Genomic DNA, 44102 nt, shown 5'->3' with positions numbered 1-44102 from the left:
GTCGCCGTCATCGCGAGCAAGCTCGCTCCCACAGGGGATCTGCTGCGAACGCCAATCTTGTGCCCGATGCAACACCGTTGTAGGAGCGAGCTTGCTCGCGATGGCGGCGACGCTGTCGCCCTATCGATAAACCCCATCCTTCCCATGCCCAGCCATAGCCCGATTGCTGCGCAGGCTGATCATCGACTTGATATCGATCCATTCGATGCCCTGGGCCTTGAGCTTGGGTAGCTCGCGTTCGAGTACCGCCAGGGTCTGCGGATAGGGATGGCCGATCATCACGGCCGAGCCTTGTCGGCGGGCCAGGTCGATGGCGGTTTGCAGCTGTTGGGCGATGGCGGTTTCGGTGCGCTCGTCGTCCAGGAACACGTCCCGCGACACACTGGCGAGGCCGATCTTTTGCGCTTCGGCGGCGGCGACCGTCTGGGCGCTGGTGCGGCTGTCGACGAAAAACTTGTGGCGCTGCTGCAAGTTCGCCATCAGCCACGCCATGGCCTCGGGCTGGGCGGTCATGCGGCTGCCCATGTGGTTGTTGATCCCGCTGGTGTAGGGCACGGCTGCGAACGCGGCGTCGAGGCGCTTGCCCAGTTCTTCGATGGACAGTTCCGGATGCCAGGCGAACGGCCCGGTGGCCGGGTCCATGGGCATGTGCAGCATGACCAGCTTGCCGGCGCGATGGGCTTCCCGGGCGAATTCGGCGGCGTGAGGGGTGTCAGGCATGATCGCCGCGGTGACCGGGCCGGGGAGGGCCAGGACCCGGCGGTCCCGGGGCAGGCTTTGCCCCAGGTCGTCGATGATCAGGCTCAGGTACGCCTTGTGCGGCGAAGAGGGCGTGGCAGGCGCCGCGTTAACGGCCCCCGCCAGCAGGCACAGCAGGATGAAGGTGAAACGCAGGCCCATCTCAGCGACCGGACGTGATGTTCAACCCTTTGAGCAAGCTCAAGGCCTGGGCCAACTGATAGTCGTCATCCTGGGGCATTGGCTTGGCCTTGGCGCCGGAACCGGTCGGTTTGTCGGCGCCGCCGTTGCCGTTGCCCAGGTGACCTTGCAGGTCGGCTTCCTTGAAGTATTCGCTGTCCTGCTCGTTGGTGATCTTGGCCTTGCGCACTTCGATGTCCGGGACAATGCCCTGGGCCTGGATGGAACGGCCGTTGGGCGTGAAGTACAGCGCGGTGGTGATCTTCAGGGCACGGTCGTTGTTCAGTGGCAACACGGTCTGTACCGAACCCTTGCCGAAACTGGTGGTGCCCATGACCACGCCGCGCTTCTGGTCCTGCAGGGCGCCGGCGACGATTTCCGAGGCCGAAGCGCTGCCGCCGTTGATCAGCACCACCAATGGCACGGCTTCGCTCAAGTCGTTGCCAGTGGCCGAGAAGCGCAGCTCGGAATTGGCGATACGGCCCTTGGTGTAGACGATCAGGCCCTTGGTGATGAAGTGATCCACCACTTCCACGGCCGATTGCAGCACGCCGCCGGGGTTGTTGCGCAGGTCCAGGACCAGGCCGTTGAGTTTCTTGCCGTTGTCCTTGCGCATCTTGGCCAGGGCCTTGGCGACTTCTTCGCCGGTCTTGACCTGGAACTGGGTGATGCGGATATAGCCGTAGCCCGACTCCAGCAACTGGCTTTTCACGCTCTTGACCTGGATGACCGCCCGCGTGAGGGTTACGTCGAACGGTGTGCCACCGTCGCGTACCAGGGTCAGGGTGATCTTCTGGCCGATCTTGCCGCGCATCTTGTCCACGGCTTCGGTCATGCTCTGGCCGCGGGTCGGTTGGCCGTTGATCTTGACGATGAAGTCACCGGCCTGGATGCCGGCCTTGGAAGCAGGGGTGTCGTCGATTGGCGAGACCACCTTGACGAAGCCGTCTTCGCTGCCGACCTCGATGCCCAGGCCGCCAAACTCGCCGCTGGTGCTTTCCTGCAGCTCGGCGAAATCTTCCGGGCCCAGGTAGGCGGAGTGCGGGTCAAGGTTGCTGAGCATGCCTTTGATGGCGTTCTCCAGCAGCATCTTGTCATCCACCGGTTCCACATAGGCGGCCTTGATCCGGTCCATGACCTCGGCAAAGGTGCGCAGTTCGTCCAGTGGCAGCGGCGCCTTGGTGGTTGCGGCCGTGGCGACGGGGGCCGACGGGGCCGGTTCGGCGGCAAAAGCCAGGGGCGCACCGATCACGAGGGCGATCGTCAGGGCCAGCGAGGTAAGGCGGGACAAATGCAGCATGTCGAACGAACTCCTTAATAGGATGGGCGCGCTTATCCTTGCGCACGACACCATTGGGCCGGGTCACTGGGGCGACCCTGCTGACGAATAGCGAAATACAGTGCTGGCGTATCCTGCCCGCCACTGTTACCGACCGTGGAGATGGACTCTCCGGCCTTGACCACGTCGCCCGCCGACTTGAGCAGCGTCTGGTTGTGGCCGTAGAGGCTCAAGTAACCGTTGCCGTGATCGAGGATCACCAGCAGGCCGGCACCGCGCAACCAGTCGGCGAATACCACGCGCCCGCCATGCACGGCATGTACCTGGCTGCCAGCCGAGGCGCTGATCATCACCCCGTCCCACTTGGTGCGGGTGTCATCGCCGCGGGTTTCACCGAAGCGCGCAAGCAATCGACCATTGACCGGCCATGGAAGTTTGCCTCGGGCTGAAGCAAAAGCGCCGCCAAAGGTTTCGCCGTCACTGGAAACCAGTGCGCCGGAGCTGGATTTTGCCGGTTTGCGCGGTGCATCGCCGGCGTCTGCGTCGGCCTGGGCTTCACGCAAACGCTTTTTTTCGGCTTCCTGCTGGGCGATCAGCGCTTTCTGGCGCGCTTCTTCCGCCTCTCGGGCCTGGCGGGCCAGGGTCTCTTCGATGGTTTTCAACACATTGGCCAGTTCGGCCTGGTCCTGCTCGCGGGCCTTGAGCTTGCTGTCGCGGGCCTTCACGTCGTCATTGAGCTTGGCCAGGGCCACCTGGCGTTCCTTGCGAACCTTCTCGAGCTCTTCGCGCTGGGTGTCGAGGCTGCTTTTCTGCACCAGCAACTGGGCCTGCTGCAGCTCGATGTCTTTTTCGACATTGGCCAGCTGACGCAAGGTTTCATTGAAGCTCTTGAGTTGTTCCAGGCGTGCCTGGCTCAGGTAATCGTAATAGGTGAGGGTACGGGCGAATTTCTCGGGGTTTTGCTGGTTGAGCAGCAGCTTGAGGTATTCCTGGCGACCGTTCTGGTAGGCGGCCCGGGCCTGGATGGCGATCAGTTTTTGCTGTTCAGTGCGCGCGCCCTGGAGTTTTTTTTTCTCTCCATCGAGCCGTTGCAGCTCGGATTCGCTTTTCTTCAGCTCTTTCTGCAGGGCCTCGACCTGCTTCTCCAGCTTGCCCATCTCGGTTTCGGTGCCGCGCAGGTCTTTCTGCACGCTGGATTTCTCTTCCTGCAGCTTGCCCAGCAGCTTTTTCAGCTCGGCAATGTCCTGGCGCGTGGCTTCCAACTGCTGTTGGGTTTGCGCGCGCTCGTCGGCAAAGGCCGGTTGGAGCAAGCAGGTCAGAGCGAGGGCTATCAGGACGCGAAGCATAGAGGCGGGCGACACCAGGGAAAGGGACGGCCTAGTATGCCCGGCCCACGCTGCAAAAAAAACGCCCATTTGGGGCTGTGTGATAACTGGCCTGAAAACACTGCCGACCAATGTGGGAGCGGGCTTGCTCGCGAATGGGGCTGCCAGTCGACATTTATGTGTCTGGTCTACCGCATTCGCGAGCAAGCCCGCTCCCACAGGGTATGTGTTTCGTCAGACCAGGATCGAAGTCCCGGTCATTTCCGCCGGTTTTTCCATGCCCAGCAACATCAGCATGGTCGGCGCCACGTCAGCCAGCACGCCACCTTCGCGGACCTTGAAGTCCCGCTTGCCGACATAGATGAACGGCACCGGTTCGGTGGTGTGGGCGGTGTGGGCCTGGCCGGTGGATTCGTCGGACATCTGCTCGACGTTGCCGTGGTCGGCCGTGATCAGTGCTTCGCCGCCGACCTTTTCCAGGGCCTCGACGATGCGGCCAACGCAGGTGTCCAGGCATTCCACGGCCTTGACCGCCGCCTCGAACACGCCGCTGTGGCCTACCATGTCGCCGTTGGCGTAGTTGACCACGATCACGTCGTAACGCTGGTTCTCAATGGCGTCGACGATGCGGTCGGTCACTTCCGGTGCGCTCATCTCCGGTTGCAGGTCGTAGGTGGCGACTTTCGGCGAGGGGATCAGGATGCGTTCTTCGCCCGGGAAGGGTTCTTCACGGCCGCCGGAGAAAAAGAACGTCACGTGGGCGTACTTTTCGGTCTCGGCGATGCGCAGTTGGGTCTTGCCGTTTTTCGCCAGGTAATCGCCCAGCACGTTTTCCAGGCTGCCGGCGGCGAAGGCCGAAGGTGCGGGAATGCTGGCGGCGTATTGGGTCAGCATCACGAAACCGGCCAGTTTTGGTTGGCGGGCACGCTCGAATTCCTTGAAATCGTCTTCGACGAACACGCGGGTCAGCTCGCGGGCGCGGTCGGCACGGAAGTTCATGAATACCACGGCGTCGCCGTCTTCGACTTTGACCGGTTCGCCAATGGTGGTGGCCTTGACGAACTCATCGCTTTCGCCGCGCTCGTAGGCGGCTTGCAGGCCTTCCTGGGCGGTGGCGGCGTTGAATTCGGCGCTGCCGTCGACGATCAGGTTGTAGGCCTGAGCCACGCGGTCCCAACGGTTGTCACGGTCCATGGCGAAGTAGCGACCGACGAGGCTGGCGATGCGCCCCTTGCCGAGGGCCTGGAACGTTGCGTCCAGCAGCTCTATCGACGAGGTGGCGCTTTTCGGCGGGGTGTCGCGGCCATCGAGGAACGCGTGCAGGTAGATCTTCTCGGCGCCGCGCTTGGCAGCCAGCTCGGCCATGGCGATCAGGTGGTCCTGGTGGCTGTGCACGCCACCGTCGGACAGCAGGCCCATGAAGTGCACGGCCTTGCCGGCGGCCACGGCCTTATCCACGGCGGCGCAGATGGTCGGGTTTTCGAAGAACTCGCCGTCGCGGATCGATTTGGTCACGCGGGTGAAGTCCTGGTACACCACGCGGCCTGCGCCGAGGTTCATGTGGCCGACTTCGGAGTTGCCCATTTGCCCGTCCGGCAGGCCGACGTCCATGCCGCTGCCGGAGATCAGGCCGTTGGGCACGGTGGCCCACAGGCGGTCCAGTACAGGCTTGTTGGCCGAATACACGGCGTTGGATTCGTGGCTGTCACTGTGACCGAAGCCGTCGAGAATCATCAGGACCAAAGGTTTAGGCGTGGTAGTCATGGAATCCACTCGTGGCGGGTTAAAAGAAGACGATGGAAAAGGGACGGGCAGTTTAAAGGTAAGTTCCGGCGGCGTCACCGCCGGGCGGGGTTTGGCCGGCCTTGCGTGCTGTGTATACTGGCCGACATTTTAACGCCCTGGAACCTCCTTCGATGGTTGCTCATCTGATTCAATTTGCCACTAACCACTACATTCTCGTCGGTATCTTCGTCGTGCTGCTGGCGTTACTGGTTGCCCACACGATGCAGGGCGGCGGTCGCAGCCTGAGCACTGGGGAGCTGACCGCACTGGTCAACAAGGATGCCGGCCTGGTGGTGGACATCCGCCCGAGCAAGGATTACGCCGCCGGTCACATTGTCGGGGCGGTGAACATTCCCCAGGACAAACTGATGGCGCGGATCGGCGAGCTGGAAAAACACAAGGCCAAGACGCTGATCCTGGTGGACGCCCAAGGCCAGCACGCCGGCACCCACGCCCGTGAGCTGATGAAGTCCGGTTTCACCGCCGCCAAGCTGTCCGGCGGCGTTGCCAGCTGGAAAGCCGACAATCTGCCCCTGGTGAAGTGAAATGCCCCACGTTGTTGTCTATTCCAGCGATTACTGCCCCTATTGCTCCAGAGCCAAGTTCCTGCTCCAGAACAAAGGCGTGGCCTTCGAAGAGATCAAGGTCGACGGCAAGCCGCAACTGCGCGCCGAAATGACCCAGAAGGCCGGGCGCTCGTCCGTGCCGCAGATCTGGATCGGCAGCACCCATGTGGGCGGTTGCGACGATCTGTATGCCCTGGAGCGCGCCGGCAAGCTCGACGTGCTGCTCAAGGCCTGAATTCCCACTAAAGAACCTGAAAGTAAGAAGGATCTGCGATGACTGACCAACAGAACACAGCTGCCAGCGAAGAAGAAGCCGCACCGCAATTCTCCTTGCAGCGCATTTATGTACGTGACCTGTCCTTCGAAGCCCCGAAAAGCCCGGCGATCTTTCGCCAGCAGTGGGAGCCGAGCGTAGGCCTGGACCTGAACACCCGTCAGAAAGCCCTGGAAGATGACTTCCACGAAGTGGTGCTGACCCTGTCGGTCACCGTCAAGAACGGTGACGAAGTGGCGTTCATCGCTGAAGTGCAACAGGCCGGGATCTTCCTGATCAAGAACCTGGATGCTCCTTCGATGAGCCACACCCTGGGCGCGTTCTGCCCGAACATCCTGTTCCCTTACGCCCGGGAAACCCTGGACAGCCTGGTGACCCGCGGCTCGTTCCCGGCCCTGATGCTGGCGCCGGTGAACTTCGATGCGCTGTATGCGCAGGAACTGCAGCGTATGCAACAAGAAGGCGGCGCGACCGTTCAGTAATCCGGTCTGGCGTTGACGCAAGTCCAATGTGGGAGCGGGCTTGCTCGCGAATAGGGAGTGCCAGTTGACATCGATGTCGCCTGACACACCGCTTTCGCGAGCAAGCCCGCTCCCACATTTGTTATGAGGTGTTATTGAAAGCCGTTCTGCCGCCACGCCTCATAAACCGCCACCGCCACGGTATTGGACAGGTTCAGGCTGCGGCAGCCTTCGCGCATTGGCAGGCGCAGGCGTTGCTCGGCGGGCAGGGCGTCCAGTACGTCGGCCGGCAGGCCACGGCTTTCCGGGCCGAACAGGAACGCGTCACCGGCGGCGAAGCTGGCGTCATGGAACGGCCGCGAACCCTTGGTAGTAAAGGCGAACAGACGCGGATGCCCGAGGCTCTCCAGGCAACTGGCGAGGTCGGCGTGGCGCTGCAAAGTGGCATACTCGTGGTAGTCGAGGCCGGCGCGGCGCAGGCGCTTGTCGTCCATGTCGAAGCCCAGCGGTTCGATCAAATGCAGGTGGCAGCCGCTGTTGGCGCACAGCCTGATGACGTTGCCGGTATTCGGCGGAATTTCCGGTTGAAAAAGGATGACGTGAAACATGCACGGCTCCGCAGATAAAGATGAGCGGCATTCTACGCCGCAAACCGACCGACGTTCGAAGCTAATGCCTCGGGTGATGGGCTCTTTGGCGATCTTCGGCATGATGGTCGGGCTGATGATCGGGCGCCTGACCACGCCTGACCCGAGCGTCTTGCAACAGATTGAGGTGACAGGCGGAACGCTTGTGGCCTGGTTCAACAACGAACCCAAGCTCCATGGTGAAATTGTCGACGGTTCAGTGGCGCTGCTGTTCCAAGCAGAAGGCCGACCACAGAAGGGCCAGCTCAAGCTCAACGGCAAGGATGTGAATTGGCGGGTGCGTTTGAGTGACGAGGGGTTGTTGCTGACACTGGTGGCGGCGCGTCCATTGCGAGGGGAGTGGGCCGGCAGCGAAGTGGATGATCGCTGGCGGCTGGAGGTCCGTCTCCAGGAGCAATAAAAGAGGGAATCCCCGGCCTGCCTGTACCAAGGTCCCCAAAACGGGAGGGCTCGCGGTTGGCGCACAGCCCTGGTGTAAAGAAGGGAAACCTTGACCTGCCTGTATCAAGGCCCCCAAAACAGTGGGCTCGTTGAGCCCGGTATAAAAGGGGGAATCCCCGGCCTGCCTGTACCAAGGTCCCCGAAACTGGGTAGTGATCTAGCTGTTGCAGGGGGCGTGCCAGTTTTAAGTTATTTGTCACAAAAACGCTTTCTATGACGCAAAAGCCCCGTATTCCGGGGCTTTTGCTTTATACAGGCTGGATTTTCGGGTTGGATCGAGGGGGTCAGATTCGCCAGATGTGCGCACTTGCGGTTCACGGTGCATTGGCGCGGTGCATATGCACCGGGTTCCGGCCAGGGTGCCCAGATTGCGGTCGACGCAGTTTTATTGTGGGAGCGGGCTTGCTCGCGAAGGTGGCGTGTCAGTTCACATCAAAGTCGACTGATACACCGCCTTCGCGAGCAAGCCCGCTCCCACAGGTTGCGCGCCAAGACCAAGCCATGTGTTCAGCGAAGAGCTAAGGCCTTTCAGCCCTCATCGCCGTCATCATCATCCCCACCATCGACCTTCATCCCCAATTCCTTGATCTTGCGGGTCAAGGTATTGCGGCCCCAGCCCAGCAGCACGGCGGCGTCACGGCGGCGGCCGGCGGTGTGCTTGAGGGCGGTTTCGATCATGATCCGCTCGAAGGCCGGTACCGCGCTGTCCAACAGGCTCGACTGACCGCGGGCCAGGGCCTGGTCGGCCCACTGGCGCAGGGCTTGCTCCCAGTTGGTCACGGGGGCTGAATCCTGGGGCAGGCTTAGCAGTTCCGGCGGCAGGTCGCTGATGTGCACTTCGCGACCCGAAGCCATCACCGTGATCCAGCGGCAGGTGTTTTCCAACTGGCGCACGTTGCCCGGCCACGGCAGGTTCTTGAGGTATTCCTCGGTTTCGCTCTTGAGCAACTTGGGCTCGACCGCCAGTTCCTGGGCCGCGCGGCTGAGGAAGTGCCGGGCCAGGGTCGGGATGTCTTCGCGACGATCCGCCAGGCGCGGGATATGAATACGGATGACGTTCAGGCGGTGGAACAAGTCCTCACGGAATTTGCCGGCGTGAACCAGGGTTTCCAGGTTCTGGTGGGTCGCGGCGATGATGCGCACGTCCACCTTGACCGGCGTATGGCCACCGACCCGATAGAACTCGCCATCGGCCAGCACGCGCAACAAGCGGGTCTGGGTGTCGGCCGGCATGTCGCCGATTTCATCGAGGAACAACGTGCCGCCGTCGGCTTGCTCGAAGCGCCCGCGCCGCAGGTTGGCCGCGCCGGTGAAGGCACCTTTTTCGTGGCCGAACAGCTCGGACTCCATCAAGTCCTTGGGAATGGCCGCCATGTTCAGCGCGATGAACGGCGACGCCGCCCGTGGGCTGTGGCGGTGCAGGGCATGGGCCACCAGTTCCTTACCGGTGCCCGACTCGCCGTTGATCAGCACGGTGATGTTGGAGTGGCTCAAGCGCCCGATGGCGCGAAACACTTCCTGCATCGCCGGCGCTTCGCCGATGATTTCCGGGGTGCGGGCCAGGGCCGGCACCTCTTCCATGCCTTGTTGTTCCTGGGCGTGCTGGTTGGCGCGCTTGACCAGCGATACGGCTTCGTCGACGTCAAATGGCTTGGGCAGGTATTCGAAAGCGCCGCCCTGGTAGGACGCCACGGCGCTGTCCAGGTCTGAATGGGCAGTCATGATGATCACCGGCAGCCGCGGATGCTGCTCGCGAATCCGCGCCAACAGGTCCAGGCCGCTGGCGCCGGGCATGCGGATGTCGGAGATGATGACGTCCGGTTGCTGACGCGCCAGGCGACTCATCACCCCATCGGCGCTGTCGAAGCTCTGGGTGGTCATGCCTTCCTGTTGCAAGGCTTTTTCCAGGACCCAACGGATAGAACGGTCGTCATCGACGATCCACACGGTTTCACTACGGCTCATGTCGATGTGGCTCCTTGTTCCAGTGGCAGGAAGATCGAGAAGGTGGTGTGGCCGGGGTGGCTCTCACATTCGATCAAGCCCTGATGCTGACTGATGATGTTCTGGGTAATGGCCAGGCCCAGCCCGGTACCGTCCGGACGGCCGCTGACCATGGGAAAAAAGATGGTTTCCTGCAGTTCGGCAGGGATGCCCGGGCCGTTGTCGATGATTTCGATCTTGGTCACCAGGCGATGGCGCACGTGGCCGATGGTGAACTGGCGCATGGCGCGGGTACGCAGGCTGATGCGACCCAGGCGCAGTTCATTCTGGCTGCTGATGGCCTGCATCGCGTTGCGCACGATGTTCAGCACCGCCTGGATCATCTGCTCGCGGTCGATCAAGACGTCGGGAATGCTCGGGTCATAGTCGCGCACCAAAGTGATGCAACCCTGGCTTTCCGCTTCCACCAGGCTGCTGACGCGCTCCAACACTTCATGGACGTTGCACATCGCCAGGGACGGCAGCTTGTTCGAGCCGAGCATGCGGTCCACCAGGTTCCGCAGGCGGTCGGCTTCCTCGATGATGACGTTGGTGTAGTCCTTGAGGCTTTCTTCCGGGAGTTCGCGGGCGAGCAACTGTGCCGCGCCGCGTATTCCGCCGAGAGGGTTCTTGATCTCGTGGGCCAGGCCGCGTACCAGCATCTTGCTGGTTTCCTGCTTGGACAATTGCGCCTCTTCCTTGGTGATGCGCAGCAAGCGATCACGCGGGTGGACTTCCAGCAGCAACAAGGTGGCGCCATTGTTCAGGATCGGCGTGACCGCATAATCCACGGTCAGGGTCTGGCCGGTCAGGGCGGTGAGCATCGCCTCGCGCTTGGTGAACGGGTGAGCCTGCTCCACCGCTTGGCGCAGGGAATTGAGCGCTTCGGCGGATTCGGTGAATAACTCGCTGATGAACTGCCCGTGACTGCGCTGGCCGCTGACGGCCAGGAGCATCTCCGCCGCCGGGTTCATGTACTCGAGGCGCAGTTCGGCGTCGAGCAGGATGGTCGCGGTGGTGAGGTTGTCGAGCAGCAAGCGGTGTAGTGCGTCGCTAATGGTCATCAGGACCTCTTTTGGAGCGTAGCAACTCGGGACCGGTCCCAAATTGCGCGCGCGATTAATGCGCTGTCGCAAGGAAAATGCAAAAACCAAACCAAGGCTCCGAAAAGAAGCGTTTAGAGCCTCAAAAGGGTGTTTTTCGGTCGGTTGCGTGGCGTTCTGCCAGCTTTTTCGGGTACTTTCGAACCAAAATGGGTTTTGCAGCTGGGTAGCGTGCAAGCTATTGCACCAATATAGTGCGCCGGCGTGGGAGGTGTTAGAAGAACGGCAAGATGCTGCTTTTTTCTTCTTCAGGCTTTTCGGCGAGAGGGCACTCGGGACGTTGACCGTAATCGGCCGTGGCGCAGGGCTTGATGCGGCGCTTCTGCGCCAGGGACATGCGCTGCATGTGGAAGGGCTGGTTGGCGGTGCGTTCGACGATACGGTCCTGCTCGTCGAGGATTTCGACCGCTAGGTGATGGGTGCCTCGATCGATGTTGCTCAAGGCGAACACCGGGCTCGGCCCCGGCGCGCCCGTTGGTTTGCCGTCGAGCAACAGGCGGTAGCGATGGCCTTTTTTCAGGCCTGGTTCGCTGGTGACGCTGACGATCAATTCGCCTGCGGTGCTGCGTATCGTCGCGTCCGGCTCGGGAATCAACAGCCTGAGCATTTCGTAATGAAACAACGGTTCGGGCCGGGCTTCGGTCACGGGCGCCGAGGTTGTACCCGTGGGCGGCGCCGGCATCCGGTTGCCGGGTGGCAGTTGGACTTTCTTTGCATTGCCGGGGCGTGGCTGATCGGTGAACACGCGATTGCCCTGGGCATCGATGTAGGTGTAGACCTGCGCCACGCCGGGCATCGCCGTCAGCGCCAGGCCCAGCGCGAGCAGCCAGCGGATCATGGCTGGTGCACACGTTGGACGGTGAAGGTGACGGTTTCGCTTTGCTGCACGAGGTTGTCGCCGTCGATGACCTGAACCGCCAGGCTGTGCTCGCCCCGATCAATATTCACCAATTGCAGGCGCGGCACGTTGCTCGGCTGGCCGTAGGGCTGCCCGTCCAGCAGCAACCGGAACAGATGCGGGCTGCGCAGGCGCGGTTGAGCGTGCACGCCAATGGTGAAGGTGCCGTTGTTGGCGCGTAGGGCTTCGTCGGTGGGGATGTCGGTCAGTTCCAGGATTTCGTAGGCATCGCGCGGCTTTTCGCTGCTGGCGGGAGGCGTTGGTGTGTCCGGGCTGGCCGGAGACTGGCGTTCGATGCTGTTGAGCGGCGGCAATTCCACCGTCTGGGCCGGGACGCCTTGGGGCGGCTGGTTGCTGTAGGCGGTATTGCCCTCGGCGTCGGTGTACTTGTAGATCTGCGCGGTGGCGGGCAGTGCCAACAGCAACAACAGGATGATTGAAAAACCACGCCCCATAAAATCGACCGAAAACTGAAAGTGTTGAGTTGCAGCATAGGTCAGGGAGGGGCATTGGCCCAAGTTGTTGCGCGCAATGCCTGTGGGAGCGGGCTTGCTCGCGAAAGCGGTGTGTCAGTCACTTGGATGTTGGTGTACTGGCCTCTTCGCGAGCAAGCCCGCTCCCACATTGGAGCGGTGTCGTTTGCCTCAGGCTTTTGGGGAGATACACAACTCTGCGGTCGCTCGAATCAGGGCGAGCCGGTGTACCGGGTGCTGCTTGTTGTGGTGGGTGGCACGGGCCAGCCATTGCGGGCACTGCGGATCGGTGCGGTAGGGGGCGAAGTCGGCCAGTTGTTGCAGCAGGCGTTTCTGCAGGCGGTCGAGCTGCGGGCGGATCTGCCCCACCAGGTCCGGGCGCGGGAGGTCCGGGGCCTTGCCGTCCAGGGCCCAGTCGGACAAGTTGATGTACTGCACCATTTTGTTGGCTTCTATCTGGGCGGCAAAAAACGCTTCCACGGTTTCGCTGCTCAGTTTATAGGCCGGTGCCTGGGCGACGGCGGCGGTGATGACTTCACGCTCGCGCTGGCGGTCCTCTACGGGTTTTCCACTGTCCCATTTACTCAGCGCCACTTGATCGGCGATGGCCAGGCGTTCACCAATGGCGTTAAGCAACGGAGTCAGTGCCTCGGGGGCGGGAGTCGAGGTCGAGGCGGCTCCGGCGGTGGAGGCCAGCAGCGCGGCAGACAGGGCAAGGCAGAGCTTGAAGCGCAAAGTCATGGGCAGTCTCGTCTTCTAGGGGGGGGGCGACGGGGCATCATGCACGTAATCGGCGCCCACAAAAAAGGCCTCCCGAGGGAGGCCTTTCTTTATTTCACGCCGTGCGTGGCGGCGCTACCGGATCAGCAGCTGTAGTACAGCTCATATTCCAGTGGGTGTACGAAGGTGCGAACCTTGATTTCTTCTTCGCTTTTCAGTGCGATGTAAGCGTCGATGAAGTCATCGCTGAATACGCCGCCTTTGGTCAGGAACGCACGGCCCTTGTCCAGCTCTTCCAAGGCTTCTTTCAGGCTGCCACATACCTGTGGGATTTCCTTGGCCTCTTCAGGCGGCAGGTCATACAGGTTTTTGTCCGCAGCATCGCCAGGGTGGATCTTGTTCTGGATACCGTCCAGGCCGGCCATCATCAGTGCAGCGAAGGCCAGGTACGGGTTGGCAGCCGGATCCGGGAAGCGTGCTTCGATACGGCGGGCTTTCGGGCTGTTCACGTAAGGAATACGGATCGAGGCGGAACGGTTGCGAGCCGAGTAGGCCAGCATGACCGGGGCTTCGAAGCCTGGTACCAGACGCTTGTAGGAGTTGGTCGACGGGTTGGTGAAGCCGTTCAGGGCCTTACCGTGCTTGATGATGCCGCCGATGAAGTACAGGGCGGTGTCCGACAGGCCGGCATAGCCTTCGCCTGCGAAGGTGTTCTTGCCGTCTTTGGAGATCGACATGTGAACGTGCATGCCCGAACCGTTGTCGCCGTACAGAGGCTTCGGCATGAAGGTCGCGGTGCGGCCGTAGGCGTCAGCAACGTTGTGTACGCAGTACTTGAGGGTCTGTACTTCGTCAGCCTTCTTGACCAGCGTGTTGAATTTCACGCCGATTTCGTTCTGGCCGGCAGTCGCCACTTCGTGGTGGTGAACTTCGACGGTCTGGCCCATTTCTTCCAGTGCGTTGCACATGGAAGTACGGATTTCGTGGTCGAAGTCGAACGGTGGAACCGGGAAGTAACCGCCTTTGATGCCTGGACGGTGGCCTTTGTTGCCGCCTTCCACGTCCTGGTCGGACATCCACGAACCTTGTTCGGAGAAGATCTTGAACATGGAACCGGAGATATCGGACTTGAACTTGACCGAGTCGAAGATGAAGAACTCAGGCTCAGGGCCGAAGAAAGCGGTGTCGCCGATACCGGTGGACTTCAGGTATTCCTCGGCGCGGTGGGCGATGGCGCGTGGGTCGCGGTCATAGCCTTGCATGGTCGAAGGTTCGATGATGTCGCAGACCAGGATCAGGGTCGGCTCTTCGGTGAACGGGTCCAGGACGGCGGTTTCGTCGTCCGGCATCAGGATCATGTCGGAGGCTTCGATGCCTTTCCAGCCAGAGATGGAGGAGCCGTCGAACATTTTCCCGATTTCAAAGAATTCGTCGTCCAGCGCATCACGGGCCGGCATGGTCACGTGATGTTGAGTACCTTTGGTGTCAGTGAAGCGCAGATCAATCCACTTGACGTCATGATCTTTGATGAGTTGAACCGACTTCGACATATGTCCTCCGGGTGGCTTCGGGCGGGTAGTGGAGTGCCCTTAGATATGGGTGATGCCGGCGCGAATACTCTGCCAAGGCAACCTGCCTCACAAGGGAGCAAATTGCATGCCAGTGCCCCAGCATGGGTTTTTTGCACCAAATCCACGCTTTTAAAGGCGTAAATCAAAGATTGTCAGACAATAACGCACTGCAATGTGGCGTCCTCAATCGATAATGACCTGTTTTGGTGCATGCAAAACCATCTGCACATTAACTGGTTAAACCTTGAGCAATTTCCGCTATAATCCGCGCCCCCCTTTTTCGGCTGGCCGTTCGCGCGCTGTTTTCATGAAACTAATCGTAAAAGTCTTCCCCGAGATCACCATCAAGAGCCGCCCGGTACGGATGCGTTTCATCCGCCAGTTGGCCAAGAACATCCGTGCCGTGCTCCGAGACCTGGATCCGGCCGTGGTGGTGAATGGCGTGTGGGACAACCTCGAGCTGGAAACCCGTGTCAGCGAACCCAAGCTCCTGAAGGAAATGACCGAGCGCCTGAGTTGCATGCCGGGCATCGCGCATTTTCTGCAAGTCGATGAATACCCGCTGGGGGATTTCGACGACATCCTCGCCAAATGCATGCTCCATTATGGTGACGCACTGGCCGGCAAGATCTTTTCGGTGCGTTGCAAGCGCGCAGGCAAGCACGCGTTCAGCTCGATGGATGTGGAGAAGTTCGTCGGCAGCCAGTTGCGCCGGCAATGCGGTGCGGCCGGTATTTCGTTGAAAGACCCGGAAATCGAAGTGCGCATCGAAATTCGCGACCAGCGGCTGTTCGTGATCCACAGCCAGCACAACAGCATTGGCGGTTATCCGCTGGGTTCGCTGGAGCAGACCCTGGTGCTGATGTCCGGTGGCTTCGACTCCACGGTGGCCGCCTACCAGATCATGCGTCGCGGGTTGATGAGCCATTTCTGCTTCTTCAACCTCGGCGGGCGTGCCCATGAACTGGGCGTGATGGAGGTGGCGCACTTCATCTGGAAGAAGTACGGCAGCTCCCAACGCGTGTTATTTGTGAGTGTGCCTTTCGAGGAAGTCCTGGGCGAGATTCTCGGCAAAGTCGATAACAGTCATATGGGCGTCATTTTGAAGCGTATGATGTTGCGCGCCGCTTCACGAATTGCCGACCGCCTGCAAATCGATGCGTTGGTGACCGGCGAGGCGATCTCCCAGGTGTCGAGCCAGACGTTGCCGAACCTGTCGGTGATCGACTGCGTGACCGAGAAGCTGGTCTTGCGTCCACTGATCGCCAGCCACAAGCAGGACATCATCGACCAGGCCAACGAAATCGGTACCGCCGAGTTTGCCCGGCACATGCCGGAATACTGCGGCGTCATCTCGGTCAATCCGAAGACGGCGGCCAAGCGCGGGCGGGTGGAGCACGAAGAGAAAGAATTCGACATGGCGGTGCTCGAGCGAGCGCTCGAAAACGCCAGGCTGGTGCCGATCGATCGCGTCATCGACGAATTGGGCCAGGACATCAAGATTGAAGAAGTCGGCGAAGCGCTGGCCGGTCAGATCATCATCGACATCCGTCACCCGGATGACGCTGAAGACGACCCGCTGAGTGTCGCCGGCATCGAGGTAAAAACGATGCCGTTCTATGCCGTGAACGCGCGTTTCAAGGAACTGGACCCTACTCGCCAGTACCTGCTGTATTGCGACAAAGGCGTGATGAGTCGCCTGCATGCCCACCATTTGCTCAGTGAGGGGCATGCCAATGTGCGCGTTTATCGACCGAGCTAAGTGCCCGGGGCTGTTTGCCTGTGGCCTGCGTCACCGGCCCCCCGACGCCGCCGACAGGCTGTAACGGCTTTGTCGGACTCAACGTAAATCGCTGCCACGACCTGTCAGCACACCGAATCCTCTGATCGAGATACACAAGTGATCGAAAATCTACGCAACATCGCCATCATTGCTCACGTTGACCATGGTAAGACCACCCTGGTAGACAAACTCTTGCGTCAATCCGGCACCCTGGAGCGCAACGAGCTCAACGACGAGCGCGTGATGGACTCCAACGACCAGGAAAAAGAGCGCGGTATTACCATCCTGGCGAAAAACACCGCCATCAACTGGAACGGCTACCACATCAACATCGTGGACACCCCGGGTCACGCCGACTTCGGTGGTGAAGTAGAGCGCGTGATGTCGATGGTCGACTCCGTGCTGCTGCTGGTTGACGCTCAAGACGGCCCTATGCCGCAAACCCGTTTCGTGACCAAGAAGGCGTTCGAAGCCGGCCTGCGTCCGATCGTGGTCATCAACAAGGTTGACCGTCCAGGCGCGCGTCCGGACTGGGTTCTGGATCAGATCTTCGACCTGTTCGACAACCTGGGTGCCACCGAAGAACAGCTGGACTTCAAAGTCGTCTACGCCTCGGCCCTGAACGGCATCGCCGGTCTGGACCACACCGCCATGGCTGAAGACATGACCCCGCTGTACCAGTCGATCGTCGACGACGTACCAGCGCCGAAAGTCGACCGTGACGGTCCGTTCCAGATGCAGATCTCGGCACTGGACTACAACAGCTTCCTGGGTGTGATCGGCGTTGGCCGTATCGCCCGTGGTCGCATCAAGCCGAACACCCCGGTGGTTGCCATCGACGCCGACGGCAAGAAGCGCAACGGTCGTATCCTCAAGCTGATGGGTCACCACGGCCTGCACCGCATCGACGTTGAAGAAGCAGCGGCCGGCGACATCGTCTGCGTCAGCGGCTTCGAGCAACTGTTCATCTCCGACACCCTGTGCGACCCACTGAACGTCGAAGCGATGAAGCCGTTGACCGTCGACGAGCCAACCGTTTCCATGACCTTCCAGGTCAACGACTCGCCATTCTGCGGTAAAGAAGGCAAGTTCGTGACCAGCCGTAACATCAAGGAACGCCTGGACAAAGAGCTGCTGTACAACGTTGCCCTGCGCGTTGAAGAAGGCGACTCGGCCGACAAGTTCAAGGTTTCCGGCCGTGGTGAGCTGCACCTCTCGGTACTGATCGAAACCATGCGTCGCGAAGGCTTCGAAATGGGCGTGGGTCGTCCTGAAGTGATCATCCGCATGGTTGATGGCGTCAAGCACGAACCGTACGAAAACGTGACCATCGACCTGCCGGAAGAATCCCAGGGCGCGATCATGGAGCAAATGGGCCTGCGTAAAGGCGACCTGACCAACATGGTTCCGGATGGCAAGGGCCGTGTGCGCCTTGAGTACAACATCCCGGCCCGTGGTCTGATCGGTTTCCGTAACGAGTTCCTGACCCTGACCTCCGGTGGCGGTATCCTGACCTCGATCTTCGATCGTTACGACGTGATGAAGTCCGGCGACATGTCCGGCCGTCAGAACGGCGTGCTGGTATCGGTTGCGACCGGCAAGGCCCTGACCTACTCGCTGGAAACCCTGCAAGCGCGCGGCAAGCTGTTCGTCGAGCACGGCCAGGATATCTACGAAGGTCAAATCGTCGGCCTGAACAGCCGCGACAACGACCTGGGCGTGAACCCGACCAAAGGCAAGAAGCTCGACAACATGCGTGCTTCGGGCAAGGACGAAACCATCGCCCTGGTTCCGCCGGTCAAGTTCACCCTGGAGCAAGCGCTGGAGTTCGTGCAGGAAGACGAACTGTGCGAAGTGACGCCTAAGTCGATTCGCCTGCGTAAGAAAATCCTTGGCGAAAGCGAGCGTACCCGCGCTGCCAAGAAAAGCGGCAACTGAGTTTCGACTTAGTTAGCGGCTAAAAAAACGCCCCTGATTGTGAGATCAGGGGCGTTTTTTTATGCCTGGGATTTGTGCGGTGCTTGTCAGGGCCCCTTCGCGAGCAAGCCCGCTCCCACAATGGATTTTCAGTGGACACAGACTTTGTGTCCGACATAGTTCCACTGTGGGAGCGGGCTTGCTCGCGAAGGCGATCGGCCAAACGCCGCAGAAACTAGCAGCCGATCAGAATTTGTCCAGCGTCCGCGGATTCCGCTCGCGCTCCACTTCCTTGGGCTTGTAGGCACAATACCCCGGCCGTGGCCCAATCCGCGGATGGTTGCGGCAGGTGTCCGGGCGCTTCTCGTAAATGGTGCACAACCGGCTCTTGCGGTCCAGATAAAGGCAATCGTTGTTGCTCATGCGCTGGAGCGTGAAAATTTCCGACTTCTGGTTGTAGCGCTCGACGATCCCTTCCTTTTGCAGGCGCTTGGCGATGTTCTTCGGCGGATCGCCCAGTTCGAACTCATCGACGATGCCGATGCGGATCAGGTCCTTGATCTTGGCTTCCACCGGCAGTGTGCAGCAGCTCGACACGCAGGAACCGCACATCGGGGCGGAGTACTTGGCCCAGGTATCGAGTCGGTCGATCTCCGCGGCGGCGATCAGGTTGGGCTTCATCATCACGGTTTACCAGCATGCATCAGGGCGCGCGATCATACCGGGACTGGTGAAATTTTGAACGACCATCCGCCGGTTTTTTTTCATTCGGGACAAACCGCTCCTGGACCGGCACGGCCCCTGCATTCATTCGCTTATCCGGCAATTCTCTGACGACGATTCTCCGTCACAGGGAAAAACCACCGAACCAGAGCCTGTGCCGTCTGTCAGACCGACTAGGCTCAGACAATTCCATGCTCGTTCGAGGTCTCATCAATGACTCAAGAACCACTTGTTCGCGAAGCTGAAGTCGCGGCATTTCGCGACGCCGTGTTGACCAAACTCACTTATGCCGTCGGCAAGGACCCGGATCATGCGTTTGATCACGATTGGTTCGAAGCCATTGCCCTCGCCGCCCGCGACCACATGGTCGAACACTGGATGGACCACACGCGGCAGATCTACCGCAAGGGCCAGAAGCGCGTCTATTACCTCTCCCTGGAATTTCTCATCGGTCGCTTGCTCTACGACAGCCTGAGCAACCTCGGCCTGCTGGACACCGCGCGGGAGGCCCTGACCGAGCTGGGCGTGGACCTGGAGCGCATCCGCCTGCTCGAACCCGATGCGGCGCTGGGCAACGGTGGCCTTGGCCGCTTGGCGGCGTGCTTCATGGAAAGCATGTCCACACTGGGCATCGCCGGCCATGGCTATGGGATTCGTTATGAACACGGCCTGTTTCGCCAGGCCATCGTCGACGGCTGGCAGCAGGAACAGACCGAGCATTGGCTGGATTTCGGCAACCCGTGGGAGTTCGAGCGGCCAGAGGTGGTCTACCCGATCGGCTTCGGCGGCAGCGTCGAGACCGTGACCGACGACACCGGCAAGACCCGACAAGTCTGGTCCCCGGCCGAAACCGTGCGGGCCATCGCCTATGACACCCCCGTGGTGGGTTGGCGCGGTGCCAGCGTCAATACCCTGCGCCTGTGGCGCGCCCGGGCCGTGGAAGACCTGCACCTGGAGCGCTTCAACGCCGGCGACCACTTGGGCGCCGTGGCGGAAGTGGCCCGGGCCGAAAGTATTTCCCGCGTGCTGTACCCGGCCGACAGCACCGAAGCCGGCCAGGAACTGCGCCTGCGCCAGGAGTATTTCTTTGTCGCCGCCTCGTTGCAGGACTTGCTGCGCCGCCATCGCAACATGCACACCTCGGTGCTGACTCTGGGCGATCACGCGGCGATCCAGCTCAACGACACACACCCGTCCATCGCCGTGGCCGAGCTGATGCGGCAATTGGTGGACGTCTATGACGTGGCCTGGGATGCGGCCTGGCAGATCACCCAGGACACGCTGTCCTACACCAACCACACGCTGCTGCCCGAAGCCCTGGAGACCTGGCCGGTGGGGCTGATGGAGCGCATGTTGCCCCGGCACATGCAGATCATCTACCTGATCAACGCCCAGCACATCGATTCGCTGCGGGCCAAAGGCGTGCACGATTTCGACGTGCTGCGCTCGGTTTCGCTGATCGAAGAAGACAACGGTCGCCGGGTGCGCATGGGTAACCTGGCGTTCCTCGGTTCCCACAGCGTCAACGGCGTGTCCGGGCTGCACACCCAACTGATGCGCAGCACGGTGTTCTCCGAGCTGCACAAACTCTATCCGAATCGGATCAACAACAAGACCAACGGCATCACCTTCCGCCGCTGGTTGTTCCAGGCCAACGCCGAATTGACTTCGATGATGGTCGACGCCCTCGGCCCGAGTGTGCTCGACAACCCCGAGGAGCGGCTGATCGAGCTGGAACCGTTCGCCGACAAGCCGGCGTTTCGCAAGCAGTTCGCCGAGCAGCGCCTGCACAGCAAGAAAGCCCTGGCTTACCTGATCCACGAGCGACTGGGCATCGCCGTCAACCCGGCGGCGATGTTCGACGTGCAGGTCAAGCGGATCCACGAGTACAAGCGCCAGTTGCTCAACCTGATGCACACCGTGGCGCTGTACCAGGCGATTCGTGCCGAGCCGGAAGTGGATTGGGTGCCGCGGGTGAAGATTTTCGCCGGCAAGGCCGCCGCCAGTTATCACCAGGCCAAACTGATCATCAAGCTGACCAACGACATCGCCCGGGTGGTGAACAACGACCCGACCGTGCGTGGTTTGCTCAAGGTAGTGTTCCTGCCCAACTACAATGTCAGTCTGGCCGAAAGCATCATCCCGGCGGCGGACCTGTCGGAGCAGATTTCCACGGCCGGCTTCGAAGCGTCGGGCACCAGCAACATGAAGTTCGGCCTCAACGGCGCGCTGACCATCGGTACCATGGACGGCGCCAACGTGGAGATGCATGAGCGCGTCGGCGGTGAGCACATGTTCATTTTCGGCCTGACGGCTGAGCAAGTGGAAGCGCGCAAGCAAAACGGTGAGTTCAGCGCTGCGCCGGACATCGCCGCCTCCCATCGCCTGAACGATGTATTGCAGGCGATACGGGGCGGGGTGTTCTCGCCGGATGATCCGATGCGCTACGCCGGGCTTGTCGACTCGTTGGTGGACTACGACCGCTTCCTGGTGTGCGCCGATTTCGACGCCTACTGGAGCGCCCAGGCCAAGGTCGAAGAGCGTTGGCATGACTCCAAGCAATGGTGGCGTTCGGCGGTGCTCAACACCGCTCGCATGGGCTGGTTCTCCTCGGACCGGACCATCCGTGAATACGCCACCGACATCTGGAAAGCCCTGGAGTAGCATTTGCTGCAAGAAATGTGAGCGAAGCCCAACGGCGATTGGGCTTCGTCGATATACTAGGCGCCAGTTTCGCCGGGCTGTGCGGCCGGACTCTGTCATTGGCAGCGCCAACATTCCAATGTGGGAGCGAGCTTGCTCGCGATAGCGGTGTATCAGTCAACCTTAAGGTGTCTGTCATGCCGCTCTCGCGAGCAAGCCCGCTCCCACAGGGTTTGGGGGGGGCACTAGACTGATCCAGGCATCGCATCACCCCGGTCATGCCCGCAACGGGCCGCTTAGGGATATCAACCATGCAATGGATCTTGACGTTGTTGGGCCTGGCACTGGGCTGGGTGGTGGACGCGTCGTTCGCCGATGCGCTGATAGGCGCACTGGTGGGGCTTGGCATCGCCCAGGCATTTCGGTTGGGGCGCCTGGGTGTCCAGGCGGCCAAGCAACAGATTTTGTTGCAAGAAGCTCAGCAGAGCTTGCTCACGTTGGAGGCCCGTCTGGCGGTACTCGAAAGCGGCAAGGTGGCCGAACCAAGTGATCCGGCCCCCGCGCCCGAGGTTGTCGTGCCCCAGGCCGCGAAGCCCGCAACGCGCACCGAACCGGAGCTCGTCTGGGAATTGCCGTCAGACCTCGAACCCGCTCCCGCGATGGCCACCCAGGCCAGCCAACCGTTGCCCGATGACATTTGGAAGCCCGCGCCAGAGACGTCCAGTCGGCGTGCCGACCGTGATTTTGCCCCTCTGCCTCTGGAGCCAATGATTGCGGAGCCGGCGGCCCCGCGTGGTCCGAATCTGTTCGACCGCGCCATTATCGGTGCGCGCAACTGGCTGTTCGGCGGCAATACCGTGCTGCGGGTCGGCGTGGTGCTGCTGTTCCTCGGCCTGGCGTTCCTGCTGCGTTATGCCACCGAAGGCATGGTGGTGCCGATCGAGTTGCGTTACGCCGGCGTCGCGGCCAGTGCGTTGGGCCTGTTGGGCCTGGGTTGGTGGCTGCGCCACCGCAACAATAACTATGCGCTGATGTTGCAAGGCACCGGGATCGCCGTGTTGTACCTGACGGTGTTTGCCGCCATGCGCTTGCATCCGTTGCTCGATTCCAAGGCGGCCCTGGGCTTGCTGGTGGCGGTGACGGTGTTCTCGGCGATCCTGGCGGTGACCCAGAATGCCCTGGGCCTGGCTGCGGCGGCGGCACTGGGCGGCTTTGCCGCGCCGATCCTGACCTCCACCGGCAGCGGCAACCACGTCGCACTGTTCAGCTATTTCATCCTGCTCAATGCCGGCATCCTCGCGATAGCCTGGTTCAAGGCCTGGCGCTTGCTCAACCTGATCGGTTTTGTCGGCACCTTCGGCATCGGTTTCGCCTGGGGCCTGCGTTCCTACACGCCAGAACTGCTCTGGAGCACCGAGCCGTTCCTGATCCTGTTCTTCCTCATCTACCTGGCGATTGGTTTGCTGTTCACCCGCCGCAAGCTGCTGGAAATGAGCGATGCCCCCGAAGACGGCAGCCGCGACGCGTTGTTGCGCTGGTCGGCGCGCAAGGGCGATTACGTGGACGGCAGCATGCTGTTCGGCCCGCCGTTGGTGGGTTTCGGCTTGCAGTTCGCGTTGGTGCAGCACCTGGAGTTCGCCGCTGCATTCAGCGCCCTGGCCCTGGGCATGATCTACATGGGGCTGGCGCGGTTATTGATGGGCGGCCGTGCCCTGCTGTTGGCGGAAACCTGCTTGGCCCTGGGGGTGATTTTTGCCAGCCTGGCAATCCCCTTGGGGCTCGACGCCCGTTGGACCTCGGCGGCCTGGGCCGTGGAAGGTGCGGGGATCTTCTGGCTGGGCCTGCGCCAGCAACGACCTTTCGCCCGAGTCTTTGCTTTGCTGCTGCAATTGGGCTCGGCGCTGGCCTTCCTCAGCGAATTGCGATCTGGCGAAGGCAGCCTGCTCGACGGTTCACCGTTGGGAGCGTTGATGCTCGGCGGCGCTTTGCTGTTCACGTTCTACCAACTGCGCAAGGCAGCCCCCGAACACACGGCGGCTTGGGAGCGCCAAGGCCTGCCGGTGCTGGCGGTGCTGGGCTTGAGTTTCCTCTATCTGCTGGCGCCGTTGTTCTTCTTCGCCCACGGCACGGCAATCGCCTGGGCCCTGGCCGGATTGGCGACGCTGTTTGTCGGCCTGCGCCTGCAATCGCGCAGCTTCCTGTTCACCGCGTTCGCGGTGCAATTGCTCGGCGGCGCACTGTTCCTGTTGCGCCTGCAAGGCGCCGAGGGTGATTCGGCGGCGGTGTTCAGCGCGGGCTGGAACGGTTTGCTCAGTGCTTCTCTGATCGGCCTGGCATTGATCGGCGGCATGTTGCTGGCGGCGCGCGACGACATGGTGCGCAACGATGTCCGGTTGTTGCGCGGCTTGTCGGTGGTGCTGCTGGCGGGGTTGGTGCTGATCAATCTCGCGGTGCTGTTCGTCCTGCCCTGGCAAACGGCGAGCGGGGTATGGGCGGCCAGTGGCCTGTTGATCATCTGGCTGAGCCTGTACCTGAAACAGCGCGTGAGCTTTGTCTTCGGTCTGCTGTTGCAACTGCTGGGCGGTGCGGCGTTCCTGACGGCGGGGCCGGTGTTGCTGGGGCCGCTCAATGCCGAGGATCTGCGGCCCCTGGCCCATAGCGGCTTCTGGACGCCGCTGGTCCTGGGGTTGGCAGCGCTGGTGGGTGCATGGCGCCTGCAACGGGCGCACGCGGCGCAGGAGCTGGACGCCTTGAGCTTGCAGCGCCTGTCCGAGCTGTTGCTGATCTGGGGCGCGGGTTGGTGGGCGCTGGCATGGATCAGCGAAGTGCTGCGTTTTGCCCCGGCGAACCTGCAAGGCGGCTTCCTGTTGTTGATCGCGGCCATCAGCGTGGCGGTGTGGAGCGTTTTGTCGCTGCGGTTGAAATGGCCGGCGCTGGGGCTGCTGTGCACCCTGTTGATCCCGGCGGTGGGCTGCGTACTGGTGGCGACGTGGCACAGCCACTATCACCCGGCCGGGCATTTCGGCTGGCTGGCCTGGCTGGCGGTATTTGCCGTGCATTTTCTCTCGCTCAAGCGCCTGGCGCCGATGCTGCCGGCCCGGGCGCGCAGTACGGCCCACGTACTCGGTTGCTGGTTGCTGATGGCGGTGTTGATGCTGGAGTTGCGTTACGGCCTGCTATTGCTGTCCGAGCAGTACAACGCTTGGCGCTGGCTGGCCTGGGCGATCCTGCCAGGTCTTTATCTGGTGCTGATGGCCACGCCGCGTACCTTGCCATGGCCGGTTTCGGCACAACCCCGGGAATATCGTGTCTATGCGGCGGCACCCATGGCGCTGTTGATGCTCGGTTGGTTCTGGCTAACCAACACCTTCAGCGATGGCAACTCAGAGCCACTGCCTTATGTGCCGTTGCTCAACCCCTTGGAGCTGGGCCTGCTGTTCGCCTTGTTCGGTATCTATGTGTGGGCTCGCAACGCCGTGGAACAATCGACGAACCGCTGGAATCGCATCGGGCACATCGCTCAGTTGATCGCCGGTGTGTCGCTGTTCGCGTTCTTTACCGCCCTGGTGATGCGCACTGCTCACCAATGGATGGGGGTGCCCTACGAGCTGGACGCGCTGCTCGAGTCGATGTTCGTGCAGGCCGGGTTGTCCATTGTCTGGACCTTGATCGCCCTTGGCCTGATGATCGGCGGGCATCTGCGTCATCGGCGTGAAGTGTGGCTGATCGGTGCGGCGTTGATCGCCGTGGTCGTGGCCAAGCTGTTCTTTGTCGAATTGAGTAACCGTGGCGGTCTGGCGCGGATCGTGTCGTTCATCGGCGTGGGTGTATTGCTATTGGTGGTGGGCTACTTCGCGCCGCTGCCGCCCAAGCGCCCGGAGACGGTCGCCCAGGATGAGCCGCCTATGCCTGTCAGTGAGGGAGTGTCATCTTGAGTCGCAAGTTGAATCGGATCGGGCTGGGCGTGGTTGGATTGTGGGTGGCGTTGTCAGCTACCGCCCAGGAGCAACCGGCGGATTTCGCCCATCAAGTGCCGTTGGCCCTGAGCGGCGAAGGGCCGTGGTATCGCCTGCCGTTGCCACTTGACGTGCAGTTGCAGGCGCGGCAGACCGACCTGAGCGACCTGCGCGTCTTCAATGCCGCCGGGCAGGCCCAGGCCTACGCATTGGTGCGCGAGTCGGCCCAGAGCCAGGAAAACCGCACCCTTACCGATGTGAAGTGGTTCCCCCTGTACAACGCCGCTGATGACCACGAGCGCGCGCCCAGCATACGTGTGCAGTCGAACGCCAATGGCACGCTGGTGGAAGTCCAGCCATCGAGTCGGCTCGAAGCGGGGGAAGAGGAGCTGCGCGGTTGGTTGCTGGATGCCAGCGCGATCAAGGCACCGTTGCAGCAGTTGGTCCTCGACTGGACCAGCGAGCGCGACGGCTTCCAGCGGTTCACCATCGAAGCCAGTGACGACTTGCAGCACTGGCAATCCTGGGGTGAAGGCCAGGTGGCGCGCTTGACCTTTGCCGATGAGCGGGTCGAGCAGCATGAAGTGAATCTGCCGGGGCAACCGGCGCGCTATCTGCGGTTGCTGTGGGATTCGCCGTCCTCCGCGCCGGTGCTGACCTCGGCCCAGCTGCACAGCGCCAGCCGCGAAAGCCTGCCGTTGCCGCTGGTCTGGTCGCAACCGCTGGCCGGCAGCACGACCAAGGCCGGTGAGTACACCTGGCAGTTGCCCATGGGGCTGAACATCGAGCAAGTGCAGGTCGAACTGAGCCAGGCCAACAGCTTGGCGCCGGTGACCCTGGCCGGTCGCCGTGAAAGCAGCCATCCGTGGCAGCCGTTGGCCAGTGGTTTGCTCTATCGCTTGACCCAGAACGGCCAGGATGTGCTGCAAAACCAATTGCAGCTGTCCGGCCAGACCGTGCAGCAATTGAAACTGACGGTGGACGAGCGTGGCGGCGGCCTGGGAACCGAAGCCCCGGCCCTGCGCTTTGCCGTGCGCCCGACCCAGGTGGTGTTCCTGGCACGGGGCGAAGGGCCTTACCGCCTGGCGCTGGGCAGCGCGACAGTCAAAGCGGCCAGCTTGCCATTGAGCACGCTGGTGCCTGATTACAAACCGTCGCGCCTGGCGACGCTGGGGACGGCGACGGTGAACGGCGCGGCCACGTCGACGCCAACTGCGCCCCCTGCAACCGCAACCGCGCCTGCGACGGTCGATACCAACTGGAAGAAAATCGGCTTGTGGGCGGTATTGCTGCTGAGCGTGCTGTTCCTCGCGGCGATGGCGTTCAGCCTGCTGCGCAAGCCGCCGGTCAAGAGTTGAGGTGACTTCATCGCGAGCAAGCTCGCTCCCACAGTAGGCCGCGTTCGTCGAAACAACTCGGTCAACTGTGGGAGCGAGCTTGCTCGCGATTCGGTCTGCCAGCGAGCCAAAATCCACAAGCGACTACCACCCCGTGAACTCAATCCTCCATTCCCCGTCTCATAGGAGGAATTAAGTCCCGACTCGCGCTAAACTGCGCTGGTTTTTCCGCCCCCTATTCTTCGGAGCCGTCCATGTCCCGCGTTACCTTGAGTCGCTATTTGATTGAGCAGACCCGCAGCAACAATACCCCTGCCGATCTGCGCTTTTTAATCGAAGTGGTGGCGCGTGCATGCAAGGAAATCAGCCACGCCGTCTCCAAAGGCGCGTTGGGTGGTGTCCTGGGCAGCATGGGCACCGAAAACGTGCAGGGTGAAGTGCAGAAAAAGCTCGACGTGCTGTCCAACGAAATCCTGCTCGAAGCCAACGAATGGGGCGGTCACCTGGCCGGCATGGCGTCCGAGGAAATGGACAATGCCTACCAGATCCCGGGCAAATACCCCAAGGGTGCCTACCTGCTGGTGTTCGACCCACTGGACGGTTCGTCGAACATCGACATCAACGCGCCGGTCGGCACCATCTTCTCGGTACTGCGCTGCCCGAACGAGTACCTGAGCCAGAACGAAGCCCTGAATGAAAAGGCCTTCCTGCAGCCGGGCACCGAGCAGGTCGCCGCCGGTTATGCCATCTACGGCCCTCAGACCATGCTGGTGCTGACCCTGGGTGACGGCGTCAAGGGCTTCACCCTGGACCGCGAGATGGGCAGCTTCGTACTGACCCACGAAGACATCACCATTCCTGAGACCACCCAGGAATTCGCCATCAACATGTCCAACCAGCGTCACTGGGAAGCCCCGGTAAAACGCTACGTCGAAGAACTGCTGGCAGGCGAAGAAGGCCCGTTGAAGAAGAACTACAACATGCGCTGGGTCGCCGCGATGGTTGCCGATGTGCACCGGATCCTGACCCGTGGCGGCCTGTTCATGTACCCGCGCGACAGCCGCGAGCCGTCCAAGCCGGGCAAGCTGCGCCTGATGTACGAAGCCAACCCGATGTCGTTCCTGGTGGAGCAGGCGGGCGGCGCTTCCACCGACGGTCATCAGCGCATCCTCGATATCAAGCCTGAAGGTCTGCACCAGCGTGTGGCCGTGTTCCTCGGTTCGAAGGAAGAAGTGGCTCGCGCCACGGCTTACCACAAGGAGTAAACCATGGCCGAGCCCTGGCAGCCGTTGCTCGATTGGTGGTTTGGTTCAGGCGAAACACCGGACGAAATAGCGGCTGAAAAGGGCAAGCTGTGGTTCGGCAAAGGCCATGATCGCCAGGCGCAAGAGCGCTTCGGCGATCGGGTCGAGCAGGCACTGGCCGGCGGATTGACCGATTGGGCGCAACGCCCGGAAGGTTGGCTGGCCCTGGTGCTGCTACTGGATCAATTCCCGCGGATGATCTTTCGCAATACCCCCAAAAGCTTTTCCGGCGACTTGCGTGCTCAAGCGCTGGTAGCCCAAGGCCTGGCGGCGGGGTTCGAACGACAGCTCAAGCCGATCCAGCGCGTCTTCATCTATTTGGTGCTCGAACACTGCGAGAACCTGGCGGTGCAGAACGAGGCCGTGTCGCGGTTTATCGATCTGGTCCGAGAGCAACCGGAGGCGGAACGGGCGGTGTTTGAAGACAACCTGGATTATGCCGAGCGGCACCAGAAGATCATTGCGCGGTTTGGGCGGTTTCCCCATCGCAATGCGCTGTTGGGGCGTGAGTCCACGGCTGAGGAAATGGAGTTTTTGAACAGACCTGGGTCCAGGTTCTGAATTTTCTGCGAGGTTGATGCCGTCTTCGCGAGCAAGCCCGCTCCCACAGTTAATCGTGTTTCCCTGACGATACTCGGTCAACTGTGGGAGCGGGCTTGCTCGCGAAAGGGCCCTTGAGAGCACTAGATCCGGAAACTACCCACCAACTGCTTCAACCGCGCCGCCTGCTGTTCGAGGTCGGCACAGGCGCGCAAGGTGGCTTGCAGGTTTTCCACGCCTTCCTGGTTCAGCGTGTTGATCTCGGTGATGTCGACGTTGATCGACTCCACCACGGCGGTCTGTTCTTCAGTGGCGGTAGCCACGGACTGGTTCATGCCGTCGATTTCACCGATGCGCTGGGTCACGCTGCCGAGGCGTTCGCCGGCCTGGTTGGCGATGCCGACGCTGCTTTCGCTCTGGCGCTGGCTGTCGGTCATGGTCAGCACGGCTTCCCGCGCGCCGACTTGCAGCTCTTCGATCATCTTCTGCACTTGCTGCGCCGAATCCTGGGTGCGGTGAGCCAGGTTGCGTACTTCATCGGCCACCACCGCGAAGCCGCGTCCGGCTTCACCGGCCCGGGCAGCTTCGATGGCGGCGTTCAGGGCGAGCAGGTTGGTCTGCTGGGAAATACTGGTGATCACCTCGAGAATCTGGCCGATGTTCACCGTATTGCTGTTCAGGACTTCAATGTTGCCGCACGAGTCGCTGATCTTGGCCGACAGCTGCTGCATGGCCGCGATGGTTTTATCCACCACGTGCTGGCCGTCCTCGGCCAGGTTGCGGGCCTCGCTGGAATGTTGAGAGGCGAGGGCGGCGTTCTGGGCGATTTCCTGGGCGGCGGCGCCGAGTTGGTTGATGGCCGCGGCCACGCTGCTGGTGCGCGATGCCTGCTGGTCGGAATTGAACATCGACGAGTTGGAGGCGCTGACCACGCGCAGGGCGACTTCGTTGACCTGGCCGGTGGCCGAGGCCACTTCGCGGATCGAGGTGTGAATGCGTTCGACAAAGCGGTTGAACGACGTGCCCAGTGCGCCGAATTCGTCGTGGCCGTGAATGACCAGGCGCCGGGTCAGGTCGCCTTCGCCTTCAGCAATGTCGTGCATGGCGCGGCCCATGGTCAACAGCGGCTGCATCAGCACGCGGATCAGCATGCCCAGCAGGGCGATGATGAACACCACGGCAATGGTCATGGCGATCAGCGCCGAGGTGCGGAACTCGCTGAGCATCGCCAGGGCGGTGTCCTTGTCGAGCACCAGCGCGACATACCAGTTGGCTCCCGGCACGCCATTGACCTGCGTGAAGGAGATGAATTGGGTCTTGCCGTCGAGGTCGACTTCCTTCACGCCCGGGCTGATTTGCGGCGCGCCGTTGGGGTAGGCCTCGGCCAGGGTCTTGAGCACGCGCTTGCTGTCGGGGTGGATCAGGATCTTGCCATCGGCGCTGACGATGAACGCGTGGCCGTGGCCGCCGAAGTTCAGCGAGTTGATGATGGCGCTGACGCTGGACAGGTCGATGTCCGCACCGGCCACGCCAATCATCTGGCCCTGGTGCTGTACCGGCGTGGCGACGGTGATCACCAGTTTGCCTGATGAGGCGGCGATGTACGGTTCGGTGACAATGGTTCGCTGTGCGCTGTTGGCGGCCTTGTACCAACCACGGGCGCGCGGGTCGTAGTCGGCGGCACGATTGCCGGCCGGTACCGAGAACATCACGCCGTCGGTGCCGCCGAAATAGCTGAGTTGGAAGTTTTCGGTGTAGGCCGGCAGGCCCACGGCGCGCTTGAGGCTGTCGGCACTGCTGCCGTCCACGGCGATCTGCTGGGCCAGTGATTGCAGCAATTGGATACGGCCGTCGACCCACGTTTGGATGTTCCGGCTGGTCAGGCTGCCGAGTTCCTGCATGGAGGTCTCGGTGCTGGCATGCAGGCTCTGGCGTTGACGATAGTCGTTGAACAGGATGAAACAGGCGAATGCAACGGCCACCACGAGGGCGGCAGCCAACAGGATTTTATGGCTGAATTTCATGTTTCTGGTCATTAAGAACACTACCGCGGAGGGACGGGTCAGGAGGGCTGTCAATTTGCCATAGCGCAGGCTTTTGCGCTGTTACTTTTTATCGGCGCAAAAGCCCGGCCCATCAGGCGTCAAGGGTCCAATCCCGACGGAAGGTACGACGGCGTCACAAACCGGGCGATTCATCGACGAAACACCTCTGTACAGCCAATAAATACTGGGGACGTCAGGGAACCAGATAGGGGTTTTCTCTTCTAAGGATCAGGTTGGCACCCTGCCACCTCCCTTCCGTTCCAGGAGTTACACCATGTCGCTGCGATCTATCGCCCTGCTGTTTATGTGCGTCGTGTTGACCGCATGCAGCAAGGTCAACCAGGAAAACTATTCGAAATTGTCGGCTGGCATGCCCAAGGCCGAAGTCGAAACGTTGCTGGGGAAACCGACCGATTGTTCAGGCGCGCTCGGCATGTCCAGCTGTACCTGGGGCGACCAGAAAAGCTTTATCAGCGTGCAGTACGCCGGTGACAAAGTGTTGATGTTTTCCGGCCAAGGCCTGAAGTAAACCGAGGCCAGAGGCCTGCGGGAGAAGAATAATGATGCGGTTAGTTTTTGTGCTTTTGGCTGGCCTGGTATTGGCCGGCTGTGCCACTTCTGGCGAAGATCCGTTGGCGCCCAAGACGGTCAACAGCGTCAATCTCAAGCGTTACCAAGGGACCTGGTATGAGTTGGCCCGTCTGCCCATGTATTTCCAGCGCAATTGCGCACAATCGGAAGCTCACTACATCCTCAAGCCAGACGGCAACGTGGCTGTGCTCAATCGCTGCCTGACCTCGGACTGGCAGTGGGAGGAAGCCAGGGGCACGGCCACGCCGCAGGTACCGGGCAAGACCGACAAGCTCTGGGTCGAGTTCGACAACTGGTTTTCACGGATCGTGCCGGGCGTGGCGAAAGGGCAATACTGGGTGCTGTACGTCAGCGATGACTACAAGACAGCCATCGTCGGCGACCCGAGCCGTCGCTACATGTGGTTGCTGTCCCGCACACCGACCGTCAATAGCGTCGTGCGCGAGGAGCTGCTGAGCAAGGCGCGCCAGCAAGGTTATGACACGACACGACTGATCTGGCGCGCGTCGGATCGGCAGATGGCCAAGACCTCGAATTGATCGGCTCCTGAGAACCCATGTGGGAGCGAGCTTGCTCGCGATGACGGATTTTCAGCCAACCTCAGTGTTGAATGTGAAGGCCTCATCGCGAGCAAGCTCGCTCCCACATTTTTATCCGCGTCAGTCTAGTAGTTCGCGCAATACCTGGGTAAACGCCCGGGTGCTTTCCTCTTCGCCGGCATGACGCCCATCCCGCACAACCCACCGGCCGCCGACCATCACATCCCGCACCTGACGATCGCCGCCGGCAAACAACCAACGATTGAGAATCCCGTCGCCATTGGCCGTGGCCAGGTACGGATCGTTGCCATCGAGCACCAGCCAGTCGGCGCGCTTGCCGATGTCGAGGGCGCCGACCGGTTGCCCCAGGGCCTGGGCGCCGCCTTCCAATGCCGCGTCGAACAAGGTGCGGCCGACCATCGGCTGATCCGCCCGATACAAGCGGTTACGCCGTTGGTCACGCAGGCGCTGGCCATATTCCAGCCAGCGCAATTCTTCGACCACGCTCAAGGACACATGGCTATCGGAACCGATACCCAGGCGCCCGCCCTGGGCGAGGAAATCCACGGCCGGGAAAATCCCGTCCCCCAGGTTGGCTTCGGTGGTCAGGCACAGGCCGGCAATCGCCCGGCTCTTGGCCATGAGGCTGACTTCCTGGGCGTTGGCATGGGTGGCATGAACCAGGCACCAGCGCTGGTCGACCTCAGTGTTTTCGTACAGCCATTGCAGCGGGCGGGCGCCGCTCCAGCTCAGGCAGTCATCGACTTCCTTCTGCTGCTCGGCGATGTGGATGTGCACCGGGCAATCACGGTCGCTGGCGGCCAGCACGTCCTGGATCTGCCCTGGTGTCACGGCGCGCAGCGAGTGGAAACACAAGCCCAGGAACTGGGACGGTTGCCCGGCCAGGATCGGTTGCAAGCGTGACTGAAGCTTCAAGTAGTTTTCGGTGCTGTTGATGAACCGGCGCTGCCCGTCGTTGGGCGCCTGGCCGCCAAAACCGGAATGGCTGTAGAGCACCGGCAGCAGCGTCAGGCCGATGCCGGCGGCGCTGGCGGCGTGGCTGATGCGCAGGGCCAGCTCCGCCGGGTCGGCGTAGGACGCACCGTCGGTGTCATGGTGCACGTAATGGAATTCGGCGACCGAGGTGTAGCCGGCCTTGAGCATTTCGATATACAGCTGGCGGGCGATGATGCCGAGTTGCTCCGGGCTGATTTTTCCGACGAGGCGGTACATCAAGTCGCGCCAGGTCCAGAAACTGTCGTTGGGATTGCCCGCCACTTCCGCCAGCCCGGCCATCGCCCGTTGAAAGGCATGGGAGTGCAGGTTCGGCATACCCGGCAACAGCGGCCCGCTCAGCCGTTCGGCGCCGTCTGCGTGAGAATCGGCCTGGACATGAGTCAGGACGCCCTTGGCGTCGACTTCAAGACGTACAGCATTGGCCCATCCACTAGGCAGCAGTGCGCGTTCGGCAAAGAAGGCGGACATGGTTCAACCTCATCGTGCGTAATTTGTATATACATATACAGACGTTTGCCTGGCCGGTAAACTCCGGCAAGCTAGCAACCTTATTCGCAGAACAGGGAACCGCCGTGCCGACTCCGCCTGCCAAACCGCCGCTGGCCGCACACATGGGTGACAGTCCGGCGCCCTTGTACGCCCGCGTCAAACAGATGATCACCCAGCAGATCGACAGTGGAAACTGGCCGCCGCACTACCGCGTGCCGTCGGAAAGCGAGCTGGTCAGCCAGTTGGGCTTCAGTCGCATGACCATCAACCGTGCCTTGCGGGAAATGACCGCCGACGGCCTGTTGGTGCGCATGCAGGGGGTCGGCACATTCGTGGCCGAGCCCAAGAGCCAGTCCGCGTTGTTCGAAGTGCATAACATCGCTGACGAGATCGCCTCCCGCGGCCACCGTCACACCTGCAAGGTCATCACTCTGGAAGAAGAAGCCGCCGGTTCCGAGCGAGCCCTGGCCTTGGACATGCGTGAAGGCCAGAAGGTGTTCCATTCGCTGATCGTGCATTTCGAGAACGACATTCCTGTGCAAATCGAGGACCGTTTCGTCAACGCACTGGTGGCGCCGGACTACCTCAAGCAGGACTTCACCTTGCAGACGCCTTACGCCTATCTGAATCAGGTCGCGCCGCTGACCGAGGGTGAGCATGTGGTCGAGGCGATTCTGGCCGAGCCGAGCGAATGCAAGCTGCTGCAGATCGAGCGGGGCGAGCCGTGCCTGTTGATCCGTCGCCGCACCTGGTCCGGACGCCAGCCGGTGACCGCCGCGCGCCTGATCCATCCGGGTTCCCGTCACAGTCTGGAAGGGCGCTTTCATAAATGAGCCAGTTGAAGGTTTTACGCGCAGCCGATTACCCCCGCATGCCATGGAAAAACGGCGGTGGCAGCACCGAGGAAATCTCTCGCGATGCCGGCACGGGCCTGGACGGCTTCGGCTGGCGCCTGTCCATTGCCGATATTGCCGAGTCGGGTGGTTTTTCCACGTTTGCCGGTTACGAGCGGATCATCAGCGTCTTGCAGGGGGACGGCATGACGCTGAACGTCGATGGCCAGGCCACGCGACCTTTGCATCCGTTGGACCCCTTTGCCTTCAGTGGCGAGAGCCATGTGCATTGCACCTTGCTGGGCGGCCCCATTCGGGATTTCAACCTGATCTATGCACCGCAGCGTTACCGCGCGCGATTGCAGTGGGTGGGGGGGCAGCAGCGATTCTTCAGCGAAGCGGGGACGTTGCTGGTGTTCAGCGTGGCCCCGGGATTGACCATCAAGATTGGCGAGTCCACCGTTGTCCTGGGCCTCTACGACTGCTTGCAGTTGAGCGGTAACACCGGGCTGCTGGACATCACCAGCCACGGCCAATGCTGTGTGATTGAGCTGACGGTCCGCTGATTTTCGGCGAAGCGCTCTAGTGGCGAGGGAGCTTGCACCCGCTCGGGTGCGCAGCGCCCGTCGCTTCTTGGGGGCCGCTGCGCAGCCCAGCGGGAGCAAGCTCCCTCGCCACAAAAGCCATCTCACCGTTTCCTCCTGCGCGCACTAATTTGTTACCAAACGCCCCAGCGTGGCGCAGAACCGGGCTGCCATAACCTGCTTGTCTCCTTCATAAATCCTTCCTTCAGAAATTTCATCTGGCTCTCAAACCGCTCAATCACGGGCCTTTCAGCCAATCCTCAAGTCATCCTGCAAACGTGTCTTCAACAAGTTGGCCGCTTGATTGCATATGCTTGTACATACAAGTAAAGACGTATGCGTATGAGTCGCCGATATTCAACGCAACGTTCGTAGAAAATCGCTGCCCACTGCCCGGGCTGGTCTGGATTGATCGCTGAGGAGTTTTTGCTGTGACCGACGCTACCCGCAAACCCGAAAAATACCGTGACGTTGAAATCCGCGCCCCTCGCGGTAACACGCTGACCGCCAAGAGCTGGCTGACTGAAGCGCCGCTGCGCATGCTGATGAACAACCTCGACCCGGAAGTGGCCGAGAACCCAAAGGAACTGGTGGTCTACGGTGGCATCGGCCGCGCGGCGCGCAATTGGGAGTGCTACGACAAGATCGTCGAAAGCCTGACCAACCTGAATGACGACGAAACCCTGCTGGTGCAATCCGGCAAGCCGGTGGGCGTGTTCAAGACCCACAGCAACGCCCCTCGCGTCCTGATCGCCAACTCCAACCTGGTGCCGCACTGGGCCAGTTGGGAGCACTTCAACGAACTCGACGCCAAGGGCCTGGCCATGTACGGCCAGATGACTGCGGGTAGCTGGATCTACATCGGCAGCCAGGGCATCGTCCAAGGCACGTATGAAACCTTCGTCGAGGCCGGTCGCCAGCACTACGATTCCAACCTCAAAGGCCGTTGGGTCCTGACCGCCGGTTTGGGTGGCATGGGCGGTGCCCAACCCCTGGCCGCGACCCTGGCCGGCGCGTGCTCGCTGAACATTGAGTGCCAGCAGGTCAGTATCGATTTCCGCCTGAAGACCCGCTACGTCGACGAGCAAGCCAAAGACCTCGACGATGCCTTGGCGCGCATCGAGAAATACACTGCCGAAGGCAAGGCGATTTCCATCGCGCTGTGTGGGAACGCTGCTGAAATCCTGCCGGAAATGGTCCGCCGTGGCGTGCGCCCGGACATGGTCACCGACCAGACCAGCGCCCACGACCCCCTCAACGGCTACCTGCCGGCCGGCTGGACCTGGGACGAATACCGTGCCCGCGCCAAGACCGAGCCCGCTGCCGTGGTGAAGGCCGCCAAGCAATCGATGGCCGTCCACGTCAAAGCCATGTTGGCCTTCCAGAAAATGGGCGTGCCGACCTTCGACTACGGCAACAACATCCGCCAGATGGCCCAGGAAGAGGGCGTCGAAAATGCCTTCGACTTCCCTGGTTTCGTCCCGGCGTATATCCGTCCGCTGTTCTGCCGTGGCATCGGCCCGTTCCGTTGGGCTGCGCTGTCCGGTGACCCCCAGGACATTTACAAGACCGACGCCAAGGTCAAGGAACTGATCCCCGGTGACGCTCACCTGCACAACTGGCTGGACATGGCCCGCGAGCGCATCAGCTTCCAGGGCTTGCCGGCACGGATCTGCTGGGTCGGCCTGGGGCAGCGCGCCAAGTTGGGCCTGGCCTTCAACGAGATGGTGCGCAGCGGCGAATTGTCGGCGCCGATCGTCATCGGTCGCGACCACCTGGACTCCGGTTCCGTGGCCAGCCCCAACCGTGAAACCGAATCCATGCAGGACGGCTCCGACGCCGTTTCCGACTGGCCGCTGCTCAACGCCTTGCTCAACACCGCCAGCGGCGCGACCTGGGTGTCGCTGCACCACGGTGGCGGCGTCGGCATGGGCTTCTCCCAGCATTCGGGCATGGTGATCGTCTGCGACGGTACCGACGAAGCGGCCGAGCGTATTGCGCGCGTACTGCACAACGACCCGGGCACTGGCGTGATGCGCCATGCCGATGCCGGTTACCAGATCGCCATCGATTGCGCCAAGGAACAGGGGCTGAACCTGCCGATGATCACCGGCAAATAACCCGAATTCCCCTGTGGGAGCGGGCTTACTCGCGAAGGCGGTTTTACATCCGACACATGTGTTGACTGACACACCGCATTCGCGGGCAAGCCCGCTCCCACAGGGGGCTGTTCCACCATAGAGCCCCAAAACAATCCACAGAGGTTGAACCATGGCTGTCACCCGCACACGCGCAAGCAGCAAGCCGTTGATCGAGACGCGCTCGATCGACTACATCCCGGAAGCGGAGAGACACGGTCGGCTATTGAGCCAGTTCACCCTCTGGATGGGGGCCAACCTGCAAATCACTGCCATTGTCACCGGTGCGTTGGCGGTGGTGCTGGGCGGTGATGTGTTCTGGTCGTTGATCGGTTTGCTGATCGGCCAAGTGCTCGGCGGTGGCGTCATGGCCTTGCATGCCGCGCAAGGGCCCAAGCTTGGCCTGCCGCAGATGATCTCCAGCCGGGTGCAGTTCGGTGTGTATGGCGCGGCCATCCCGATCGTGCTGGTGTGCCTGATGTACCTGGGTTTCACCGCGACGGGAACCGTGCTTTCCGGCCAGGCGCTGGGCCAGTTGTTTGGCGTCAGCGACAGCGCGGGCATCCTCATGTTCGCCAGTGTCATCGTGCTGGTCACGGTGCTCGGTTATCGGGTGATTCACTTCATCGGCCGTGTCGCCAGCGTCATTGGCGTGATTGCCTTTGTCTACCTGTTCGCTCGCCTGATCAGCCAGACCGACGTTGGCGCACTCTTGCAAATCCGCCACTTCAGCTGGAGCAGCTTCCTGCTGGCGGTATCGCTCGCGGCCTCCTGGCAGATCGCCTTCGGCCCCTATGTGGCTGACTATTCGCGTTACCTGCCGAGCAAGACGTCCTCGGTGAAAACCTTTTTTGCCGCGGGCGCCGGCTCGGTCATAGGCGCACAGGTGGCGATGATCCTCGGCGTGTTTGCCGCCGCCTCGGCCAACGGGCAGTTCGCCGGTCACGAAGTGGCCTACATCGTTGGTCTGGGGGGCACCGGCGCCACCGCTGCGCTGCTGTACTTCAGCATCGCGTTCGGCAAGGTCACCATCTCCACGCTGAACTCCTACGGCAGCTTCATGTGCATTGCCACCATTATCAGCGGTTTCCGTGGCCACCTGAATGTCACGCGCTTGCAGCGTCTGGTCTTCGTGCTGGTCATCGTCGGCGCCGCGACCCTGATCGCGCTGCTCGGCCAGCACTCGTTCCTCGGTGCGTTCAAGTCTTTCATCCTGTTCTTGCTGGCGTTCTTTACCCCTTGGAGCGCGATCAACCTGGTGGACTACTACTGCATCACGCGCGAGCGCTATGACGTGCCGGCACTGGCCGATCCGAACGGCCGCTACGGTCGTTGGAACGCCTTGGGTATCAGCGTCTATGTCTTCGGTGTACTGGTTCAACTGCCGTTCATTGCCACCAAGTTTTATACCGGTCCGCTGGTGGGAGCCATGGGCGGTGTGGATATCTCCTGGATCATCGGCCTGGTGGTCCCGGCGGCGCTGTATTACGTCCTCGCCAAGAAGTGGCACAGCGCAGTACCCGATCAATTGATCCTGCCGCTCGAGCAGGACGCGGTTGACGCACAACCGAGCAGGGCGGGCCGCATTCAAGCGGTCTGATGGGACGTTGACAGGGCTGGATGCCTCTTGACTGCCGTAAGCCAATCCAACTGATTAGGAGCGTCACATAATGAAGTCGAACAAGACCCTGCTGACCACATTGCTTTCCATGGGCCTGTTGGCCAGCGCCGGCGCCACGCAAGCAGCGGGTTGGTGCGAGTCGGGCAAACCGGTGAAGTTCGCCGGCCTGAACTGGGAAAGCGGCATGCTGCTGACCGACGTCCTGCAAGTGGTGCTGGAAAAAGGTTACGACTGCAAGACTGACAGCCTGCCGGGCAACTCCATCACCATGGAAAACGCCCTGAGCAGCAACGACATCCAGGTATTCGCCGAAGAGTGGGTCGGCCGTAGCGAGGTGTGGAACAAGGCCGAGAAGGCCGGCAAGGTGGTCGGCGTCGGTGCCCCGGTGGTGGGCGCCATCGAAGGCTGGTATGTGCCGCGCTACGTGGTTGAAGGCGACGCCAAGCGCAAGCTCGAAGCCAAGGCCCCGGGCCTGAAGAACATTGCCGACCTGGGCCAGTACGCCGCCGTGTTCAAGGACCCGGAAGAACCGTCCAAGGGCCGCTTCTACAACTGCCCGGCCGGTTGGACCTGTGAGCTGGACAACAGCGAAATGCTGAAAAGCTACGGCTTGGAAAAGACCTACACCAACTTCCGTCCCGGCACTGGTCCGGCGCTGGATGCCGCAGTGTTGTCGAGCTACAAGCGTGGCGAGCCGATCCTGTTCTACTACTGGTCGCCAACGCCACTGATGGGTCAGGTGGACCTGGTGAAACTGGAAGAAAAACCGGGTGTGGATAAAAGCGTGAGCATCAAGGTCGGCCTGTCCAAGACGTTCCACGACGAAGCCCCGGAATTGGTGGCGGTGCTGGAAAAGGTCAACTTGCCGATCGATATCCTGAACCAGAACCTGGGGCGCATGGCCAAAGAGCGGATCGAGTCGCCGAAACTGGCGAAGATCTTCCTGAAGGAACATCCTGAAGTCTGGCACGCCTGGGTCAGTGAAGACGCTGCCAAGAAAATCGACGCGGCTCTGTAGGTCGAATCTTTCCCGGCCAACCGTGGGGCTGGCCGGGACGTTCACCGCATCCACTTGATCGAGAGTCTCTTATGTTTCCCGAAAGCTTTACCTTCTCCATCGCCGATTGGGTCAACGGTTGGGTCGACTCCCTGGTGACCAACTATGGCGATGTGTTCCGGCACATCTCCGACACCCTGCTGTGGGCCATCGTCAATCTGGAAGGCCTGCTGCGCATGGCGCCCTGGTGGCTGATGCTGGCCATCGTCGGCGGCATTGCCTGGCACGCCACCCGCAAGGTCGTGGCCACGGCAGTCATCGTCGGCCTGTTGTTCCTGGTGGGTGCGGTAGGCCTGTGGGACAAGCTGATGCAGACCCTCGCCCTGATGCTGGTGGCGACGCTGATCTCGGTGTTGATCGGCATTCCCCTGGGCATTCTCTCGGCACGCAGCAACCGCCTGCGTTCGGTGCTGATGCCGTTGCTGGACATCATGCAGACGATGCCGAGCTTCGTGTACCTGATTCCGGTGTTGATGCTGTTCGGCCTGGGCAAGGTCCCGGCGATTTTCGCCACGGTGATCTACGCCGCGCCGCCATTGATCCGCCTGACCGACCTGGGCATCCGCCAGGTGGACGGCGAAGTGATGGAAGCCATCAACGCCTTCGGCGCCAACCGCTGGCAACAGCTGTTCGGCGTGCAACTGCCCCTGGCCCTGCCGAGCATCATGGCCGGGATCAACCAGACCACCATGATGGCCTTGTCGATGGTGGTCATCGCCTCGATGATCGGCGCCCGTGGCCTGGGCGAAGACGTGCTGGTGGGCATCCAGACCCTTAACGTCGGGCGCGGCCTGGAAGCGGGGCTGGCCATCGTGATTCTCGCCGTGGTCATCGACCGCATTACCCAGGCCTATGGTCGTCCTCGGCATGAGGTGAGCAAATGAGCAACGCAGCCGTCAGCAAGATCGAAGTCAAGAACGTCTTCAAGATTTTCGGCAATCGCTCCAAGGAAGCCCTGGAGCTGATCCGCCAGAACAAGACCAAGGACCAGGTGCTGGCCGAAACCGGCTGCGTGGTCGGTGTCAACGACCTGTCGCTGAGCATCGGCACCGGTGAGATCTTCGTGATCATGGGCCTGTCCGGCTCCGGCAAGTCCACCCTGGTGCGCCACTTCAACCGGCTGATCGATCCTACGAGTGGCGCGATCCTGGTGGACGGCGAAGACATCCTGCAACTGGACATGGACGCCCTGCGCGAATTTCGCCGGCACAAGATCAGCATGGTGTTCCAGAGCTTCGGCCTGCTGCCCCACAAGAGCGTGCTGGACAACGTCGCCTATGGCTTGAAAGTGCGTGGCGAGAGCAAGCAGGTGTGCGCCGAGCGGGCGCTGCACTGGATCAACACCGTGGGCCTGAAGGGCTACGAGAACAAATACCCGCACCAGCTCTCCGGTGGCATGCGACAGCGCGTCGGCCTGGCCCGGGCCTTGGCGGCGGACACCGATATCATCCTGATGGACGAAGCCTTCAGCGCCCTCGACCCGCTGATCCGTGCGGAAATGCAGGACCAGTTGCTGGAGCTGCAAAAGACCCTGCACAAGACCATCGTCTTCATCACCCATGACCTCGACGAGGCCGTGCGCATTGGCAACCGCATTGCGATTCTCAAGGACGGCAAGCTGATCCAGGTCGGCACGCCCCGGGAAATCCTGCATTCGCCGGCGGATGAGTATGTCGATCGGTTTGTGCAGCGCAGGGCTGCGGTGGTTTGAAGGGTTTGTGGTGGCAAGGCTGGCCCCATCGCGAGCAAGCTCGCTCCCACAAGGGGACCTCTTTTGTTCACACTTTTTGTGCCCAAAGGAAATCCCTGTGGGAGCGAGCTTGCTCGCGATAGGGCCGGCCCAGCTGCATCAATATTCAAGTTGTACAGACGAGGTTGAGGATGTCCCAGGCTGAAAAAATCGTAATCGCCGACACCCCGTTGCGTTGGCAGGATGTGGTCGCCGTCGCCCGCTTCGGTGCCGAGCTCGAGCTATCGGCCCAGGCCTGGGCGCGGATCGACAATGCCCAGGCCATTGTCCAGCGCATCGTCGCAAGCGGCGAGCGCGCCTATGGCGTCAACACCGGCCTGGGGGCCTTGTGCAATGTCTCGCTCAAGGACGAACAACTCAGCCAATTGTCACGCAACACCTTGCTCAGCCATGCCTGTGGCGTCGGCGCGCCGCTGACTGATGAACAGACCCGGGCGATCCTCTGCGCCGCCATTCTCAACTACAGCCAGGGCAAGTCCGGCATCCATCGTCGGGTGGTCGAGGCGTTGCTCGCCCTGCTCAACCGGGGCATCACACCGCAAGTGCCGTCCCAGGGTTCGGTGGGTTACCTGACTCACATGGCCCACATCAGCATCGCGCTGCTGGGCGTCGGCCAGGTCAGTTATCGCGGCCAAATCGTTTCGGCGCAGCAGGCCTTGGCTGCCGAAGGCTTGCAACCGGTGCAGTTAGGCGCCAAGGACGGTTTGTGCCTGGTCAACGGCACCCCGTGCATGACCGGCCTCAGCTGCCTGGCCCTGGCCGATGCGACGCGGCTGGTGCAATGGGCCGACGTGATCGGCGCCATGAGCTTCGAGGCCCAGCGCGGCCAGATTGCCGCGTTCGATACCGAGATCATTGCCCTCAAGCCGCACCCGGGCATGCAACAGGTCGGGAGCAATTTGCGGGCCTTGCTCGACGGCAGCGAGGTCATCGCCTCGAGCCTGGGCATTCGCACCCAGGACGCCTTGAGCATCCGCTCGATTCCCCAAGTGCACGGCGCGGCTCGCGATCAGTTGGCCCACGCCCGGCAACAGATCGAAACCGAACTCAACGCGGTCACCGACAACCCGCTGTTGCTGGGTACGCCGGAGAACTTCCGGGTCGTGTCCCAGGCCAATCCCCACGGCCAATCGGTGGCCTTGGCGGCGGACTTGCTGGCGATTGCCATGGCCGAAATCGGCTCCATTGCCGAACGCCGCCTCGACCGCCTGATCAACCCCCACGTCAGTGGCTTGCCAGCCTTCCTGGTGGCCAATCCCGGCGTGAACTCGGGGATGATGATCGTGCAATACGTTGCCGCGTCGCTGTGCGCGGAGAACAAGCAACTGGCGCAACCGGCGGTGCTGGACAATTTCGTCACCTCCGGTTTGCAGGAAGATCACCTGAGCATGGGCACCAACGCCGCCCTGAAGCTGCACCGGGCGCTGGAAAACTGCACGCAGATCCTCGCCATCGAGTACCTGCTGGCGGCCCAGGCTTTTGAGTTTCTCAAGGCCCAGCGTTTCGGCGCCGGCACCGACATTGCCTGGAAGCTGCTGCGCGAGCGCGTTCCGGCCTACGACCAGGACCGCTGGCTGGCGCCGGACATCGCCAGTGCCGCCGGGTTGCTCAAAGATCCCTTTGTGCTGCACAACGCTTTACCTGATTTGAATTGATCGAAAAACGCCAGCGTGCCAAGACACCCATTGCCCACAAGGCATCGCCCCAAAGCGAAGGTGACGGATAACGGAACATTCCGGAGCGACTGGCGGGTGAAAAAACAAAACTCTCAAAAGGAGCAATACATGACTGCCTTAAACCTGATTCCCGGCCAATTGAGCCTGGCTCAATTGCGTGACATCTATCAGCAACCCGTGACCTTGAGCCTCGACGCCAGCGCGTCGGCGCAGATCGAAGCCAGCGTCGCCTGCGTCGAGCAGATCCTGGCCGAGAACCGCACCGCCTACGGCATCAACACTGGTTTTGGCTTGCTGGCCTCGACCCGCATCGCCAGCGAGGACCTGGAAAACCTGCAGCGCTCCCTGGTGCTGTCCCATGCCGCCGGCGTGGGCGAGCCGATCAGCGATGCGCTGGTGCGGTTGGTCATGGTGCTCAAGGTCAACAGCCTGAGCCGGGGCTTTTCCGGCATCCGTCGGCAGGTGATCGATGCGCTGATTGCGCTGATCAATGCCGAGGTCTATCCGCATATTCCGCTTAAAGGTTCGGTCGGTGCTTCCGGCGACTTGGCCCCGCTGGCCCATATGTCCCTGGTGCTGCTGGGCGAAGGCAAGGCGCGCTATAAAGGCGAATGGCTGCCGGCCGTCGAAGCACTGAAAGTCGCCGGCCTTGCGCCACTGACCCTGGCCGCCAAGGGAGGCCTGGCGCTGCTCAACGGCACCCAGGTCTCCACTGCGTTTGCCCTGCGTGGCCTGTTCGAAGGCGAAGACCTGTTTGCCGGTGCCCTGGCCCTGGGCAGCCTGACGGTGGAAGCGGTGCTTGGCTCGCGTTCGCCATTCGACGCGCGGATCCATGCCGCTCGCGGCCAGAAAGGCCAGATCGATGCCGCCGCCGCTTACCGTGACCTGCTGGGCGAGCGCAGCGAAGTGTCTGATTCGCACCAGAACTGCGACAAGGTCCAGGACCCGTACTCCCTGCGTTGCCAACCGCAAGTGATGGGCGCCTGCCTGACCCAGTTCCGCCAGGCCGCCGAAGTACTGGTGATCGAAGCCAACGCTGTGTCGGATAACCCGCTGGTGTTCGCCGCCGAGGGTGACGTGATTTCCGGGGGCAACTTCCACGCCGAACCGGTGGC

Annotated in this window: 36 protein-coding genes (1 of these 36 running past the window's edge); 22 read left to right on the top strand and 14 right to left on the bottom strand. The window is 61.7% G+C overall.

Annotated features, from left to right (window positions below; all coding sequences use genetic code 11):
• Window positions 1-120: 120 nt before the first annotated feature.
• The 4 genes from BT125_RS12930 to gpmI form a co-directional block, all read right to left on the bottom strand.
• Window positions 121-900 carry a divergent polysaccharide deacetylase family protein gene (locus BT125_RS12930; RefSeq protein ID WP_072407461.1) on the bottom strand — a complete coding sequence of 260 codons (780 nt, stop codon included), beginning with the start codon at window positions 898-900 and terminating at the stop codon, window positions 121-123.
• Between the two features lies 1 nt (window position 901).
• Window positions 902-2218, bottom strand: coding sequence for a S41 family peptidase (locus BT125_RS12925; RefSeq protein WP_072407459.1), 1317 nt, complete (start codon window positions 2216-2218; stop codon window positions 902-904).
• Window positions 2219-2250: 32 nt separating this feature from the next.
• Window positions 2251-3543, bottom strand: a complete 1293-nt coding sequence (locus tag BT125_RS12920; RefSeq protein ID WP_072407457.1) for a murein hydrolase activator EnvC family protein — start codon at window positions 3541-3543, stop codon at window positions 2251-2253.
• A 213-nt stretch (window positions 3544-3756) separates the two neighbouring features.
• Window positions 3757-5286 (bottom strand): 2,3-bisphosphoglycerate-independent phosphoglycerate mutase, encoded by a 1530-nt coding sequence (gene gpmI / locus BT125_RS12915; RefSeq protein WP_072407455.1) that lies wholly within the window; start codon window positions 5284-5286, stop codon window positions 3757-3759.
• A gap of 152 nt (window positions 5287-5438) precedes the next feature.
• On the opposite strand from gpmI, the gene BT125_RS12910 reads away from it, so the two are divergent.
• Genes BT125_RS12910 through secB form a run of 3 tightly spaced genes read left to right on the top strand, consistent with a single transcriptional unit; the run spans window position 5439 to window position 6629 of the window.
• On the top strand, window positions 5439-5852 hold the full coding sequence (locus BT125_RS12910; protein WP_060739607.1) for a rhodanese-like domain-containing protein: 414 nt from the start codon (window positions 5439-5441) through the stop codon (window positions 5850-5852).
• Window position 5853: 1 nt separating this feature from the next.
• The gene (gene grxC, locus BT125_RS12905) at window positions 5854-6108 is read left to right on the top strand and encodes a glutaredoxin 3 (RefSeq protein ID WP_072407453.1); all 255 of its coding nucleotides are present in this window, start codon (window positions 5854-5856) and stop codon (window positions 6106-6108) included.
• 38 nt (window positions 6109-6146) lie between these two features.
• The gene (gene secB / locus BT125_RS12900; protein ID WP_060739605.1) at window positions 6147-6629 is read left to right on the top strand and encodes a protein-export chaperone SecB; all 483 of its coding nucleotides are present in this window, start codon (window positions 6147-6149) and stop codon (window positions 6627-6629) included.
• 131 nt (window positions 6630-6760) lie between these two features.
• On the opposite strand, the gene trmL is transcribed toward secB, so the two are convergent.
• Entirely contained in the window at window positions 6761-7216 is a 456-nt protein-coding gene (gene trmL / locus BT125_RS12895) for a tRNA (uridine(34)/cytosine(34)/5-carboxymethylaminomethyluridine(34)-2'-O)-methyltransferase TrmL (RefSeq protein ID WP_072407451.1), read from the bottom strand.
• Between trmL and BT125_RS12890 the strand changes: the two genes are divergently transcribed.
• Window positions 7215-7655 carry a hypothetical protein gene (locus BT125_RS12890; protein ID WP_072407449.1) on the top strand — a complete coding sequence of 147 codons (441 nt, stop codon included), beginning with the start codon at window positions 7215-7217 and terminating at the stop codon, window positions 7653-7655. The two genes, trmL and BT125_RS12890, sit on opposite strands and share 2 nt — an antisense overlap.
• Window positions 7656-8224: 569 nt before the next feature.
• On the opposite strand, the gene ntrC is transcribed toward BT125_RS12890, so the two are convergent.
• The 6 genes from ntrC to glnA all read right to left on the bottom strand — a co-directional run bounded on the left by ntrC (window position 8225) and on the right by glnA (window position 14423).
• Window positions 8225-9661, bottom strand: a complete 1437-nt coding sequence (ntrC, locus tag BT125_RS12885) for a nitrogen regulation protein NR(I) (protein ID WP_060739603.1) — start codon at window positions 9659-9661, stop codon at window positions 8225-8227.
• A complete protein-coding gene (glnL, locus tag BT125_RS12880) occupies window positions 9658-10743 on the bottom strand; it encodes a nitrogen regulation protein NR(II) (protein WP_053117539.1) in 1086 nt (361 codons plus the stop codon). The genes ntrC and glnL overlap by 4 nt, the downstream gene beginning before the upstream one ends.
• Window positions 10744-10996: 253 nt before the next feature.
• Window positions 10997-11620 (bottom strand): DUF4124 domain-containing protein, encoded by a 624-nt coding sequence (locus tag BT125_RS12875; protein WP_072407447.1) that lies wholly within the window; start codon window positions 11618-11620, stop codon window positions 10997-10999.
• Window positions 11617-12135, bottom strand: coding sequence for a DUF4124 domain-containing protein (locus tag BT125_RS12870; RefSeq protein WP_072407445.1), 519 nt, complete (start codon window positions 12133-12135; stop codon window positions 11617-11619). The genes BT125_RS12875 and BT125_RS12870 overlap by 4 nt, the downstream gene beginning before the upstream one ends.
• Before the next feature lie 189 nt (window positions 12136-12324).
• Entirely contained in the window at window positions 12325-12894 is a 570-nt protein-coding gene (locus tag BT125_RS12865) for a chorismate mutase (protein WP_072407443.1), read from the bottom strand.
• A gap of 122 nt (window positions 12895-13016) precedes the next feature.
• Entirely contained in the window at window positions 13017-14423 is a 1407-nt protein-coding gene (glnA, locus tag BT125_RS12860; protein ID WP_014336114.1) for a type I glutamate--ammonia ligase, read from the bottom strand.
• 328 nt (window positions 14424-14751) lie between these two features.
• Between glnA and thiI the strand changes: the two genes are divergently transcribed.
• Together thiI and typA are read left to right on the top strand one after the other, a co-directional pair.
• Complete coding sequence (gene thiI, locus BT125_RS12850; RefSeq protein ID WP_060739599.1) at window positions 14752-16206, top strand: tRNA uracil 4-sulfurtransferase ThiI; 1455 nt, start codon at window positions 14752-14754, stop codon at window positions 16204-16206.
• A 138-nt stretch (window positions 16207-16344) separates the two neighbouring features.
• Window positions 16345-18165, top strand: coding sequence for a translational GTPase TypA (gene typA, locus BT125_RS12845; RefSeq protein WP_072407441.1), 1821 nt, complete (start codon window positions 16345-16347; stop codon window positions 18163-18165).
• Window positions 18166-18390: 225 nt separating this feature from the next.
• On the opposite strand, the gene BT125_RS12840 is transcribed toward typA, so the two are convergent.
• Window positions 18391-18828: a YkgJ family cysteine cluster protein gene (locus tag BT125_RS12840; RefSeq protein ID WP_025211360.1), complete on the bottom strand. Its 438-nt coding sequence runs from the start codon at window positions 18826-18828 to the stop codon at window positions 18391-18393.
• Between the two features lie 252 nt (window positions 18829-19080).
• Between BT125_RS12840 and BT125_RS12835 the strand changes: the two genes are divergently transcribed.
• The 5 genes from BT125_RS12835 to BT125_RS12815 all read left to right on the top strand — a co-directional run bounded on the left by BT125_RS12835 (window position 19081) and on the right by BT125_RS12815 (window position 28668).
• Entirely contained in the window at window positions 19081-21531 is a 2451-nt protein-coding gene (locus tag BT125_RS12835) for a glycogen/starch/alpha-glucan phosphorylase (RefSeq protein ID WP_072407439.1), read from the top strand.
• 290 nt (window positions 21532-21821) lie between these two features.
• Complete coding sequence (locus BT125_RS12830) at window positions 21822-25445, top strand: DUF2339 domain-containing protein (RefSeq protein ID WP_072407437.1); 3624 nt, start codon at window positions 21822-21824, stop codon at window positions 25443-25445.
• The gene (locus tag BT125_RS12825) at window positions 25442-26824 is read left to right on the top strand and encodes a DUF3999 domain-containing protein (protein WP_072407435.1); all 1383 of its coding nucleotides are present in this window, start codon (window positions 25442-25444) and stop codon (window positions 26822-26824) included. The genes BT125_RS12830 and BT125_RS12825 overlap by 4 nt, the downstream gene beginning before the upstream one ends.
• Before the next feature lie 233 nt (window positions 26825-27057).
• Window positions 27058-28068, top strand: coding sequence for a class 1 fructose-bisphosphatase (locus BT125_RS12820; protein WP_018607993.1), 1011 nt, complete (start codon window positions 27058-27060; stop codon window positions 28066-28068).
• 3 nt (window positions 28069-28071) lie between these two features.
• Window positions 28072-28668 carry a DUF924 family protein gene (locus BT125_RS12815; RefSeq protein WP_072407433.1) on the top strand — a complete coding sequence of 199 codons (597 nt, stop codon included), beginning with the start codon at window positions 28072-28074 and terminating at the stop codon, window positions 28666-28668.
• 122 nt (window positions 28669-28790) lie between these two features.
• Here the strand turns inward: BT125_RS12815 and BT125_RS12810 are convergent, their stop codons facing one another.
• Window positions 28791-30683 carry a methyl-accepting chemotaxis protein gene (locus tag BT125_RS12810; protein ID WP_218190265.1) on the bottom strand — a complete coding sequence of 631 codons (1893 nt, stop codon included), beginning with the start codon at window positions 30681-30683 and terminating at the stop codon, window positions 28791-28793.
• Between the two features lie 283 nt (window positions 30684-30966).
• On the opposite strand from BT125_RS12810, the gene BT125_RS12805 reads away from it, so the two are divergent.
• Window positions 30967-31221, top strand: a complete 255-nt coding sequence (locus tag BT125_RS12805) for a hypothetical protein (RefSeq protein ID WP_003186715.1) — start codon at window positions 30967-30969, stop codon at window positions 31219-31221.
• Between the two features lie 31 nt (window positions 31222-31252).
• Window positions 31253-31822, top strand: a complete 570-nt coding sequence (locus BT125_RS12800) for a lipocalin family protein (protein ID WP_072407428.1) — start codon at window positions 31253-31255, stop codon at window positions 31820-31822.
• A 120-nt stretch (window positions 31823-31942) separates the two neighbouring features.
• Here the strand turns inward: BT125_RS12800 and BT125_RS12795 are convergent, their stop codons facing one another.
• Window positions 31943-33307, bottom strand: coding sequence for a formimidoylglutamate deiminase (locus BT125_RS12795; protein WP_072407426.1), 1365 nt, complete (start codon window positions 33305-33307; stop codon window positions 31943-31945).
• A 143-nt stretch (window positions 33308-33450) separates the two neighbouring features.
• Between BT125_RS12795 and hutC the strand changes: the two genes are divergently transcribed.
• The 9 genes from hutC to hutH (BT125_RS12750) form a co-directional block, all read left to right on the top strand.
• On the top strand, window positions 33451-34161 hold the full coding sequence (gene hutC / locus BT125_RS12790; protein WP_170842365.1) for a histidine utilization repressor: 711 nt from the start codon (window positions 33451-33453) through the stop codon (window positions 34159-34161).
• Window positions 34158-34727 (top strand): HutD/Ves family protein, encoded by a 570-nt coding sequence (locus BT125_RS12785; RefSeq protein WP_072407424.1) that lies wholly within the window; start codon window positions 34158-34160, stop codon window positions 34725-34727. The genes hutC and BT125_RS12785 overlap by 4 nt, the downstream gene beginning before the upstream one ends.
• A 449-nt stretch (window positions 34728-35176) precedes the next feature.
• Window positions 35177-36865, top strand: coding sequence for a urocanate hydratase (hutU, locus tag BT125_RS12780; RefSeq protein WP_072407422.1), 1689 nt, complete (start codon window positions 35177-35179; stop codon window positions 36863-36865).
• Window positions 36866-37016: 151 nt separating this feature from the next.
• Complete coding sequence (locus BT125_RS12775; protein WP_072407420.1) at window positions 37017-38483, top strand: purine-cytosine permease family protein; 1467 nt, start codon at window positions 37017-37019, stop codon at window positions 38481-38483.
• Window positions 38484-38553: 70 nt separating this feature from the next.
• Entirely contained in the window at window positions 38554-39522 is a 969-nt protein-coding gene (locus BT125_RS12770; RefSeq protein ID WP_014336129.1) for an ABC transporter substrate-binding protein, read from the top strand.
• A gap of 71 nt (window positions 39523-39593) precedes the next feature.
• Window positions 39594-40445 (top strand): ABC transporter permease, encoded by an 852-nt coding sequence (locus BT125_RS12765; protein ID WP_003196893.1) that lies wholly within the window; start codon window positions 39594-39596, stop codon window positions 40443-40445.
• Window positions 40442-41272: a quaternary amine ABC transporter ATP-binding protein gene (locus BT125_RS12760; protein ID WP_072345081.1), complete on the top strand. Its 831-nt coding sequence runs from the start codon at window positions 40442-40444 to the stop codon at window positions 41270-41272. The genes BT125_RS12765 and BT125_RS12760 overlap by 4 nt, the downstream gene beginning before the upstream one ends.
• Before the next feature lie 170 nt (window positions 41273-41442).
• Window positions 41443-42966, top strand: a complete 1524-nt coding sequence (gene hutH, locus BT125_RS12755) for a histidine ammonia-lyase (RefSeq protein WP_072407418.1) — start codon at window positions 41443-41445, stop codon at window positions 42964-42966.
• A gap of 129 nt (window positions 42967-43095) precedes the next feature.
• A protein-coding gene (gene hutH / locus BT125_RS12750) for a histidine ammonia-lyase (RefSeq protein WP_072407416.1) crosses the window boundary here: on the top strand, window positions 43096-44102 show its 5' portion. 526 nt of this gene lie beyond the right edge of the window; only the first 1007 of its 1533 coding nucleotides appear in the window; the start codon lies at window positions 43096-43098; its stop codon lies off the right edge, out of view.

The organism is Pseudomonas sp. NFACC04-2, from assembly GCF_900119265.1.
Taxonomy (GTDB): domain Bacteria; phylum Pseudomonadota; class Gammaproteobacteria; order Pseudomonadales; family Pseudomonadaceae; genus Aquipseudomonas; species Aquipseudomonas fluorescens_AA.
The sequence above is the reverse complement of the archived record's forward strand: the minus strand, read 5'-3'. Positions and strand labels throughout refer to the sequence as shown.

Coding starts and splice junctions, on each gene's coding strand:
- BT125_RS12930 (WP_072407461.1), bottom strand. CDS start 900: ATGGGCCTGCGTTTCACCTTCATCCTGCTGTGCCTGCTGGCGGGGGCC.
- BT125_RS12925 (WP_072407459.1), bottom strand. CDS start 2,218: ATGCTGCATTTGTCCCGCCTTACCTCGCTGGCCCTGACGATCGCCCTC.
- BT125_RS12920 (WP_072407457.1), bottom strand. CDS start 3,543: ATGCTTCGCGTCCTGATAGCCCTCGCTCTGACCTGCTTGCTCCAACCG.
- gpmI (WP_072407455.1), bottom strand. CDS start 5,286: ATGACTACCACGCCTAAACCTTTGGTCCTGATGATTCTCGACGGCTTC.
- BT125_RS12910 (WP_060739607.1), top strand. CDS start 5,439: ATGGTTGCTCATCTGATTCAATTTGCCACTAACCACTACATTCTCGTC.
- grxC (WP_072407453.1), top strand. CDS start 5,854: ATGCCCCACGTTGTTGTCTATTCCAGCGATTACTGCCCCTATTGCTCC.
- secB (WP_060739605.1), top strand. CDS start 6,147: ATGACTGACCAACAGAACACAGCTGCCAGCGAAGAAGAAGCCGCACCG.
- BT125_RS12890 (WP_072407449.1), top strand. CDS start 7,215: ATGCACGGCTCCGCAGATAAAGATGAGCGGCATTCTACGCCGCAAACC.
- trmL (WP_072407451.1), bottom strand. CDS start 7,216: ATGTTTCACGTCATCCTTTTTCAACCGGAAATTCCGCCGAATACCGGC.
- ntrC (WP_060739603.1), bottom strand. CDS start 9,661: ATGAGCCGTAGTGAAACCGTGTGGATCGTCGATGACGACCGTTCTATC.
- glnL (WP_053117539.1), bottom strand. CDS start 10,743: ATGACCATTAGCGACGCACTACACCGCTTGCTGCTCGACAACCTCACC.
- BT125_RS12875 (WP_072407447.1), bottom strand. CDS start 11,620: ATGATCCGCTGGCTGCTCGCGCTGGGCCTGGCGCTGACGGCGATGCCC.
- BT125_RS12870 (WP_072407445.1), bottom strand. CDS start 12,135: ATGGGGCGTGGTTTTTCAATCATCCTGTTGTTGCTGTTGGCACTGCCC.
- BT125_RS12865 (WP_072407443.1), bottom strand. CDS start 12,894: ATGACTTTGCGCTTCAAGCTCTGCCTTGCCCTGTCTGCCGCGCTGCTG.
- glnA (WP_014336114.1), bottom strand. CDS start 14,423: ATGTCGAAGTCGGTTCAACTCATCAAAGATCATGACGTCAAGTGGATT.
- thiI (WP_060739599.1), top strand. CDS start 14,752: ATGAAACTAATCGTAAAAGTCTTCCCCGAGATCACCATCAAGAGCCGC.
- BT125_RS12840 (WP_025211360.1), bottom strand. CDS start 18,828: ATGATGAAGCCCAACCTGATCGCCGCCGCGGAGATCGACCGACTCGAT.
- BT125_RS12835 (WP_072407439.1), top strand. CDS start 19,081: ATGACTCAAGAACCACTTGTTCGCGAAGCTGAAGTCGCGGCATTTCGC.
- BT125_RS12830 (WP_072407437.1), top strand. CDS start 21,822: ATGCAATGGATCTTGACGTTGTTGGGCCTGGCACTGGGCTGGGTGGTG.
- BT125_RS12820 (WP_018607993.1), top strand. CDS start 27,058: ATGTCCCGCGTTACCTTGAGTCGCTATTTGATTGAGCAGACCCGCAGC.
- BT125_RS12815 (WP_072407433.1), top strand. CDS start 28,072: ATGGCCGAGCCCTGGCAGCCGTTGCTCGATTGGTGGTTTGGTTCAGGC.
- BT125_RS12810 (WP_218190265.1), bottom strand. CDS start 30,683: ATGACCAGAAACATGAAATTCAGCCATAAAATCCTGTTGGCTGCCGCC.
- BT125_RS12805 (WP_003186715.1), top strand. CDS start 30,967: ATGTCGCTGCGATCTATCGCCCTGCTGTTTATGTGCGTCGTGTTGACC.
- BT125_RS12800 (WP_072407428.1), top strand. CDS start 31,253: ATGATGCGGTTAGTTTTTGTGCTTTTGGCTGGCCTGGTATTGGCCGGC.
- BT125_RS12795 (WP_072407426.1), bottom strand. CDS start 33,307: ATGTCCGCCTTCTTTGCCGAACGCGCACTGCTGCCTAGTGGATGGGCC.
- hutC (WP_170842365.1), top strand. CDS start 33,451: ATGGGTGACAGTCCGGCGCCCTTGTACGCCCGCGTCAAACAGATGATC.
- BT125_RS12785 (WP_072407424.1), top strand. CDS start 34,158: ATGAGCCAGTTGAAGGTTTTACGCGCAGCCGATTACCCCCGCATGCCA.
- BT125_RS12775 (WP_072407420.1), top strand. CDS start 37,017: ATGGCTGTCACCCGCACACGCGCAAGCAGCAAGCCGTTGATCGAGACG.
- BT125_RS12770 (WP_014336129.1), top strand. CDS start 38,554: ATGAAGTCGAACAAGACCCTGCTGACCACATTGCTTTCCATGGGCCTG.
- BT125_RS12765 (WP_003196893.1), top strand. CDS start 39,594: ATGTTTCCCGAAAGCTTTACCTTCTCCATCGCCGATTGGGTCAACGGT.
- BT125_RS12760 (WP_072345081.1), top strand. CDS start 40,442: ATGAGCAACGCAGCCGTCAGCAAGATCGAAGTCAAGAACGTCTTCAAG.
- hutH (WP_072407418.1), top strand. CDS start 41,443: ATGTCCCAGGCTGAAAAAATCGTAATCGCCGACACCCCGTTGCGTTGG.